Origin of the sequence: Duganella vulcania (genome assembly GCF_009857655.1) — a bacterium.
GTDB classification, from domain to species: Bacteria; Pseudomonadota; Gammaproteobacteria; order Burkholderiales; family Burkholderiaceae_D; genus Rugamonas; species Rugamonas vulcania.
On the sequence record NZ_WWCX01000044.1, the window covers coordinates 1 to 54,901 of the forward strand.

A 54,901-nucleotide genomic window follows, 5' to 3' on the forward strand; every position below is an offset into this window, starting at 1 on the left:
CACCGTTTGAAATAAGCAGCCCGCTACTAACCAACCATCTGGAAGCGCTAAAGCATCCCAGCGGTCCAGAATCATGCGGTTGTTATAGTTTGCGATTATGTCCGAGCGAAATTTTTCTTGCATAAATCTTTCAGAAGATAGCCCAATCTAGAGCATGTATGTCCGGTCTTGGCCGAGTTCAGCCTGCGGACTTCACTTCTCGCACGGCGTCCAACCAATCGTCCCACATTGCAGGGTCTGCGGGTCGACCGTCTGAGAACACATTGGTGCTTATGCTACTCAATAAAGCGCCAACGTCGTCCGAGGCTGTCGTTTCGAAATATTTTTCCAGAAACCGAATCATAGCTCTGTAGCCCAGCTCTGCGTCAAACCTATCCATTTCATGCGCTTTCTGTTTTTTGGTTCTCTCGATGTCCGCTTGTGGCCGATCTCGGCCGTCCGGAGTGACGAAGTTAATCACAGACCGAAGCCAATTCAGCAGGATGGTCTATCAGGACAGTAAAAGCCCAGTCGATGAGAGTTTGCTCGTTTTCGCGTATCCATTTATCTAGCTTTTCGCTTTCCTCATAGTTTTGCCAACGCTCTTTACCCCGAGCGTATTGCTGATGGAACTCGACGGCACCGAGGCTGTCAAGCGTTGTCAAGACACAGTCTGAACGAGCAACTGGCGTCGCCTCATAATAGGTCCACACGCCTGACCGATCGGCCTGAGCTAACCACGTAACCAACTCAAAAACTACGAAAATCGGGCAAGGCCAGCCAAAGGACGGAAGATTTTTGTCAAAGCCCTCCCATCCTGACGCAACTCCCTGCAGATCCACCAGGGCCAGGTAGTCCCTCTGCGCAAGCAATTGAGCTAAGTAGTGATCGCTGTATCGTGGCATTTTGTATATGAAAAATTCTTTTAGATGGCTGCTCTTGTCCGACTGCTGTCGCCGCGAAGTCGTCGACGTATAGATTCCACCCGGCCTTGTCTTCCTCTGGCGATTTGTACGCTCGCTTCATCAGGGCGATAGCTTCCGGATACTGTCCATCCTGGGCCCGCACCTGGGCTTCGTGCCAAAACAGCAAACCCGACTCTATGTGATGCGCTTCCCGATAGTCGTGCAGCACGTCGGCTGCAACCCGGGCGCACCCCGGTATTGACGACAGCTGCCGCCATCCTCCAGACATGTCCTGGTCAAATTGGTTTTCGTCCAAAGCGAGAAGACGCGCGTGGTCATACGCACATTTTTTTGGAGGAGCCTCTTGTGCGCGGACTACGTTGCACGAAATTACGAGGGCGCAGGAAAGTAAAATATTCAGAGTTCGATTGAGCATAGCCCTCTTGTCGGGTAACGCCGTCATGGAATAGACGGCCGTGATACGATTGATTGCATTTATTGTAAGCGATCGAGCTGGCGCTGCTGTGCCTTTTCCTGTCGCCGCAGATCCGCATTCACGAAATTCGACCAAGATGAGACTTCTTCCTTTACTGTCAGCGTTGCTGGCAGCCGCGGCAGTCGCGAGTTCGTCCGCTCACTGCGCCGAACTGGTGGTTGGCGCTCCCTCGGAACTGGCCGATTGTATCGAAGCCCTGTCGTCGGCTTTCCTGTCCGGCGACAAGAGCGACCGCCTGCGCTTTGTCATTGCGCCGAGTGCCGGCCTGTATGAAAAAATCGGGGCGGGTGAGCCGATCGACGTCTACATGTCCTCCCACATGGGCCTCCAAGCCCAGATGCTATCGGATGGGAAGATGGTCTACAACAGCTGGACAATGTACGCGACCGGCCGGCTCGTGCTGTGGACCGCGGATAAACGCTTCGATGTGGCAAAAGGCCTCAGCGTGCTTTCCGATCCCGCCGTGAAGAAGATCGCCACCGTCAATGCAAGCAGCGCGTACCTGATGCCGACCCTGGCGGTGTTCGACAGGATTGGCCTGCTCGATAAGTCGGCGTCGCTGAGGACCGATAGCGGCTCCATGCAGGATGCGATAAAAATGGTCCAGGCAGGCAAGGCGCAAGTGGCGATCTTGTCGTATGAAACCGTCCTTGCTTCATCCATGAGAGGCATCGGGAAGTACTACCTTATCCCAGAGAGCTTCTACAAGGACGCCGTGCCTGGCCACGCCGCTGTCGTGACTGCTCACGGTGCGAACACTCCCTCGGCGTATCGGTTCGTTCAATTCCTGAAGACGCCTCAGGCGCAGGCGATCTTAATACCCAAGGGCTTCATGAAGCCGCCACCCGGGAGCGTGGATGTGCGGTGAGCGAGCTCAGGCCGAACCAGCACGATTAAACGCCAACTGGGCGGCGAACGCTCGCTGGTAGGCAGGGCGCGCTTCTCCGCGTGCGACATACGCGGCCAGGCTGGGGAATCCGTTCAGGACACCCGATGGCCGCAGCCTGAGCAGCACCGACACCATCATTAGGTCGCCCGCGTTGAACGTACCGTCCAGCCATTCGGCATCCGCCAGGCGCGCGGAAAGCTGGTCCATGCGCTGGCAGATGCGATCGACGATCAGCTGCATGCGCTCCTTGCTCCAGGGCTTGTCGCCCTCCAGAATTCTCGCGGTGACGAGTTCAAGGATCGGCGGCTCCACGGTGTTGAGCGCGGCGAATATCCACGTCACCGCGCGGGCTCGCGCATTGGCCTCGTCCGGCAGCAAACCCGCATGATGCGTGGCGATATGGAAGATGATGGCGCCGGACTCGAACAGCGCCAGGTCGCCTTCCTCATAGGTCGGGATCTGGCCGAAGGGATGAAGCGCCAGGTGCGCGGGCTCCTTCATCGCGGCGAACGAAACCGGACGCACCTCGTAGGGCAGCCCCAGTTCCTCAAGCGCCCAGCGAACGCGCGTGTCGCGGGCCAGCCCCATACCGCCGTCGGGCGAGTGTTCAAAAGCTGTAATCGTGATGGTCATGATGGTCTCCTGTGATGGTGAATTTGGCCTTCTCAGAGATGACGACGAACGGCACGTCGCCGAATCGACATGCCGCGCCATCTTTTTTATGGGATGCTATCCGCAAAACCTGGCGGGGCCGAACAGGCGCTGTTCCAGTGATAAGATGCGCAGGTTTCCCAATGAGGCTTCCTGAGCATGTATATCGTTAATCTGACTTATCTGAAACCGCTGGCTGAACTAGAGGCGCATCTGGCCGCCCATCGCGCCTTCCTCGACGAGCAGTATGCGCGCGAGATGTTTCTGGCTTCGGGGCCCAAGAATCCGCGCGACGGCGGTGTGATACTGGCGAGTGGAAAGCTGTCCCGCGCGGAGCTGGACGGCCTGCTGGCGCTGGATCCGTTCGCGCGGAACGGGATCGCCAGTTATCAGGTGACGGAGTTCACGGCCACCAAACACCATCCGGCGCTGGCGGCCCTGCTGTAATCAGGTGGCGGGACCGACGTCCATGCCGTCGTAGGATTCGAGCTGGTGCTCTTCGGCGAACTTGTAGAACTCCTGGTTGCGGGCGTGCAGCGTGTCGGCGGTGTGCTTCTCGACTTTTTCGACATGCAGCCACCACAGCGCCGGCGTTTCCCCTTCCGGTTCGGAGTCGTAGATGCCGACCACCTGGTAGCCCTTGGCCTTCAACTGCGCCGAGGCGCTTTCTAGTTTGCTCTTGGTCGGGTCGGCGAAAAAATAACCCCACAACAGCGGCTTGGAACTATCCCACGGCGCGTTCTGCTTCATGTCGGCAAACAGCTCGACCATGTCTTCTTTGGTGATCATGTAGTTAGTCCTTTTTGCGGTGATAGAACGACACGCCCACTCTCTCGATATGGGCCAGTAGTTCCGGGTTGTCGATCCGGTCGCGGACCGACAGGTCTATTTTGTACGGCAGCAGCAAGTCGTCCAGTTCGTTCTCTATTTTGAGCAGCAGCGGCATGGTCAATCCGGCGCCAGTCAGGCATAGGTCGATGTCCGAGCCGCGCCTGTAGTTGCCCTTGGCTCGCGAACCATACAGTATCGCTTGTTCGACTTCGGGGTGCGCCGAGAAGACAGCACCCATGCTGTGTACTACGCTGGCCTTCAGCCCGAATGCTGGCGGATTCGATTCAGATGGCATCTTCCAGCTCCGTCATTTTTCGCTCGAAGGCTCGTGCATGAACTCGAACGCCTTGATCAGACCCTGCTGCTCAAGCTTGTTCAGCGGGTCATGGTCGATGAATTTTTTAAGCTGCGCCAGCGCGCGCCGGTAATTCGACAGGCGCTGCAACCAGCGGGTATCCTGCTCGCTTATGATATGCCCCGGACGCTAACGTTGTCTGGCGTATTTTACCGCAGCGGCGGTCGCGGGTCAGGCGCGAAAGAAGGTGACGGTGACTTTGAGGCCCTGGCCGCCGGTGGCGTCGTCCAGTGCGATGGCGGCGCCGTGCAGCGTGGCGATGTCGCGCACGATGGCCAGGCCCAGGCCCGCGCCGCCGGGATTGCGCTCCAGCGTGGCGGCGGCGCGGTAGAAGGGCGCGAACACCCGTTCGCGCTCGCCCGGCGCGATGCCCTGGCCGCTGTCCTCCACCTCCAGCACCACGCCGCTCATGTAGGGCAGCACCCGCAGCGTCACCGTGCCGCCCTGTGGGGTGTAGCGCAAGGCGTTGTCCACCAGGTTGGCGATCATCTCGTGCAGCAGCAAGGCCTGTCCCTGCACCACGCATTCGCTGTCGGCCTCCAGCGCCAGGTCGATCTGTTTGGCCACCGCCGCCATCGCCATCTCCAGTCCGACCTGGCGCGCGACGTCGCGTAGCGAGACCGGCTCCGGCTGGGCCACCGCGCCATCGGTGTCGCCGCCATGTTCGATGCGGGCCAGCGTCAGCAGCCGGTTAGCCAGGTTGACCGTCGAATCGGTGGTGGCGGCGATGCTGTGGACGATCTCGCGCAGCGCGGCGCGCATGGCCTGCGGATCGGCGCCGGGACGGTCGCATTCGCGCAGCGCCAGTTCGGCCTGGGTCTTCAACACCGTCAGCGGTGTGCGCAGCTGGTGCGAGGCGTCGGCGATGAAGCGGCGCTGGCTGCTGATCAGGATGTGCAGGCGCGAACGGGAGCTGTTCATCGCCGCCACCAATGGCCGCACCTCCTTGTGCACCAGCGTCGGATCGACGTCGGACGGGTCATTGAGGCTGCGCGTCTCCACGGCGATCTTCAGCCGCATCAGCGGTTGCAGCACCAGCCGCACGGCGAACCAGACCAGCAGCGCCACCGCCAGCAGCAGCAAGGCTTGCCAGGCCAGGGTGTCGAACAGGATCTGGTTGGACAGGCCGCGCCGCGCCTCCAGCGTTTCGCCCACCTGGATCAGCGCGATGCCGCGCATCGAGCTGTCGTACACCGGCTGCAGCAGCGCGGCGATGCGCACCGGCTGGCCGTTGTAGTTGGCGTGATAGAAGCGCACCAGCGCCGGATAGGCCTCCGAGCGCGGCACGTTGGCCGGCACCGGCGGCAGGTCGGCGTAGCCGGACACGGTCTCGCCGTTGATGCCGGTGACCTTGTAGTAGATGCGGCCCAGCGTATCGGTCTCGAAGCTGTCCAGCGCCACGTAGGGCACGTCCGCCACCACCTTGCCGTCGACGATGGAGACGCGTTCGGCCAGCGCGCGCGTGGAGGCCAGCAGCGAGCGGTCGTAGGCGACATCGGCGGCGTCCAGCGCGTTGTGGTAGACCGACAGGGTGTTCAGCGCCACCAGCACCAGCAAGGGGCCCAGCAGCCAGCGCAGCAGCTGGCCGCGCAGGCTGCCCAGCGCTGCGCCCGGCCCGAAGCGGCGCGCCAGCCGGTGCAGCCACGGCGTGCGGAGGCCGGCTCTGGTCAACGTCAGCCGCCCTTGGCGCCGCCGGCCGGCGCGGGGATGGGCGCAGGCCGTGGCTGCAGCAGGTAGCCGATGCCGCGCAGCGTGGTGATGACGGCGGCATCCGGCGCGGCGATGTCGAGCTTCTTGCGCACGCGGTGGATATACAGCTCGATCGCATCGAGGTTGGCGTCGTCCGCCAGCGCGAACACTTCGTCGAACAGCTTCTCCTTCGAGACCGCGCGGCCCGAGCGCGTGATCAGCGTCTCCAGCACCGCATGCTCGCGCGGCGTCAGCGCCAGCGGGGTTCCGGCGTAGGTGAACATGCGCGTGACGGTGTCGAAACTGAGCGCGCCGCAGCTGTGCACCAGCGACTCGTTGCCGACACTGCGGCGCAGCAGCGCTTTCACGCGCGCCTCCAGCTCGGCCAGTTCGAAGGGCTTGGCCAGGTAATCGTCGGCGCCCAGGTTCAGGCCCTGCACGCGGTCTTCCAGTCCGCCGCGCGCGGTCAGTATCAACACGGGAGTCTGGCCGCGCGGGCCGCCGCGCGCGCGCAGGCGCTTGAGCACTTCCAGCCCGTCCATGCGCGGCAAGGTCAGGTCGAGGATCACCAGCGCATAGTCCTGCGTGTGCAGCAGGGCGTCGGCGTCGGCGCCGTTGTCCGCGCATTCCACCGTCAGGTTGGCGTCGCGCAGGGCTTTGGACAGCCAATGTGATAACTCGGTGTGGTCTTCAACTAACAGAATGCGCATAAATTCTTGCCAACCATATGAAATAAGTTCAGTGTAAGGCCAGAATCATGGGCGCAGCCGCCTCAAAAGGGAAGTCCCCGCCTGATTTGTGGTGCATGGGCGACAGGAAGCCTTGCCGAAGTAGCAGTGAAAGGTAATTGAAAGGAAGTGACTCCTATAGTGGCAGCCTGATTGCATCGATCAGGCGTCACAAATAACTATATCCTCTGGAGACATACATGAAGAAAACCTCGTTGACCCTCGCTATCATGGCATTGGCGGCAGCCGCTGGCGGCGCCGCTCACGCCCAATCGAACGTGCAGGTCTACGGTCTGCTGGACGTGGGCGTGGAAACGGCCAATAACAAATCGGCGACCGGCGGCAGCCAGACCAGCGTGATCTCGGGCGGCATGAACACTTCGCGTTGGGGCCTGCGTGGCAGCGAAGACCTGGGCGGCGGCCTGAAAGCCATCTTCAACCTGGAAGGCGGCATCCTGATGGACACCGGCGCGCAAGACGGCGTGCTGTTCAAGCGCCAGGCCAACGTCGGCCTGGAAGGCGCATTTGGCCGCGTGGTCATCGGCCGTTCGTTCACCAGTGTGTACGACACCGTGATCGCCTACGATCCGATGGGCTTTGCGCCTTACTACTCGTGGGCCACCTCGGGTCCTGCGACCGGTCCTAGCAAATACGGCTTCACCACCGCCTACGACAACATCATCAAATACGCCGGCACGGTCGGCGACTTCAAGTTCGGCGCCAACTACGCCGCCGGCGAGCAGACCACCGGCGCGCAGGACAGCGCCAAATACGGCTTCACCGGCGCCTACCACCTGGGCGCTGTCAACATGATGGCGACCTGGGAGCGCAACAACGGCAACACCGTTCCAGCCACCGGCAACCGTGACAAGAACACCGTCTGGCACCTGGGCGTGAACTATGAAAACGGCCCAGTGAAACTGTGGGGCGTGGTGCGTGACTACAAACTGGTCGCCGGCAAGGCGCTGACCGCCGACGTCGATGCCACCACCACCTGGGCCGGTATCGCGTACAAGACCAACGAGGTGACCACGCTGACCGGCGCGATTTATCACGTCAACGTCAAGAACGTCGCCGCCGGCAAGGACGCCGATCCAACCATGTACGTGGTGCGCTATCGCTACGCACTGTCCAAGCGCACCGACCTGCATGTGTCGGCTGCCTACGCCAAGTCCAAGAACGGCCAGCTGACCGGCCTGTCGCGCGACGACGCCGGTTTCGGCACCAGCCAGCACGGCCTGGTCGTCGGCATGCAGCACCGCTTCTAAGCCGGAGAAAAGAGCGCGGCATTTTTCATTCAAAATGCCGCGTTCTGAAAGCGCTTTGAAAGCTTCACCGTTCTAAGATAACTACCAAGATGACTAAAGTTTTGCTGGCTTTGATTGCCGCGCTCTTGCTAAGCGCTGCAGCGCAGGCGGCAGGCCTGGAGTGCATTGTTCCGTCCAAGCCGGGCGGCGCGATGGACCTTACCTGCAAGCTGGCGCAAAAGGGTTTGCAGGGCTTGAGCGGCACGCCGAAGGCGCCGCCGTCGGATATGCACATCAGCTATCTGCCGGGCGGGATCGGCGCGGTGGCCTGGCATTCGCTGGTGTCGCAGCGGCGCGCGGAACCGAACACGCTGGTGGCTTTTTCGGGCGGCTCGCTGCTCAATCTGGCGCAGGGCAAGTTCGGCAAGGCCACGTCGTCCGATGTACGCTGGGTGGCGGCGCTGGGCGCCGACTACGGCATGATCGCGGTGCGCGCCGATTCGCCCTACAAGACACTGGGGCAGCTGGTGACGGCGCTCAAGGATCATCCGGAGAAGGTGCTGATCGGCGTGTCCGGCACCATCGGCAGCCAGGACTGGCTGAAGATGGCGATGGTGGTCAAGGCCGCCGGCGTCGATCCCAAGGTGCTGCGCTTCGTGGCGCTGGAGGGCGGCGGCGAGGCGTTCGCCGCGATGCACGCCAACCTGGTGCAGGTGGTGTCCGGCGACGCCAGCGAGGCAACGCTGTACGCGGCCGGCGGCAATACCAGGGTGCTGGCGATCCTGGCCGAGCACCGCCTGCCGGGCGTGTTGGCGAATGTGCCGACGGCGCGCGAGCAGGGCATCGATGTGGTGTGGCCTATCATCCGCGGACTGTGGATGGGGCCACAAGTGACGGATGCGGATTACCGGCACTGGGTCGCGAGTTTCGACCGGGTGCTGGCCAGTCCGCAGTTCGCGCAAATGCGCGCGGCGTCGGGTCTGTTCCCGTTTGGGCTGACCGGCGATGCGCTGGCAGCATATGTAAGAAAGGCCGTGGACGATTACGGCAGGCGCGCCGCCGAACTCGGTCTGGTGCGCTGAACACCAATACCTATAAAACGACGGAGACAAAAATGATGTTGAAAACGACTTTGGCCGCTGCATGCGCCACCCTGTTTGCCAGCGCCGCCATGGCGCAGGTGCCGGCCGGTTATCCCGCCGACTACCAGAAGATCATCGACGGCGCCAAGAAAGAGGGCAAGCTGGTGATCTACGGCGCCACGGACAGCAAGGCCACCCAGCCGCTGATCAAGGACTTCAACGCGCTGTACCCCGGCATCACCGTCGAATACAACGACATGAACTCCACCGAGGTGTACAACCGCTTCATCTCCGAAGTGGCGGCCGGCGGCAATACCGCCGACGCCATGTGGTCGTCCGCGATGGACCTGCAAATGCGCCTGGCCTCCGACGGCTACGCGCTCAAATACAAGTCGGTCGAAACGTCCAAGATCCCCGGCTGGGCGGTATGGGACGACCAGGCCTACGGCACCACTTTCGAGCCGGCCGCCATCGTCTACAACAAGCGCCTGATGGACGCCAAGGAAGTGCCGCAGACGCACGCCGATTTCGCCAAGCTCATTACGCAGCCGAAGTTCAAGGACAAGGTCACCACCTACGACATCGAGAAATCCGGCGTCGGCTTCATGTTCATGACCCAGGACGCGCGCGAGAATCCGAAGTTCCAGGACCTGGAGAACGCCTTCGGCGTGGCCAAGGTGCGCGTGCAGTCGTCCACCGGCACCATGATGGAACGTATCTCGTCGGGCGAAAACCTGATCGGCTACAACGTGCTGGGCTCCTACGCGCTGGTGCGCGCCAAGACCGATCCGTCGATCGGCGTGGTGCTGCCGAAGGATTACACGCTGGTGCTGTCGCGCGTCTTCTTCATCAACAAGGCCGCCAAGAACGTCAACGCCGCCAAGCTGTGGCTGGACTACATGCTGTCGCACCGCGGCCAGACCATCATCGCCAACGATTCCAAGCTGTTCGCGATCCGCGCCGACGTCACCGGCGAGACCACGTCGGCGGACCTGATCAAGCAAATCGGCAAGGACAACATCAAGCCGGTGCCGGTTCATCCTATCGTGCTGCAATTCCTGGGGCCGGCCAAACGCATGGCCTTCCTCAAGCAGTGGAAAGAAACCGCAGGCAAGAAGTAAGCAACGTCTCACCCGCCGTAAAACCCGCCCGCTGACCAGCGGGCCGGGTGCCCGCACGCGTACGTACAAAACGGAATTCCTATGCAAACTCTGACTCTCTCCGGCTCCGGCCGGCGCGGCATCAACTGGACGCGCGGCGTGGTGGTGACGCTGGCCGCCACCGCCATCTTCCTGCCGCTGCTGCTGATCTTCTACCAAAGCTTCTTGAACGCGCCGTTCTTCATGCCCGCCAAGGAACTGGGCCTGGACGCGTACCGCTTCATCTTCGAGGATCCCGATTTCTCGATGGCCTTCAAGAACGCCTTCCTGCTGGCCGCCGGCCTGACCGCCATCGCCGTCCCGCTGGGCGGCATGCTGGCCTTCCTGATGATACGCACCGACCTGCCGGGCCGCGGCTTCATCGCGCCGATGCTGCTGGTGCCGATCTTTGTCTCGCCGATGGTGATGGGCTTCGGCTACGTGGTCTCGATGGGGCCGGTGGGCTTCTACTCGCTGTGGGCCAAGGACATCCTCGGCTTCATCCCGTGGAATATCTACTCCTTCACCAGCATCGTGGTGATCGCCGGCCTGACGCACGTGCCGCACGTCTACCTGTACGCCTCGTCCGCGCTGAAAAGCCTGGGCTCCGACGTCGAGGAAGCGGCCCGCGTGACCGGCGCCTCGCCGCTGCAGGTGATGTTCAACGTCTCGCTGCCGATGATCACCCCGGCCCTGGCGTATGCGGCGGTGCTGGTGTTCTTCCTCGGCTTCGAGGTGTTCGGCCTGGTGCTGGTGCTGGGTGACCCGGAAGGCCACCTGGTGCTGGCGACCTATCTGTACAAGCTGACCAACAAACTGGGCACGCCGTCCTACCACCTGATGGCCGCCGTCGCCGTCTGCCTGGTGATGGTGACGATGCCGCTGGTGATGATACAGCGCTGGCTGCTCAAGTCGGCCAACAAGTTCGTGTCGATCAAGGGCAAGGGCGCGCGCTCGAAGTCCATGCCGCTCGGTAAATGGAAATGGCTGGCCTTCGCGCTGATCTTCGGCTGGCTGATGTTCACCATCATCATGCCGATGTCGGGCATCGTGCTGCGCTCCTTCGTGCAGTACTGGGGCGAGGGCGTCAACCTGCGCGACGTGCTGACGCTGCAGCACTTCCGCGAAATCATGGAGCAGCCGGCGCTGATGCGCGGCATCCTCAACACCATCCTGATCGGCGTGATCGGCGGCGCCTTCGCGGTGATCTGCTACTGCGCCATCGCGCTGGCCATGCACCGCAAGCCGGATGGCGTGACCCGCTTCCTGGACTACAGCGTGCTGGTGCCGCGCGCCATTCCTGGCCTGCTGGCCGGCCTGTCCTTCCTGTGGGTGTTCCTGTTCGTCCCGAGCTGGCTCGATGGCATGTTGAAGGGCATGGACAACGGAGCGGCCCTGTGGCTGAGCGAGCATGCGATACCGGTGCTGCGCTCCCTGCGCTCGACCATCTTCGCCCTGTGGCTGGCGTATTCGGTGGTGTGGCTGGCCTACGGCATGCGCCTGATCTCCACCGCGCTGCTGCAGGTGGGGCCGGAGCTGGAAGAGGCGGCGCGCGCGGTCGGCGCATCGCGCGGCCAGGTGACGCGCGACGTCACCGTCCCATTGGTCAAGTACGGGCTGCTGGGCGCGTGGCTGATGGTGTTCCTGATCTTCGAGCGTGAGTATTCGACCGGCGTGTACCTGCTCTCGCCGGGCACCGAGGTGATAGGCGCGATGCTGGTGTCGCTGTGGGCCACCGGCTCCACCGACCTGGTGGCGGCGCTATCGTTCATCAATATTTCGCTGGTGGCCATCGGCCTGGGCGTGGCCCTGCGCTTTGGCGTGAAGCTCCATAATTAAGTCAAAATAAAATGAAACGAGACCTCATCATGAATGAACTGACCGTCAACGACCTGCACCTGGACTACGGCACCGGCGCCCACGCCAATCCGATTCTGAAGGGCGTGTCCATGCACCTGCAAAAAGGCGAAGTGGTGGCGCTGCTGGGGCCTTCGGGCAGCGGCAAGACCACGCTGCTGCGCGCCGTGGCGGGGCTGGAAAGCCCGAAGCAGGGCACCATCGCCATCGGCGACCGCAATGTGTTCGACGGCTCGAAACACTTCGAGATGGCGGCCGAGCACCGCAACCTGGGCCTGGTGTTCCAGTCCTACGCGCTGTGGCCGCACAAGACGGTGTTCGACAACGTCGCCTATGGCCTCAAGCTGCGCAAGATGGGCTCCACCGAGATCAAGGACAAGGTCAGCGACGTGTTGAAGAACCTGGGGCTGGGCCACCTGGCCGAGCGCTTCCCGCACCAGCTGTCGGGCGGCCAGCAGCAGCGCGTGGCGATCGCCCGCGCGCTGGTGTACAACCCGCCGGTGATCCTGCTGGACGAGCCGCTGTCCAACCTGGACGCCAAGCTGCGCGAAGAGGCGCGCGCCTTCCTGCGCGAGCTGATTGTGCGACTGGGCCTGTCGGCGCTGATGGTCACGCACGACCAGGCCGAGGCGATGGCGATCTCGGACCGCATCCTGCTGCTCAACAACGGCAAGATCGAGCAGCAAGGCACGCCGCAAAGCATGTACGAAACGCCGGACACGCTGTTCACCGCTGAATTCATGGGCAGTAACAACCGCCTGCCGGCCAAGGTGGTGCAGCGCGACGGCGCCAACGTGATGCTGTCTGTGGGCTCCACGCCATTGCGTGGCACCGCGCGCGGCGCCGGCGGCGGCGAGCCGTCGACCATCATCCGCGTGGAGGAGGTGAAGATCAGCGCGACGCCGGTGGAGAACGCGATCGAGCTGCCGCTGTTGACCTGCATGTACCTGGGCGACCGCTTCGAGTGCCTGTTCAAGAGCGAGGATGGAGCGGAGATGAGCCTGCGCGCCTACTCCAAGTACAAGCTGGAAGCGGGCAAGTACTGGCTGCAGATGCCGGCCGATAAACTCTGGGTGTTCTGACTTTAAATTAAAAAAGCCCCCATCGGCCTGGACGCGATCAAGATCGCGCCCGGTGCCGATGGGGGCTTTTTTTATTTGCGCGGGCTTAGAAGCTGTAACGCACGCCGGCCGAGAACATGTCGGCCTTGACGTTGACGTTGCCGTCTTTGGCGACTTTGCCGAAGTTTTCGTATTCAGCCACGAAGCTGACCTTCTGGTTCAGCGCGAACGCCGCGCCGACGCTGATGTACGGGGTGGTGCGGTTTTCGCTGCCCGACACGGAATCGCCACGATAGCTGGCGTTCACTTTTTCGTGGGCGGTTGCGATACCCAGTTTGCCGAACAACGAGAACTGTTCGTTCAGTGGCAGGGTGCCGGTGGCTGCGACGTAGAATGCCGATGGCTTGGAGGTGGCATGTGCGCCATTGCCGGAGACCGACACTTCACGCAGGTCTGCGTAGCCGATTTCGGCGCCGAAGTTCTTGGTGTAGTTGTAGCCGCCAACCAGCTTGTAGGCGGTGGCGCTTTCCTTGATCGATACGATGGCCAGATCCGCTTTTTGTTCTGCGCGGCCGATGTTGCCGCCGACGTAGTAGCCTTCAGCCTGAACTGCCAGTGGGGCTGCCAGGGCGGCGATCATTGCGAATACGGTGATTTGTTTCATTATTTTTGTTCCTGAAGTGGCAAAAAATGAGAAACGGAACAACCGGCGTGTACCGGCTATTCCGTTTCTCGAGGGCAACATTATATAGTTTGATACCAAATCCTGCAAGTCGGCTTAAAGCAGCTTAATCGTCCAGGCTCCAGACGTACTGCATTTTGGTCCACGATTGCTGCGGCACGCCGTCCACGGTGCCGGGCTTGAAGCGGCACAGTCCCAGCCCGACTTGCGCGGCGCGGTCCAGCTCACGGAAGCCGCTGGATTTCTCCACTTTCGAATCGGCCACCCGGCCGTCGGTGCCGATCAGCAGTGCCAGCGTGACGGTGCCGGTGTCGCTGTTGCGCAGCGCGGACTTCGGATAGTCCGGCTTTGTGCAGGCCCTGGCGTCCACCACCGCCGGCACCAGCTGCGGCGCGGCTTTCACCACGGTCTTGGCTCCCGGCTCGGCGATGCCGTGTTGCGTCGGCTGGACCGGTTGCGCCTCGCTCGCCGGACGCGCCGTCACCGGCGGCGGATCGGATGGCAGTACCGGGGTTTCCACTGGCGGCACGAAGATGTCCGGCGGCGTCAGCGTGGGCGGCGGCACGTCGGTCGGCAGCGTTTTTGGCGGCGGCTCGGGCGCGGTCGGCGTCAGGTCGATCACCGCTTCCTTCACCCTGAACACAGTCAATTTGGAGCCATGCAGGAAGGCGGCCAGCAGCGCCACATGCAACACGGCCACGACGGTCAGGCCGGTGAGATTCTTTTTCTGATGCATAACTGCTCCTTGGTGGTGGTGGGGATTGCTATGTGTTGGAAGTATACTATTCCATGTAATAGCAAAATAAAAGGCAATTTTTGGAATTTTTTACGCCGGACTGCTGTGGTATGCTTCCATCATCGAGTAGTAAATATTCCTGGAGATAGCAAGTGAAAAAGATACGGGTCATGCTGGCGGACGATCATCCGATCGTGATGACGGGCTTCGCGATGTCGCTGGAAGGGCAGGGGCTGCATGTGGTGGCGCAGGCGCGCACGCCGGAGGAGGCGCTGGAGCAGTACCAGCGCCACAAGCCGGACGTGGCGGTGCTCGATCTCCGCTTCGGCGACCAGCTGACCGGGCTGGACGTGGCCAAGCAGATCCTGGCGCAGGCGCCGGATGCGGCCATCGTCTTCCTGAGCCAGTTCGACCAGGATAGCCTGATCAAGGAAACCTACCGTCTCGGCGGCCGCGCCTTCATGACCAAGGATTGCGATCCGGCCGACCTGGCGGCGGCGGTGCGGCGCGCGCACGACGGCGAGCTGTACTTCCTGCCGCACATCGCCGAGCGGCTGGCCAACCTGTCGGTGCGCGGCGACGCCTCGCCGCAGTCGCAGCTGGACGAGCGCGCGCTGGAGATCTTCACGCTGATGGCCGAGGGCCTGACCAACGCGGAGATTGCCGAGAAGCTCGACGTCTCCACCAAGACCATCAGCAATATCAGCCAGGCGGTCAAGGAGAAGCTGGGCGTGCACCGGCCGGCCTACATCACGCGGCTGGCCGTCAAGCACGGCCTGATCGAGCCGTAGCGGATGCGCTTCGACTTTTGGCGCCACTGGAGCGTGCGCGCGCGGCTGCTGTGCGTCACGCTCATCCCGCTGGCGTACATGTTCTGCACCTTCGTCTGGTACGCCTACCATTCGCGCCTGGCCGAGGTGCGCGAGGAGATGGCTGAACGCGGCCCGCTGGTGGCCAAGGTGCTGGCGCAGAGCAGTGAAGTCAGCCTGCTGACGCACCGCTACGATGACCTCAAGCTGACCGTCAACGGCCTGCTGCAATCGGACGCCAGCATCGACCGCATCGAGGTGCTGGACGCGCAGCGGCATGCGCTGGTGCAGGCTTCCGCGCCCGCGCCGGGCCGGCCGGACGCCCGCTACTACGAGGCGCCTGTCCTCAAGCGCCTGATGTTCGTGGCCATGCTGGCGGCCGACGGCAAGCCCTATCAGAAGGACCGGCCGGCCGGCAGCAGCAGCGCGGTCGAGACCATGGGCTATGTGCGGGTGACGATGTCGCCGTCGGCGCTGCTGGTGAAACAGGCGCGCCGCTTTTATGTCGAGCTGCTGGTGGCCAGCCTTGGCCTGCTGGTGTGCGCGCTGCTGGCGTGGCAGCTGTCGCACGGCTTGAACGCCTCGCTGCAGGCGTCGATGCAGGCGCTGCGCGCGGCCGACGCCGAGAAGCGGCGCCTGATCCGCAAGGTCAACACCGCCGTCGAGGATGAGCGCAAGAGCATCGCGCTGGAGATCCACGACGAATTGAACGCCACGCTGATCGCCGCGCGGCTGGAGGCGCAGCGCATTGTCGATGTCAGCGGGGAGGGCGAGGTGCGGGAGCGCGCGCAGTCCATCATCAAGCTGGCGCTGGGGCTCTACAACAGCGGCCGCACGCTGGTGCGGCGCCTGCGTCCCGAGGTGCTGGACATGCTGGGACTGGACGGCGCGGTGGAGGAGATGGTGCGCCACTACGACCGCGCGCACGCCGGCTGCCGCTACCTGTTCCGCGCCGACGGCGATTTCGCGCGGCTCGACAGCGGCATCGGCATCTCGGCCTACCGCATCGTGCAGGAGGCCTTGTCCAACATCGCCAAGCACGCGCGCGCGACGCAGGTGACGGTGGCGCTGTCGCTGGACGATGCGGGACTGCGCATGGAGATCGCCGACAACGGCAGCGGCTACGACGCGGCGCTGGCGTCGGCCGGCATCGGCATCGTCGGCATGCGCGAGCGGGTGGCCGCCTTCGAAGGCCGCATCGACATCGCCACCGCCCTCGGCGCCGGCACCCGCATCGCCATCTTCATGCCATTGGCATAAAAATTTCCCTTTGAATGTAAACGATTCTCATTTACTATGCTGCAACGAGAATAAGTCTCATTTACAAAATAGCGAACAGGGGAAAATGCATGCGTATCAAAGTGATGGTGCTGGCGCTGGCCGGGGCGACGGCGGCGTGGCAGGCGTCGGCGCAGGAGCAGGGGCCGGTGCTGGAGCAGGTGGTGATCACCGGCGATAAGTTGCAACGCACTGAGCTCGACAGCGCCGCCAGCGTAGGTTCGCGCAACCGCCGCCAGATCGCCGAATCCGGCGTCGTCACGCTCGACGACGTCGCCGCGCAGATGGCCAACGTCGGCACCGCGTCGGGGCTGTCGATCCGCGGCATCAACTCGAACGGACCGACCGGCGGCGGCGGGCGCACCGTCACGCTGGTGGTGGACGGCGTGCCGCTGGACGGCTTCGGCCAGGTGATCGAAAACCTCAGCGTATGGGACGCCGACCGCGTGGAAGTGCTGCGCGGACCGCAGTCGACCAACCAGGGCCGCAACTCGCTGGCCGGCGCGGTGGTGATGAAGACCCGCGATCCGTCCGACCTGCGCGATTTCAGCTACCGCGTCAGCACCGGCAACCAGGGCGCGCTGCGCGCGGCGCTGGCCGGCGGCGGCGCCATCGTCGAGCAGGTGCTGGCCGGCCGCGTCGCCTTCGAGCAGCGCCGGCGCGACGGCGACGTGTACAACCCGACCCGCGACGATCCGCGCGCGAACCACGACGACGGCCACACGCTGCGCGCCAAGCTGCGCATCACGCCGTGGGGCGAGCGCTATCAGGCGCTGGTGACGCTGGTGGACGACAAGCAGGAACTGGGCAGCAATGCGGTGGAGGCGGTGGCGCGGCCGGCGTCGGCGCGCCAGAACCTGTCGAACGAGCCGCGCGACAACCATAACCACACGCGTTCGGCCGCGCTGGAGCAGACCTTCCGGGTTGGCGGCGCCGATGTGACGCTGCTGTCGACTTATTCGCACAACCGCTTTTCGCGCGTGCAGGATTACGACGCGACGGAGCTGAACCAGGGTTACCGCACCGGCGAAAACATCGACCGCCAGTGGACCCAGGAAGCGCGCGCCAATTTCAGCACGCAGCTGCTGGGCCATGCGCTCAAGGGCGTGGCGGGGCTGTACTATTCGCAGCAGCACTACGGCGTGGACGAACTGTTCACGGTGCCGGTGTCCTATGTGCTGGGACTGACCGGCCAGTGTGCGTCGCAGGCCGCCTGCGACGCGGCCTACGGCGCCGATTTCATCAACCGCCGCAACCTGCAGTCGGACGGCACCAAGACCCGCGCCGCCTACACCGAACTGGATTACGCGGTCGGCAAGCTGACGCTGACGGCCGGCGTGCGTTTCGACGGCGAGCGCCAGCGCCGCGTGCTGGCCGCCGAGACCAGCGGCACCTCGCCGCTGGCGCGCCAGGTGTTTGGCCAGCTGATCGCCGGCGGCATCTTCGCCGGCGACAACACGCAGCACCTGGAGACCGACAACTCGGTCTGGCTGCCCAAGCTGGGCGTGCGCTACGCGCTGGCGCCGCAGTGGGTGGCGGGCCTGACGGCGCAGCGCGGCTACCGCACCGGCGGCGTCGATTACAGCTACCAGCGCGGCTCGCACGCTTATGGCCCGGAGTTCACCCGCAACTACGAAGCGTCGCTCAAGGGCGCGCTGGACAACGGCTTGACCGTGACGCTGAACGCCTACCGGGTCGACTGGTCGGACCAGCAGGTCAACGTCGGCCGCAACACGCTCGACATCTACTTCCTCAACGCCGGCAGCTCGCGCCTGAAGGGGCTGGAGGCCGAGGTGCGCGGCAAGGTCGCCAGGGACCTGGAGCTGTTCGGCGCGCTGGGCCTGGCGCGCACGCGCTTCATCGATTTCGTGTCGCCGCAGGGCGACTTCGGCGGCAAGGAGTTCGGCCGCTCGCCGCGCGCGACGCAGTCGGTGGGCCTGAGCTGGAAGCCGGGCCGCTGGCTGCTCAACGCCAACCTGGTGCACGCCGGCGGCACCTACACCGGTCCCGAAAACATCGAGCGCAACGACGGACACACCACGCTGGGTGGCAAGGCCGCCTACACGCTGGCCAACGGCGTCACGTTGTTCGCCTTCGGCAGCAACCTGACCAACCGCGCCGACATCAGCGCCAACCGCCTGGAAACGGTGACGGGACGCTACAACGTCATACTCGGCAACGCGCGCCAGTTCGGCTTCGGCGTTCAGGGCACTATCTGAGAGGGAGCCCGATATGAACTGGATCTGCATCGGCGTCGCCGCGCTGGCGGCGCTGTGTTTGTACCTGGCCTCGCCGCACCAGCGGCTGTGGGGCGCGGCGCCCAAACGCGCCAGGCTGCTGAACTGGCTGGCGGTGCCGCTCGGCGTTGTCGCCATCGCCTCGGCCACGGCGTCCTACGGCGGCTGGTGCGGCGTGTTCATCGCGCTGTCCGGCTTCATGGCGGCGCTGGTGGCCTTGCCCTGCCTGGACGCCTGGCTGGGAGCGCGCCATGCTCGGTAAATCCACCGCGGCCGCCTGCCTCGGCCTGCCGCTGGCGGTGTGGGTGGTGGGCCTGGCCGCGCTGCTCAGCGGCGACCAGGCGCGCACCACGCTGCCCTTGCTGCTGCTGTTTTTCCTGGTGTGGATCGGCGTGATGGCGGGCGCCTTTATGTTCCGCACCGGCCTGCGCGCCTGGCTGTGGATGGGCGGGGCGACGCTGGCCGGCTACGCGCTGCTGCATGTGCTGAAGGCCGGCGGCCTGGTGCGGGTGGCGGCATGAAGTCGTCCACGCTGCGCACTTATATCTCGGTGCATACCTGGGTGGGGCTGGCGGCCGGCTTCTGCCTGTTCATCGCCTTCTACGCGGGCGCCATCACCATTTTCCACGAGCAGCTGCACGCGTGGGAGCGGCCGGCCGCGCGCACCGTGCCGCGCACCCCGCTGTCGCAGACCCAGCCGCTGATCGACGCCGTGCTGGCGGCGCATCCGCAGGCCGCGGCGAATTTCTACGTGCGCCTGCCGTCGGCCGAACAGCCGCAGACCGTGCTGGAGTGGGATGAGCGCAACTTCCGCCTGGACGCGGCGGGCCGGCTGGAGGAGGTGAGGGAGGCCTCGCAGCTGGTGGACTTCCTCTACCGGCTGCACTACACGGCAGGTCTGCCGCGCAGCTGGGGCATTTACGTGCTGGGCGCGCTGTGCGTGCTGTACGGGCTGGCGCTGGCAAGCGGCGTGATCATCTATGCGCCGTCGTTCTTCAAGGACGTGTTCGCGCTGCGCATCGGCAAGAACATCAAGCGCATGTGGCAGGACGCGCACAACGCCGTCGGCATCCTGTCGCTGCCGTTCCACCTGATGTACGCGTGGAGCAGCGCGGTGCTGGCGCTGGGCGTGGTGTTGCTGGCTCCGTTCCAGTACTTGATCTTCGACGGCAAGCTGATCGACGTGATCGGGGCGGACATCTCGGCCGCCGCGCCGCCGCGTGGCGCCGGCGCCCCGGCGCCGCTGCTGCCCGCCTCGCAGCTGATGGAGACGGCGCGCCGCGCCGCGCCGGGCATGGAGATCGCCACGCTGGTCTACCGCCAGGCCGGCGGCGCCAACGCGCAATTGCAGGCTTACGGGCCGATGGCGCAGCACACGCTCTCCAGCACGGCGGCGGTGGTGATCAACGCCAGCAGTGGCACGGTGGAGCGCGTGCTGACGCCGGCCGGCGCCAGCCCCGGCACGCGCTTCATGCGCGGCCTGCAGACGCTGCACTTCGCCAACTACGGCCACGCCGCGGTGCGCTGGACCTACTTCGCGCTGGGGATGGCGGGCGCCTTCCTGTTCTACAGCGGCAACCTGCTGTGGATCGAGGCGCGCCGCAAACGCGCCGTGGCGGCGCAGCCGCGCAGCGGGAGGCTGATGGCGCAGGCCACGCTGGGCGTGTGCCTCGGTTGCGTGGCCGGCGTGTCGACCGTGTTCCTGATGAATAAGCTGGCGCCGGGCGACGTGCCGCGATGGGAGGAGGCCGGCTACTACGGCGTGTTCCTGCTGTGCGTGGCGTGGGCTTTCGCGCGCCCGCCGGCGCGCGCCGCCCACGAGCTGCTGATGTTGAGCGCGGCGCTGACGGCGGCGCTGCCGCTGGCGCACTGGTACGGCAGCGGCGTCGATCCGCTGCGTTCGCTGCTGCAGGGCGATACCGTGGCGGCTGGCGTGGCCGTGGTGGCGCTGGCGTTTGCCGCGCTGTACCGGCGGATGGCGCGCGCCGTGCTCCGGCGCGGGCTGCAGGGCGATCCGCACAGCGTCTGGTCGCTGCGCGCGGTACCGGCGGGCGCGCCGGCTTGATCTGGCGCTAGGTTGTTGCTTGTTGGCATGTTTGTGTGGCGCGGCAAGAGGTTATAATCCGTTCAACCTTTCCGTAACACCCATCAGAACGGATGCCGCAGACATGAGCCAGCCCAATCAGTTTTCCCTGTTGACGCAACGCCGCTTCGCGCCGTTCTTCTGGACCCAGTTCCTCGGCGCCTTCAACGACAACCTGTTCAAGACCGCGCTGGTGGTCATGCTGACCTTCGACGCGATGAGCTGGACCACGCTGTCGCCGTCGCTGATCACCAACCTGATCCCCGGCCTGTTCATCCTGCCCTACGTGCTGTTCTCGGCCACCGCCGGCCAGCTGGCCGACAAGTTCGAGAAGTCCGGCCTGACCCGTTTCGTCAAGTGGCTGGAGGTGGCCATCATGTGCATCGCCGGCCTCGGATGGATGACGCACACCCTGTGGCTGCTGGTGACCGCGGTGGTCGGCATGGGCGTGCACTCCACGCTGTTCGGCCCCGTCAAGTACGCCTACCTGCCGCAGCAGCTCAAGCCCGATGAACTCATCGGCGGCAACGGCGTGACCGAGATGGGCACCTTCGTCGGCATCCTGCTGGGCGAGATCCTGGGCGCGGTGCTGGTGGTGCAAAAGCCCAACGGCATCGCCTTCGAGGCCATCGCCACCATCGCCGTGGCGCTGCTTGGCCTGGTGGCCAGCTACCGCATCCCGCTGGCGCCCGCGCCGGCGCCGGAGCTCAAGGTGAGCTGGAACTTCATCGGCGAATCGTTCCGCAACCTGAGCTTCTCGCGCAAGAACCGCGTGGTGTTCCTGTCCATGCTTGGCAACTCGTGGTTCTGGTTCTACGGCGCGCTGGTGCTGGCGCAGTTCCCGGTCTACGCCAAGGACTACCTGCACGGCGACCACAGCGTGTTCGTGCTGCTGCTGACGGTGTTCTCGCTGGGCGTGGGCAGCGGCTCGCTGCTGTGCGAGCGCCTGTCCGGGCGCAAGGTGGAGATCGGCCTGGTGCCGTTCGGCTCCATCGGCCTGTCGGTGTTTGGCGCCGACCTGTATTTCGCCAGCCACGGCATCACCGCCGCCGCCGGCCCGCACCTGGACGCCTTCGCCCTGATGGCGCAGCACGGGATGTGGCGCATCCTGTGCGACGTGCTGTTGATCGGCATGTTCGGCGGCTTCTTCATCGTGCCGTTGTTCGCGCTGATCCAGACCCGCTGCGATCCGGCCCACATGTCGCGCACCATCGCCGGCATGAACATCCTCAACGCGCTGTTCATGGTGGCGGCGGCCGGCCTGGCCATCGTGCTGCTGGGGCAGGGCTTCACCATCCCGCAGCTGTTCCTGGTGACGGCGCTGCTCAACGCGGTGGTGGCGCTGTACATCTTCTCGCTGGTGCCGGAGTTCCTGATGCGCTTCCTGGCCTGGATGCTGATCCACACCGTGCACCGCGTGCGCCTGATCGACGCCGACCGCATCCCCGACGAGGGCGCGGCGGTGCTGGTGTGTAACCACGTCAGCTACGTCGACGCCATCGTCATCGGCGCGGCCAGCCCGCGGCCGATCCGCTTCGTGATGGACCACCGCATCTTCAAGCTGCCGCTGCTGGGCTGGATCTTCCGCACCGCGCGCGCGATCCCGATCGCGCCGGCCAAGGAAGACCCGTGGCTGATGGAGAAGGCCTATGTCGACATCGCGCAGGCGCTGCACGAGGGCGACCTGGTGTGCATCTTCCCGGAGGGCCGCCTGACCAGCACCGGCGAGATCAATGAATTCAAGGGCGGCGTGTCGAAGATCGTCGAGCGCTCCAAGGTGCCGGTGATTCCGATGGCGCTGCGCGGGCTGTGGGGCCATCTGCTGAGCCGCAGCGGCGAGAACGTGTTCGGGCGCGCGTTCCGCAGCGGCCTGCGTTCGCGCCTGGCGCTGGCGGTCGGCGCCCCGGTGGCGCCGCAGGACGTCACGCCGGAAGGCTTGAAGGAGCGCGTGCTGGCGCTGCGCGGCGACTGGAAGTAGCGGTAACTTGCCGGTGCTGGCAAATATATTGCCAATTTACCAAATATTTCCTTTAAAATAAGTTTTGGCGCCTACCCCGTGCGCCGTACACTTTAAGGGAAACCATGACCATACAAAAAAATCTGCTGGCCGCGCTGGCCGTAAGCGGTGTCCTGACGCTGGCCGCCTGCGGCGGCGGCGACTGGATACCTAACCCCTACGACCAGCACTTGCCCGATGCCGTGGCCTCCACGGTCACGATCGACTTCAACACCGGTATCGACGAATGGCGCAGCGACGTGGCCGACTACGGCGACAAGGACCGGCCGACCGAAGTGGCCTCGGGCTGGCGGGACTTGCCGGCGCCGTTGAGCGGCAAGGGCTACTACCTGGCTGCACACAACAACAGCGACGATGTGCTGACCTACGTCACGCGGCAGCTGCACGGCTTCGTGAAGAACGCGCAATATAACGTGAGCTTCGAATTGCGCTATGCCACCGACGCAGGCACCGGCTGCGCCGGCGTCGGCGGCTCGCGCGGCGACAGCGTGTACATGGTGGCGGCGGCGAACTACTTCAACATCAACACGGTGCAGCAACCGGACCTGCGCTATCGCGTGAACCTGGACCGCGGCAACCAGGGCACGTCCGGCACCCAGGGCAAGGTGCTGGGCACGCAGGGCGTGGCCGGCCTCGGCTGCGCCGGCGGCACCTGGGCCAGCACCACCCGCAAGTCGAGCGAACCCATCGTGGTGAGGGCCGACAAGGACGGCAACTTCTGGATCATGCTGGGCGCCGACTCCGGCTTCGAGGGCACCAACGCGGTCTACCTGCAGGGCGCGACCGTCAACATCACCCCGTACTGAGCGGGCCTCAGCGCGCCGCCTGCACCTGCTCGCGGTTCTGCCGCGCGCCGGCCAGGCGCAGGATCTGCTCGAGCTCGACCGGCTTGACCAGGTGATGGTCGAAGCCCGCCTCGCCGGTGCGGCGGCGGGCGTCGCTCTGGCCCCAGCCGGTCAGCGCGATCATCAGAATGCGCTCGGCGCCGGCACGCTGGCGTATCGCCCGCGCGGTTTCGTAGCCGTCCATGCCCGGCATGCCCAGGTCCATGATGATCATGTCCGGCGGCTGCTCGGCCGCCATGGCGACGGCGGCGGCGCCGTCGTACACGGGGCGCACGTCGAAGCCTTCGATTTCCAGCAGCGCCGCCAGCGAGTCGGCGGCGTCGCGGTTGTCGTCCACCACCAGCACCTGCATCTTGCGGCCGTCGGCGCCGGTGGCCGCCGCCAGCGGCACGGCGTCGCGCGCGGCGCCGCTCACCACCGGCAGGCGGATCGTGAATTCGCTGCCGTGGCCGGGACCGTCGCTGCGCGCCTCGACCGAGCCGCCGTGCATCTCGGCGAACTGGCGCGCCAGGCTCAGGCCGATCCCCAGCCCGCTGGAGAACTGCCCGGCCACCGTATTGCTTTGCTCGAACATGCGGAAGATGCGCGTGATCGATTCGGCGTCCAGGCCGATGCCGCTGTCGCGCACCGTCACCAGCAGCTCGCTGCCGCGGCGCGCCGCGCGCACCAGCACGTTGCCGCCCTGGGGCGTGAACTTGACCGCGTTCGACAGGATGTTGGCGAAGATCTGCACCACCCGCGCGTAGTCGGCGTCCAGCACGATGTCCTCGGGCGGCAGCTGCCAGGCCACGTGGATGCGCTTGGCGCCGGCCGCTTGCAGGCACAGCTCGCTGACGTGGTTCATCACCGCGTTCAGGCCCACCTGCTGGCGCTGCAGCTTGATCTTGCCGCTGGTGATGCGGGCCACGTCCAGCAGGTCGTCCACCAGCCGGGTCAGCAGCCGCACCTGGCGCTCGACCATGTCGCGGATGCGCGCCACCGGCGGCGCGTCCGGATACATGTGGGTCAGCAGCGAGACCGAGGTGCGGATCGGCGCCAGCGGATTGCGCAGCTCGTGCCCGAGGCTGGCCAGGAATTCATCCTTGCGGCGCGCCGCCTCGCACACCTGGTATTGCTTTTTGCGCGCGCGCAGCATCGCCTGCAGGGCGGTGATCAGCGCCAGCGAGCGCACCGGCCGCTCCATCAGGCTCAGGTTGCCCAGGCCGGCGACGGCCTGGCGCACCGCCGGCGAATCGGCGCCGCGGTGGGTCAGCAGGATGATGGGCAGGTCGGACCAGTCGGGCTGGCGCGCCACGAACTCCTGCAGCAGCTTGTAGCCGCCCGGCGCCAGTGCTTCCTCCACCGTCAGCACCACGCCCGCGCCCAGCTCCAGCTGCGACGCCAGCTCGGCCAGCGAGCGGCACACGTGGCTGTGGAAGTCGGCCATCGCCAGCACCTTGGCCGTCAGCGGGGCGTCCTGGCCGGTTGGCGCGTAGATCAGGATGCGCGTTTCCATCGCGGTCAGTCGGCTTTGCGGGTTTTGGGCCCGTCATAGGTGGGCACGCCGGTCAGGATGCCGTGGAAGTCCTGCAGCACCGGGCCGACGCAGATGCCCTCGCTGCCGATCTGGAAGCTGCGGATGGTGCGCTCGTGCGCGCTGCCGCGCTTCTTGAACACGGAGATCGCCTGCCGCACCTCGCCCTGCGCCTCGAAGTAGCGCAGCATGATGACGTTGTCGGCGATGTAGCTGGCGTCGATGGTGGTGCTCATGCCGCTGCCGATCATGCCCTGCTGGACGCCGACCACGATGCTGACCACGCCGCGCTGGCCCAGGTAGGTCAGCAGCTCGTGCAGGTAGATCGACAGGAAGCGCTCGTCCGGCACGGCGTTCAGGTAGCCGTTCAGGCTGTCGATGACGACCATCCGCACGCCGCGCTCGACCGCCTGCGTGACCGCGTACGTGAACTGGCCCGGCGCCAGCTCGGCCGGGTCGATCTGCTGGATGGTCAGCAGGCCGCTCTCTATGGCCTGCGTCAGCTTCATGCCCAGTCCGCTGGAGCGGTTGAGCATGTTGTTGCGCGCCTCCTCGAACAGGAACATGGCGCACGGCTCGCCGCGCGCGGTGGCGGCGTGGACGAACTGCGCCGCCAGCGTGGACTTGCCGGTGCCGGGCGGGCCCGAGATCAGCGTGCTCATGCCTTCCTCCAGGCCGCCGCCGATCAGCTGGTCCAGCTCCGGCAGGCCGCTGGAGAGCTGGCGCCGCTCGCTGGTGGCGCGGGTGGCGGCCGCCACCAGGCGCGGGAAGACTTTCAGCCCGCCGTTGACGATCTTGTAGTCGTGGGCGCCGCCGTGGAAGGCGATGCCGCGGTACTTGACCACCCGCAGCCGGCGCCGCTCGGCGCCGTAGGCCTGGTCGACCTGCTCGAGCGTGAGCACCGCGTGCGCCACGCTGCGCACCTGCAGGTCGGTGCTGAGGGCGGTGCGGTCGTCCAGGAAGATGGTGGTGCAGTTGCGGCTGGTGAGGTACTGCTTGAGCGCGAGCACCTGGCGGCGGTAGCGCAGCGGGCTTTCCGCCAGCAGCTGCAGCTCGGACAGCGAATCGAGCACCACCCGGCGCGGGCGGTATTTGTCGATCGCCGCGACGATGCGCTGGGTGGTGGTGCCCAGCTCGATCTCGGACGGGTGGAAGATGGTGTACTGCTGGTCCGGGTCGAGCACGTCCTCGTTGGGCAGGATCTCCTCGATGTGGATGCCCTCCATGCTCCAGCCGTGCGACTCGGCCACGCTGCGCAGTTCGACGGCGGTCTCGGCCAGGGTGATGTACAGCACCGACTCGCCGTGGCGCGCGCCCTCGTTGAGGAACTGCAGCGCCAGCGTGGTCTTGCCGGTGCCCGGTTCGCCTTCGACCAGGTACAGGCGGTCGCGGGTCAGGCCGCCGGCCAGGATCTCGTCCAGGCCCGGCACGCCGGAGGATAGAAAGAGGGTGGTGACGCTGTTTTGGGCTTGCATGGCCTTGCTCCGAAATGTGGCCGCCGCGGAGCACGCCCGCAGCGTATTTTGGCGTGATACTACCTGAAACAGGCGCCGCGGGATTTTCGATATGCAAGCGTGCGTACGCTGGCGCACATAATTGCCGCAAGGCTACACGACGGCCGGGGCGGCCTGGCGCTGCTTGTCGGCGTACATGGCGCGGTCGGCGCGGTTGAGCAGCATCTCGATGTCCTGCGGATCGTCGGGATGGTGGATGGCGATGCCGATGCTCGCGCTCAGCGAGACGGTGGCGGTCTTGAGGTGGAACGGCTGTTGCAGCGCCGGGCGCAGCTTGTCGGCGGTCTCCTGGGCGGCGGTGTCGCTGTGCAGGTTCTCCAGGATGACGACGAACTCGTCGCCCGCCAGCCGGCCCACGGTGTCGGTCTTGCGCACGGTGTGCTGGACCCGCACGGCGAACTGGCGCAGCAGCTCGTCGCCTTCCTCGTGGCCGTACTGGTCGTTGACCTGCTTGAAGCGGTCGAGGTCGAGGAAGAACACGGCGCAGCTGTGGCGCAGGCGGTTGGCGCGCTGGATCGCCTCGGCCAGCGCGGTCATCAGCGCGCGCCGGTTGGGCAGGCCGGTCAGCGTGTCGCGCAGCGCCATGGCCGCCATCGACTCGAACAGCGACTTGCGCTCGCTGATGTCGTGCAGGAAGGCGATGAACAGGTGGCCGCTGCTGCGCGGCACGTAGGCCAGCGACACCTCCACCGGCAGCTCCTGGCCGGCGCGGTTGTGCAGCGTGAGCTCGATGCGGCGGTTGAGCACCGTGTCGCCGCCGCACTCGGCCAGCTGGCGCATGTCGCGCTCATAGGCGCGGCGCAGCAGCGGCGGCAGCACCATGGCCGCCAGCGGCTGGCCGATCACCTCGGCGCGGCGCCAGCCGATCAGCTTTTCGGCCTGGCGGTTCCAGTCCAGCACCACGCCGCCCGGATCGAGCGCGATGAAGGCGTCGTGCGCGTTGTCCAGGATGGCGCGCAGCTCGGCCGCGCGTTCCTGCAGCAGCAGCTGCGTGCTCTGCTCCTGCGACAGCGCGCGCTCCAGCAGCAGCGCCTTGCGGGCGATCTCGCGGGTGCGCTCGCCCACCGTCGATTCCAGCTGCTCGTTCATGCTGCGCAGCGTGGCCAGGTGGCCCTGCTCGTTGCGCACCAGGTCGGCCAGCGCCTGCGACAGCACCTGCGCCTCGTGGAAGCTGTCGACCAGCGGGATGGGCGGCAGCGCGTCGGGCGCGGTGTCGGCCGGCGCGGCCGAGCGTTCCTCGATGTTCTTGCTGAGCGCATTGAGTGGCCGCGTGAGGCGCCGCGCCACCGCCGACGCGGCCAGCGCCATGGCCACGCCGAGGATGGCGCCCAGCAGCAGGATCTGGCGCTCCAGCGCGCGGGCGCCGGCCAGCGCCACGTCCTCGCGCTGGCGCACCAGCACCGACCAGGCCAGCGTGGCGGGATTGTTGGCGTCGCCGGTGCGCGAGAAGCCGGTCAGGTAGCTGTGGCCATCGGGCCAGGTCTCCTTCAGCGATCCCGGCGCGCCGGTTTGCGACAGCGCCAGGCTGGTGGCGGCGATGGTGGTTTCCTCGGTGCCCTTGGGGCCGAGCATCACGGTGCCGTCGGCGCGCACCACGTAGATGTCGGCCGAATACTGCTGGTCGGCCGGGGTGAGGATGGTGAGCGCCAGGCGCCGCGCCCAGTTCCAGCTCATATGCACGCACAGCACGCCGCGGTAGCTGCCGTCGCTGCGCCGCACCGGGCCGGCGGCGTCGACGAAGCGCCACGGGTCGGCGCTGTACGGCAGCTTCTTGCCGAGCAGGGTGGCGGGATGGAAGTCGCCGGCGTACAGTTTTTCGCGCCCGCCGCTGAACCATGCGCGCGTGCTGACATCCTGGCCTTCGAGCAGGCCCTGGGTGGCGGCGTAGACGCTGCCGTCGGGATTGGCCAGGCCGATCCACGCATAGTCCGGGAAGGTCTTTTGCAGGCTTTCGAGCACCTGGCGGATCTCGGCGGGGGAGCGGGCGTCGCGGATCTGCGGCAGCTCGGTGAGCAGCTGGACGTCGCCGGTGGCCTTCTGCACCACGCGGTTGAGCGCATCGCGCATCTGCCATGACAGCTGCTGCAGGCGCAGGCCCGCCTCGCGCTCGGCGTAGTCGATGGCGAAGTGATCGACCAGCACCAGCAGCGACAGCACTGACATCAGCACCGTCGCGGCCACGCCCGCTGTCACCAGCGTGGTGAGGCGCGGCCGGGCCGTGCGTGGGGTGGGCTGCGAGGTCATGGTTCGGGCCAAAAAAAGATGTCCGAAAGAAATTAAATTCATTGTAGCACCGGGCGTGGCGCCTGCCCCCGCCAGAGGGAGAAATTCCCCTTCAGGCGCCACGATTTGTCGTGTCATGGACAAATAACGTGCTTGACTTAATTAGAATGATCGTTCATTCTACGTGCCTATGCACAATTTTTATACAGAAAGTCCCACCATGGAAGCTCTTTTCTGCAGGACCGCAGCCCTGATCACCGCAGCCGCGCTCGCCGCCGGCTGCTCCCCATCCACGACCGAGGCACCGGGCGCTCACCGCGCACCGGTGGCGGAAGTGGGCGTTTTTAAGGTGGCGCCGGAAGCGCTGCACATCACGACCGAACTGCCGGGCCGCACCGCCGCCTTCCAGGTGGCCGAAGTGCGCCCGCAGGTCAGCGGCCTGATACAAAAACGCCTGTTCGTCGAAGGCGCCGACGTCAAGGCCGGCGTGGCGCTGTACCAGATCGACGCGGCCAGCTACCAGGCGGCCTACAACTCGGCCAAGGCGGCGCTGGCCAAGGCCAGGGCCAACCTGATGACCAGCGGCCCGAAAGTGGCGCGCTACAAGGACCTGGTGGCGATCGAGGGCGTGAGCCGGCAGGACTACGACGACGCCGTCGCCGCCAACGAGCAGGCCAAGGCCGACGTGGAATCGGCCGCCGCCGCGCTGGAGCAGGCGTCCATCAACCTCAAATACACGCACGTGGACGCGCCGATCAGCGGCCGTATCAGCCGCTCGGCCGTCACGCCGGGCGCGCTGGTGACGGCCAACCAGTCCACCGCGCTGACCACCGTGCAGCAGCTGGATCCGATCTATGTCGACGTCACGCAATCGAGCGAAGACCTGCTGCGCCTGAAGCGCGAGCTGGAAAGCGGCGGCCTGAAACAGTCCGGCGGCCAGGCCAGGGTCACGCTGCTGCTGTCGGACGGCAGCAAGTACGCGGAAAGCGGCAAGCTGCAGTTCTCCGACGTGACGGTCGATACCGGCACCGGCAATGTCACCTTGCGCGCGTTGTTCCCCAATCCCAAGCACGATCTGCTGCCCGGGATGTTCGTGCGCGCGGTGGTGGAGTCGGGCGTCAACGAGCAGGCCATCGCCGTGCCGCAGCAGGGCGTGACCCGCAACGCCAAGGGCGAGGCGACCGCGCTGGTGCTCAACAAGGAAGGCAAGGTCGAACAGCGCACGCTGGTCACCGGCGGCACCATGGGCGACCGCTGGCTGGTCAAGTCCGGCCTGAACGCGGGCGACCTGCTGATCGTCGAGGGCGTGCAGAAGGTGAAGCCTGGCGCGCCGGCCAACGCAGCGAAACCCGCCGCCGCCGTGGCCGTGGGCGGCGCCATGCCGTCCAGCGCCAAGAGCGCCCAGTAAAGGAGCATCGCCATGTCACGTTTCTTTATTGACCGCCCGATCTTCGCGTGGGTCGTCGCCATCGTCATCATGCTCTCGGGCGTGATCGCGATCCTCGGCCTGCCGGTCGCGCAGTATCCCAGCATCGCGCCGCCGTCGATTTCGATCAGCGGCTCGTATCCGGGCGCCTCCGCCAAGACGGTGGAAGATGCCGTCACCCAGGTCATCGAACAGAAGATGAAAGGCATCGACGGCTTGCGCTACATGTCCTCGTCGAGCGACGGCACCGGCGGCATCAGCATCACGCTGACCTTCAGGAGCGGCACCAACCCGGACATCGCGCAGGTGCAGGTGCAGAACAAGCTGCAGCTGGCCACGCCGCTGCTGCCGGCCATCGTCACGCAGCAAGGCCTGGTGGTGGCCAAGGCCACCAAGAACTTCATGATGGTGCTGGGCTTCGTGTCCGAGGACGGCGGCATGAAGCAGGCCGACCTGGGCGACTACGTGGCCGCCAACGTCATCGACCCGCTCAGCCGCATCGAAGGCGTGGGCGACGTGACGCTGTTCGGCGCCCAGTACGCGATGCGCATCTGGCTCGATCCGGCCAAGCTGCAAAGCTATCAATTGACGCCGGCCGACGTGACGGCCGCCATCACCGCGCAGAACACCGAAGTGTCGGCCGGTGAGCTGGGCGGCGCGCCCGCCGTGGCGGGGCAGCAGCTCAACGCCACCGTGTCGGCGCAGAGCCGCCTGCAGACCGCCGAGCAGTTCGGCGCGATCCTGCTGAAGACCGCCAGCAGCGGCGCCACCGTGCACCTGCGCGACGTGGCCCGCATGGAGCTGGGCAGCGAGAACTACAACGTGCTGGCCCGCTACAACGGCAAGCCGGCCACCGGTGTCGCCATCAAGCTGGCCACCGGCGCCAACGCGCTCGATACCGCCAACGCCGTCAAGGCGCGCATCGCGGTGATGGAGAAGCAGTTCCCGGCCGGGATGAAGGCGGTGATCGCCTTCGACACCACGCCGTTCGTCAAGCTGTCGATCGAGGAAGTGGTCAAGACGCTGGTGGAGGCGGTGATCCTGGTGTTCCTGGTGATGTACCTGTTCCTGCAAAACTTCCGCGCCACGTTGATCCCGACGATGGCGGTGCCGGTGGTGCTGCTGGGGACTTTCGCCATCCTGTCGGCGCTGGGCTACTCGATCAATACGCTGACCATGTTCGCGGTGGTGCTGGCGATCGGCCTGCTGGTCGATGACGCCATCGTGGTGGTGGAGAACGTCGAGCGCGTGATGACGGAGGAGGGCTTGTCGCCGATCGAGGCGACGCGCAAATCGATGGGCCAGATCAGCGGCGCGCTGGTCGGCATTGCGATGGTGCTGTCGGCGGTGTTCGTGCCGATGGCTTTCTTCGGCGGCTCCACCGGCGTGATCTACCGCCAGTTCTCGGTGACGATCGTGTCGGCGATGGTGCTGTCGGTGCTGGTGGCGATGATCTTCACGCCGGCGCTGTGCGCGACCCTGCTCAAGCCTGTGGCCAAGGGCCATACGGCCATCAACACCGGTTTCTTCGGCTGGTTCAACCGCAGCTTCGACCGCGGCAGCTTCAAGTACCAGGGCTGGGTGGGCGCGCTGCTGAACCGCAGCGGACGTTCGCTGGTGATGTACGCGCTGCTGCTGGCGGTGCTGGCCTTCGTGTTCGTGCGCCTGCCGACTTCCTTCCTGCCGGAGGAAGACCAGGGCGTGCTGTTCTCGCAAATCCAGCTGCCGACCGGCGCGACCCAGCAGCGCACGCTGAAGGTGATCGAAAAAGTCGAGCAGCACTTCCTGACCGAGGAGAAGGATTCGGTGGCGTCGGTGTTCGCGGTGGCTGGCTTCAGCTTCAGCGGCAATGGCCAGAACACCGGTATCGCCTTCGTGCGGATGAAGGACTGGTCCGAGCGCAAGGGCGCCGGCCAGCGCGTGAATGCGATTGTCGGCCGTGCCATGGGCAGCTTCTCGCAGATCAAGGATGCGATGGTGTTCGCCTTCGCGCCGCCTGCGGTGCTGGAACTGGGTAACGCCAGCGGCTTCGACCTGCAGCTGCAGGACCAGGGCGGCGTGGGCCACGATGCGCTGATGGCGGCGCGTAACCAGATGCTGGGCATGGCGTCCCAGAATCCGGTGCTGATGGCGGTGCGTCCGAACGGACAGGAAGATACGCCGCAGTACAAGATCACCGTCGACCAGCAGAAGGCCACCGCGCTGGGCTTGTCCATCGCCGATGTGAACAAGGTGCTGAGCACCGCCTGGGGCAGCGCCTACGTCAACGACTTCGTGGACCGCGGCCGCGTGAAGAAGGTGTACATGCAGGGCCAGCCCGATTCGCGCATGTCGCCGGAAGACCTGGGCAAATGGTTTGTCCGCAATGCCGACGGCGAGATGGTGCCTTTCTCGGCCTTCTCGACCGGCAAGTGGATCTACGCGTCGCCGCGCCTGGAACGCTACAACGGCCTGCCGTCGACCGAGATCCTCGGCATGCCGGCGCCGGGCCAGAGTTCGGGCGCCGCGATGGCGGAAATCGAAAAGATGGCGGCCAAGCTGCCGCCTGGTATCGGCTTCGAGTGGACCGGCCTGTCGACCGAGGAACGCGACTCCGGGTCGCAAACCACGCAGCTGTATGCGATCTCGATCCTGATCGTGTTCCTGTGCCTGGCCGCGCTGTATGAAAGCTGGTCGATTCCGTTCTCGGTGCTGCTGATCGTGCCGCTGGGCGTGATCGGCACGGTGCTGGCGACGTTTGTGTTCAAGCTGTCGAACGACGTGTACTTCCAGGTCGGCTTGCTGACCGTGGTGGGCCTGGCCGCGAAGAACGCGATCCTGATCGTGGAGTTTGCGAAGGAGCTGCAGGAGCAGGGCGTGGAACTGAAGCAGGCGACCTTGCAGGCTGTGCGCCTGCGGTTGCGTCCCATTCTGATGACGTCCATCGCGTTTGGCCTCGGCGTGCTGCCGCTGGCGATCAGCAGCGGCGCCGGTTCCGGCAGCCAGAACGCGATCGGCGTCGGCGTGTTGGGCGGGATGCTGTCCGCCACCTTCCTGGGCATCTTCTTTGTGCCGGTGTTCTTTGTACTGGTGCGCGGTTTCTTCAGCAAGAAGGCCGCCGCTCCTGTTGCCGCTGTGGAGGCGCATTAATCATGAAAAAATCTTTACTCACTTTGGCGGCGCTGGCGATGCTAAGCGGCTGCAGCCTGGCACCGGTGTATGAACGTCCGGCGCAGCCGGTGGCGCAAGCCTGGCCGGCCGGCGATGCCTACAAGGGCGTGCCTGCAGCGGCGGCCGACGCCAGGCCGGTGTCCGAAATCCAGTGGCGCGAATATTTCGCCGACGAGCGCCTGCGCAAGGTGATCGAGCTGGCGCTGGCCAACAACCGCGACCTGCGCGTATCGGTGCTCAACATCGAGAAGGCCAAGGCCCAGTACAACATCGACAGCGCGGCCTTGCTGCCGAAGCTGTCGGCCAACGTCAGCCAGAGCGCATCGCGCACGCCGTCGACCATGACCGGCACCGGCGAGGCGGCCATCAACCGCCAGTACAGCGGCGGGCTGGCGATGGCGTCGTATGAGCTGGACTTCTTCGGCAAGGTGCGCAACCTGTCGGAGGCTGGCTTGCAGACCTACCTCGGCACCGAGGAGGCGCGCCGTGCGCAGCAGATCACGCTGGTGGCCGAAGTGGCCAATGCCTACCTGACGCTGATCGCCGACCAGCAGCGTCTGAAGCTGGCGGCGGAAACGCTGCGCAGCCAGCAGACTTCCTATGACCTGAGCCGGAAGCGCTTCGATTCCGGCGTCACCTCCGGCGTCGACATGTACGAGGCGCAGACCAGCGTGGAATCGGCGCGCAGCGACATGGCGGTCTACACCGCGCAGGTGGCGCTGGACCAGAACGCGCTGACGCTGCTGGTCGGCGGCGGCGTGCCCGCGGACCTGCTGCCAGCGGGCGAGCTGGATGCGGTGACGCAGATGGCGGCGATTCCGGCCGGCCTGCCATCGGACCTGCTGCAATCGCGGCCCGACGTGCAGGAAGCCGAACGCGCGCTGCGCGCCGCCAACGCCAACATCGGCGTGGCGCGCGCCGCCTTCTTCCCCAGCATATCGCTGACGGCGTCGGGCGGCAGCGCGAGCCGCAACTTGTCCGGCCTGTTCAAGGCGGGATCGTCGACGTGGAGCTTCGTCCCGCAGATCAATTTGCCGATCTTCGACGGCGGCGTCAATCGCGCCAACCTGGATATCGCCAAGGCCAATCGCGACATCTCGGTGGCGCAGTACGAGAAGGCGATCCAGGTGGCGTTCCGCGAAGTGGCGGACGCGCTGGCCCAGCGCGGCACGCTGGACGAGCGCATCGCCTCGCAGCAGGCGCTGGTCGACGCGGCCGACAAGAGCTTCCGCATCCACGAGGCGCGCTACCGCAAGGGCGCGGACTCGTACCTGAACGCGCTGGTGTCGCAGCGTGCGCTGTACGCGGCGCAGCAAGGGCTGATCACCGCGCGGCTGGGCAAGTCCAGCAACGCGGTCACGCTGTACAAGGTGCTGGGCGGCGGCTGGCAGCCGGAAGCCGCGCCACAGCGGGGCTAGGGCGGTTGGGGCGGCGGGCGCCGAGTGTTGTGCGCCCGCCGTCTCCGGTCGCTGATAAATTGACAAAAGTGGCAGCCTTCGCCACAGTACCGCCTCAGGCAAGACCGTTACCCAAGGAAGACCCCATGACCGCACCCATCGCAAAACGACGTACCGACCCGGAACGGGCGCAGAACCGGCGCAACCAGGTGCTGGAAGCGGCCGCCGTCTGCTTTGCGCGCAGCGGCTTCCATGGCGCCAGCATGGCCGAGATATCCAAGCAGGCCGGCATGAGCGCGGGGCATATTTACAACTACTTCGACGGCAAGGACGCCATCATCCTGGCCTTTGTGGCGCGCGAGGCGGAACATGTCTCGGGGCTGCTGCGCGACCTGGCCTCGCGCGAGGATCCGCTCGAAGCGATCCTGGAAGATGCGCCCATCCACATCGACGAGTCGCTGGACCCGCAGCCGTGGGGCGTGCCGCTGGAGATGTTTGCCGAGGCTTCGCGCAATCCGGTCATCGCCGCCAAGATGCGCGAGAACGAAGAAGTCTCGCGGGCGCAGTTGCGTGAGCTGGTCAAGCGCGGGCGCGAACAGCGCAACCTGCCGGTGGACGACGTGCTGCTGGACGGCCGCCTCGACACGCTGATCTCCTACTTCCACGGCCTGACGATACGTGCGCTGTACCGGCCCGACATGGACCGCGCCAGCCTGGCGGACGCCTTCCGCGTCGCCATGCGCGCGCTGTTGATGACCTGATTTGTCTCGTATTGTTTCCGTCCGCTGCACGCGGGCGGAGGCTGTTGTACCATGCCTGATGTCCCATTCCAGCTATCGGAGCATCATGCCATCCTACGTTTTCCCCGCTCACGACATCGTCGGCCTGCCGGTCGCCGGTACTTCCGACCTGTTCCCGGTACGCCGCGTCTACTGCGTCGGCCGCAACTACGCCGCGCACGCGCGCGAGATGGGCTTCGACCCTGACCGCGAGCCGCCGTTCTTCTTCTGCAAACCGAATGACGCGCAGGCGGTCATCCCGGTGGCGCCGGGCGCCGTGCTGGAGCTGCCGTACCCGCAGTTGACCAACAACCTGCACTACGAGTGCGAACTGGTGGTCGCCATCGGCACGGGCGGCAGCGACATCGCCGTGGAGGACGCGGCCGGACATATCTTCGGCTACGCGGTGGGGCTGGACATGACGCGGCGCGACCTGCAATTCAAGATGCGCGACGCCGGCCGCCCGTGGGAAATCGGCAAGGCGTTCGACTACTCGGCGCCGGTGGGCCTGATCCACCGCGCGGCCGAAGCGGGCGATATCAACCACGCGGCGATCCGGCTGGACGTGGATGGCGTGACCAAGCAGTCGGCCACCATCGATCACCTGATCTGGTCGATCAGCGAGACCATCGCGAATTTGTCCACGCTGTTCGCCCTGGCGCCGGGGGATTTGATCTTCAGCGGCACGCCGGAGGGCGTGGGCGCGGTGGTGCGCGGGCAGACGCTGGTCGGAGAAGTGGACGGCCTGTCCGGCATCTCCGTCAAATTGGTATAAACCGTTTATAGCAAGGCGGCGATGGCCGTCAGGGCGGCCAGGGCGCCCATCGCCAGGCCGACATCGCGCGGGCTGGCGACATCCGGTTCGCGCGGATTAATCCTTATCATGCGGCCGCCATGCTTGATCACCACGCGCTGGCTGAAATTGCGCACCGACGGTATCGCGACGCCCGCACCCAACTCGATCACCAGCGGACGTTGCGCCGCCTGCAGCACGGCTTGCAGGCGCGCCTCCTGCATCACGGCGCGGCGTTCGTTCCATCCCCAATCGCCGAACATCAGGATATTCGGCCGCGCCATGCCGCCGCAGTGCGGGCATAACGGCGCGGCGTTCAGCAGGCGGCAGGCGTCGGTATCGACCTGCGGCGCGAAGGCGTCGGCGCTCCAGATGTCGGGGCCGCAGGGCTCCATGCATTGCAGGTGATGGATGGAGCCGTGGCATTCGTAGATGCGCTGCGGGTCGAAGCCGGCGCGCTGGAAGTGGCCGTCGACGTTGCTGGTGAAGACGCCGTAGCCGCCCTCCATCTGGTCGCCCCAGGCCTTGAGCAGGGCGAAGCCGGCGTGCGGCGCGGTGTCGCGGTAGAGCTGCAGGCGATGGCCGTAGAAGCCCCAGGCCAGCGCGGGATCGGAACGGAAGGTGTAGGGCGTGGCGACACTGGCGAATTCCATGCCGGCGCGGCCGAGGGCGGGGTAGACTTTCCAGAAGCCGTCGTTGCCGCGGAAGTCGGGCAGGCCGGAATCGACGCCCATGCCGGCGCCGGCGGCGATGATCAGGGCATCGGCCTGGCGGACGAGATCGGCGGCTTGTTCGAGGGCGGCGAGGTCGGCGGGGGAGTGCATGCGGGTTTCGATAGCGGGCGGAAATTCCTATCTTACTCCAGCCGGGCGGGGTGTTGCGGCCACGCGAAAGCAAACATGACAAATACTTAAAGGGGCTGCTATAATCTCAAATTCGTCGGGGCGTAGCGCAGCCTGGTAGCGTACTTGCATGGGGTGCAAGGGGTCGGAAGTTCGAATCTTCTCGCCCCGACCAATAGAATCAACAGCTTAGGCCAGTCTTCGGACTGGCCTTTGTTGTTTTTATAAGTCCGTACCCCAACAAATACCCCAACAAACTTCTTTTAGCGGTCAAACCCGCGTCTCACGATTTTCTGCCGGTGTTGGGGTACAACGGCGACTGGCCTCGATACGGCTTTCCACCCAGGCCAGCACCTCTTCCCGAACCCATGCCGAAGCGTGCCTGGTGATCTTAACCCGCGCCGGGAATTCGCCGCGCTTGGTGTAGGCGTACACGGTGCTGCGCGACAGCCCGCAGATCGCCATCACTTCCGGCAGGCGGATCATTCGTGTGGTGCGGGGCAGGGATGATCGTTTCATGTCTTCCTCCTTTGTCCATGTGCTGCCAGCACTGTCCTCCGGTTGCCGCGTAAGTGCGACCCGAAATGGGCCTGGTTTTTGGCGTCGATTCTTAGCTAGCCTGGTCGACAAATAAATCGAAGAGAATTTCAAGGCGGTGATACGGGCGCGATGCAAGGCGGAGGACAATATGCTTTTCGACGCGAAGGATCGCCCTTCACGCAACTTGGCATCGCGCCAGGCGTAGCGCTCGTCACGCGCCCTTAGTCTCTACATTCGTTTTTAGATTGGCTTCGCCTTTGAGCGAAGCCGCGGTCAGTCCATGACGGGCTGCATCCTTATAGCGCATCCTTCCCCTGAGGACGATGCGCATCACACCGTGCGCACTCACGCACTGTCACCACCTCACGCGGCGATCTGCCGCCGCGTGCATGCCGATACGCCGCCCTAGTCTGCGGCGCGAACCGCGCGTCGTTACTGGCGGCCTGCTGCCAGTGACGACGCGCTAGCAGCCAAGCGCTATATGGGCTCCGCCGCTGTTTTTTCAGTGACGCCGGCCAGTGACAGCGGACCTACCGCCATCAGCGCAGCAGAACGCTGCTTGCCAACTACGCCCCTCGTGGGCCGACAACGTGTGCGAGGCACACCCCATGGACCCTGGGTAACTGGTCCCACCGCGATCAGGCTTCTACAAGGAGCGGATCGCGGCGCCATACGCGCATGCGGCGCGGGCAAGCAGTGAACATACCGCATACACGGGAGTGGTGTCCCGGGGCCTTTACAAACCGTTCTTGCTGCGGCAAGCACGATGGCCAGAAACACTCATCGGACTCGATCACACCAGGTTTGATTTTAGGAGCATGCGATGCGCGACTTGAACTATCAACTCAAGCAGCTGTGCGACCGTAATCGCGACGGCAGCTACGCCACGCAGTCCGACCGCGCGCGGATACTCTCGCACGTGGCCAACCAGCTGCACGATCTCGGATATCGCCATATGAATGCTGACAGTCTGCGTCCCAAGCATGTGGACGCGCTGGTGCAGCAGTGGAAGGCCGATGGCGTCAGCGCCGGCACGATGAAGAACCGAATGAGCGCCATACGATGGTGGGCGCAGAAGATCGGCAAGGACAACATCATCGCGCGCGACAACGGCAGCTACGATATCGACAAGCGCACCTTTGTCACCAACATCTCCAAGGCCGAGGTACTTGATGATGCACGCCTGGCGAAGATCACGGATGCCTACACGGCGATGTCGCTGCAGCTACAAGCGGCGTTTGGCTTAAGGCGCGAGGAGAGCATCAAGATCGTTCCCGTGTGGGCCGATGGCGGCGATCGACTGAAGCTGAAGGACACATGGACCAAGGGCGGCAAGTATCGTGAGATCGCCATCCGCACGCCGGAACAACGCACCGTGCTCAATGAGGCCAAACAGCTTGCGGTTGGCACGAGCCTTATTCCGTCTAATCTACGATATCGCGATCAGCTTCAGCGCTTTCGCGCGCAGTGCGATAAGGCGGGAATTCATGGCGTCCATGGACTGCGCCACAACTTCGCGCAGGAACGCTACCGCCAGCTCACCGGCTGGCACAGCCCGGCGCGAGGAGGCCCGAGGTCATCTCAGTTAGCGCCGGAGCAAAGGCAGCGTGATCTCTCTGCGCGCTTGCTACTGTCGGAAGAAATGGGCCACGGCCGAGAGCAAATCACAGCCGTGTATTTGGGGCGCTAACGAGTTAAGTTTTCAGGCGGTGACAATTTAAGAGAATTTTCTCAGATGCAATAACTATAATGATTGGCGGCCTATCCGGATTTGTCCTAGTCAAGGGCCGAATGAGCAGCATACCGATCCAAACAACGTTGGGGGGCAAGTGGAAAATGAACATACAGCCGCGCAGGCTGAAATTGTAGCGAGCGAGCTGTTCAGTGAATTTTTTTGGAACAAACTTGGTCCGACGAATCACGACTGGCCCTGCGAAGAGCAAGAATTGCATCAGGTCAAAACTCATCCGTGTGACGTAGTCTACTATTACGACGAACCCTATGCTGCTCGACAAACATATGTTCATTGCGACCTGAAAAGTTACGCGAAAGGATCCATCACGTCGTTGGCCTTGAAAGTTGCAGCAGAAAGCTTAGCTAGGCAGGTCGCTTGTGCTGAACGAAGTGAAGAGTGGCGCAAGCTTCATACTCAAGATCATGTCACATTTATCGTTAGCGGCCTGCTATTTGTGTATAACCATGATGGCGAATATGATAAGGATTTTAATTCGAGTTTAATTGGCATCACTCCAGAGTCGCTGCAATTACCCAGGGGCAGTAGGTTGTTCATCTTAGGTCCTAAGGAGATTTTTTGGCTTGACAATGTACGAGATGAAATTCAACGCATGAGGGGGAAGAAGAATGCTGAAATTCCACAAGCAGAATTCTGTTCTTACTTTCATCCACAGTTGATACGGCGAGCAAATTTGCAGGTAAAAAAGGCGAAGGCTGCGACGCTTGAAACTTTAACTTCGCCAATTATCATTCTTGAACACTCAGACCCACGTGGCTCAGCGAAGCGTGGTGTGGTTGTGTTTTATGGACGTGCTGGAGAGTCTGCAGATGAATTTATGTATCTGATCGATACTTTACGTAAGTATGAACTACTTGATGGTCGCACCGATGTGGTGGTGAAGACTTTAGACGCATCTCGCGTCTCTTCTCCTATGTTCGAGAAGGCAAAACTGCAATATCTCGAAGGCCTCGCTGGGAGCACTACGGATCTCGGAGACTACGTTAGGCAGATACGGTATGAGCCTATGTCCCATATTAAAACATCTTATTCTAATATTGATCTTGGGACCTGGTCATGAATGCTTTTCTAGATCACCTCAGTGCAAATGATAATGATATTTATGATCTTATTATTTCAGGAAAACAGCGTCTAACAGAAACTGTATTGAGGGACTTTCTTCGAGATAGAGGAATATTTTGCTCTCCAGAAGACGATCGTGAACAGCTTGCTGATTACATTTCCATCCTTCCGCATGGTTATCACGATGTCGCGATGATTATGCAAAAAAGAGAGCCCCATCAACGCCGCGATAAAACTACATCGGTTAGATTGAATGTCCTGCTGCCTATGGAGGAACTTAAAGCCGCAGCGGCAGAATACGCGAATGAGGTTGGTAGCCGAGAACGTGTTACGCATAGGCCAGCCGCTAATGGGAGTTACGTCGTTAGCGTTGCCTATGATGAGTACAATCGAACAAAAACCAGGTTGTTGCAACGCGAAAAACAGGACGCTGAGATCGAGTTTTTAGTGCAAGACGGGCAGACAATTGTACGACTTCCTGCAACTGAAAAGGCGCAGCGAATTATTGCGACATTGAAAAATAACGTGGAACGGAGCCGAAAAGAACACATTTTAACGGACGCGATAGAGCTAATCGGTATTACAAGTGCTGAACTTCGATCAAGATTTTTCACGCAATTAATATCACAAGTTCCTGGGTTAAAGCTAATTAATGTTATGAGCTTGAAGGTGTCTTCCGAAAGGTCCGAAGATGGCGAGGAAGATAATTCGTTGGACTTCGACGAGCAGGATCAAGATCAGGAGGGAGCCGATGCTTTAATGTTCGCAGCTGTGGTTCATAGCATGCATCTAAGCGGGCAAAATTTAGTGCAATCTCAAGAGTATAAAGATTTAACGAAACGAGGATTTTATATTACGGCAATCTCTTGGCGTGCTGAAATTCAGACTGAACCGCCAGATATAATACAGTTCGAGGCAGGTTTTCAAGATAGAAAGCAAGGTAAGGGATTCAAGTATAGTGTCACAGGAGCATTTAGAGCCCACAAGGGAACACATCGGAAGACCATTGTTCCGGTGCTGGAGGCCGAGAAGGCATCGCTCTTCGCTTCGATCGAGTCAACTGCGCGTAAGATAATTACTGAGCTTCAGAGTGTCAGTGCCGGGGGGGCGGCTGTGGAGGGGGATAGCGATGACCCGTTATAGATGGTTGAGTGCCGAATGGCCAGTCTCCATAGCTACGCTCGCGAAGCGACTGAAGGCCAAGCCGTTTAGCTCTCAAGTTAGGCATGGCTTTGTTGTTGATCGAGTAAGAGATGAATCGTTGGAAGGACGATATATCGAACGAATCGAGTATAAAGAAACGGTCACGGACCCTTTCGGCGTTGAGCTATCTTTCGAACGGGTTGAATTTAAAAAGTCCGAATTTCGTATCTCTATTTCCCGTCCGGGGTTGGAGATACGGGAAGCTCCGCGCAGTTTCCAAGGGTTGATGAATCAATTATCTGAGGTTGTTGATTTTAAGGTGTCTATAGCGTCAGAGTCAGTTTCTGTTCTTGAATGGGCTGATAAAATTCAGTACCTGGCTAAGAGGCCGATAATTATTGATTCGATACAAATAAATTCATTAAGTCTAAAAGAAGGAGTGAGTGCGAAAATTATTGTAAAAGGTGAGAAAGACGTACGGGTCGCATGTGATGCTCTCACCAAAGGTAGGCACTATTTGTTGGAAAAGGTGCAATTACGTTTCGTCGATAATATTAGCAACGGCTTCATTATTTTGGGAAGTTCTGGTTCGGCCAATCTGGAAATTGATGATTCCTCAGGTGAGCTTTTGAAGATTGTTCGTGAAGGGTTATCTTTTCTTAAAAATTAATATGGATTTTCGATAATTTATTTTCTGAAATTATCTTGTTATGTCAAGAAAAATTACAATGGGGAGGCTAGTTGAAACGTGCTTTTTATAAACGCTGGAAATAATAAATTCTTGGCGATTTTATGTAAATAGAGTAAGCTGCACTTACACTAAATTTTAAGCGCGCTGTATGAGAGTCATCGACCTAATCCACCAATTGTTGCCAGCGGGTACTGATGCTGCGTATTTGGTTGATCCACCAACTACCGCAGTACTTAAGCGTCCCGGTGGGGCCCAAGCCACTTTTCCCAATTATTCTCTTTGTCCTGTATGGCCTCCTGACCTTTTTGCGGTTGTTGGTACAATTATCGACCGCACAGGATGTTATACACGTGCAAGTCCAGACCGAATATTTTTAGCTCATCATGATAAATATCTGTCTGACGTGATTTCTATCGCGGCGTCGTGGGATTCGATGATTCGCGTACCTCAAGCTGTCCAGAATTTATGGCATCTTCTTGTGTCGAACCACGGTAAGGTGCCGCTTGAGGATGTCTGCACGCTAGATGGAGTGAGCGATACCTTGCTGATGCTTTTTGCTATAGCTGACGAGGCAAGTGCAGGTATGGGATGGGATTTTGATCCTGAAAATCCTGCGGCGACTGAATTTGCACTCAACGTGGTAGTTAACGCAGTGCTGGATGAGGATGATATTGATGAATTTAGGTTGCCGCATTGGCCAAGTTCTCTTTGCGGTATCGTTTCGCCGAATCACGTAATTGTTTTGCCTAAGTCGATCACAACCACCAAGGGATGCACAATTAGGTCTCTGAGCCATCATTTGGCTCTGTTGCCTTGCCAGACAATGCTGGAACCATCTTGGCAACTCGTATCGAGGTTCGAAGAAACCCGCACGACAGAGCAAATGAATTTGCTTCTGGTACCTTTTCCGTTCGAACTCCCAGCTGGGAGTTTTAAGCTAACTTCCCCGCGACAGTCCCTAAGCAATGGAACCACTCTCGCCGCTTATTTTGGCTTGCAACAAGATTGGTTGAAGTTATCTGATGGAGAGATGATTTCCGGCGCTGATCTCGCTAGGCAACTGGTAATTCCGCTGATTAATGCTGCGACTAGGAAATCCGGTGCGACCCCCACAGGTGTCGTACTCCCTGAGTGCGCGCTTTCTCAAGGAGTGGCCGAGCAACTTGTAACTGCTTTGGCAAAAACGGGTATCGAATTCTTGATTACGGGTGTGCTTGAGCAGGATCCTGCTAGTGGTCGGTGGTTGAATTCAGCCAAGACATATTCCTTCGTTGGTCCCAACGTGGTGGTGTCGATGCGCCAGAGCAAACATCACCGTTGGCGTATCGACAAAGCTCAGGCTACTTCATATGGCCTGGATTTTGACCCGGACAAGACGAATTCCCAATGGTGGGAGGACATCGATGTCAGTCGCCGCCAACTACCGTTTTATGCAGTCCGCCGTGACATGTCCATGGTAACTTTGATTTGTGAGGATCTTGCTCGTATGGATCCAGCGATGAACGCTATTCGTGCAGTAGGCCCGAACCTGGTCATTGCATTGCTAATGGACGGGCCGCAATTGGCTACTCGGTGGCCTGGAAGATACGCTTCTGTTCTAGGTGACGAGCCGGGCTGCGCTGTCTTGACCGTGACTTGTGCCGCGACAGTGGACTTGTCCAATAACAATTTTAAGACGGGTAATCCAAACGCGGTTCTAACTCGAACGGTGGCACGCTGGACCCAGGCAGACGGTCATTCCAATTCGATTGATTTGGCCGATGGTGATTTGGGGGTGCTGGTCACTGTGCAGAGCAAGCCGAAACATCAGACTACACTAGACAACAGATCGGATCGTTCGTCTTCACGTGAGCTATCTTTTTTGTCGAGTAGTTCGCTTGGGTTAAAATAGCCACTTCAAGGTTTGTTCGAACATTTAGTTCGGATTAGACTGGCTTCAAAAGGAACATTGCCATGGCAAAGACCAAATTTATTTTCGATGCGGCAGGAAGGAAGCTTTCTTCTGCTGAGCAATTTGCTGTCCGTGTGTTCCGTGATAAGTATGCCGTTGGAGCTGTAACTGAATCGGATCAGGACGCGCAGCATAAGATAGCTGCGATCGAGTCGAAAGCTCGAAAGGCGTTGAGTCAAGGGAAGATCTTCCAGACCCAATTCGCCGTCGAAATCAAAAAGGCTGGCTTCCAAGGAACCATGCTCGTCATTAGAGACCTTGACCATCGCCCTAAGAGTGGCTTCACCGCCACAAAAGAAGGACACGTGGGGCGCATTGGGAACGCGCGCTCAGTAGTGCAGTTGGAGAGTGAGCAAGCGTCCAAGAGTGGCCCGAGCATCGTCTCGAAGAGGGCTAAAGCGAAAAAAGCAATTGGTAAGGTGTCGCGGCAGGTTGCCAAAGGCTGATCAACTTTAGCAAATCGACGTTTCGCGCGTAGGGCGGGCTATGCATCTTTTCCTGAAATGATTGCTTCAATTTTTTTTCCTAGCCGTTGCCAAGCGTCCTTTTTTTCTTGTGCGTAGTCGTAGTGAAGATAATGTCTACGTACCTTACTTCCGGCAAGTACGTGATTCTGGCACCGGTCGATGACGTCCAGCGTGACGCCGAGACTCTGCATCAGTGTGGCACCCGTCCTGCGCAAGTCATGCGCGGTCCACGCGCCGTATTTCCCATTCTGTAGCACTAGACGATCGTCCTGGCGGCGATGCGTCATCTTGGCGCGAGGGCCGCCGTCGCGCCCGTGCTTGAACATGGTCTGCCGGTCGCTGATTTGTTTGGTGATCGCTCGCGGGGAAATGTGGAGCGTGCCCATGTAGTTCGGGAAGCACCAGTCGGTGTCCCCGCTGCAATCGTACAGGCGGCGAAAATGCCGTAGCGTGAAATCGGACAGCGAGATCGTCAGGCTGCTAATGCGGTCCTTCACGTTTTCCTTTGGTATAAACCATTCTTTCCGTTCGAAGCTGACGTGCTCCCAGCGCGCCATGGTCAGCTCGCCCACCCGGCACATGGTGGACAGCATGATCCAGATCGCGCATTCGGTGGTGATCTCGATGGGCTGCACGGCCGTGCGCCGGTTTGCCGCCTGGGCGTATTCCTTCCGCGTACGGTCGCAGATGGCGTGCAGCTCGTGAATCTCGGCAGGGGAGAGCACCCGCTCACGCACGCCGCGCGGATCGAAGTCCGGGCTGACGATGCGGCCAATCTCGATCAAATCCATCGGGTTTCCCTCGACAAGTAGGCGGCGCCACGGCTGACGCTTCTGAGCCCAGTTCAGCATCTGCTTGAGGTTGTTCCGCAGCGAGACGGCGCTACGGTTCGCGCCGCGCGTTACGATGGCACGCAGCACATGACGCAGGTCATGCTCGGTCAACGCGCGGACTGCGACGCCGCCAATCTTGGGCAGGACGTCGGCGTTGAACTGTCGTTTCAATTCTGCGTTATCGTTCCTGCGCCGCACGCCGTCCAGCAGCCAGACGTCGAACATATCGCGCACTGTCAGGCCGGCCTCGCGCTGCGCTTCAACCTGGGCCAGCTTCGCTTCCAGCGCCTCCTGGACTTCGATTTTCTGCACCTTTTTCACCGTCGCTGGATCCGCCCCGGTGGCCGCGCGTGCGCGCGCAGCGTCGCGTGCCGCCCTGATCTGCGCCAGGCTGTCGTGAGGCCAGGAGCCGCACGAAATGTCATGCAGCTTGTCGCCGTGCCGGTAGCGATAGTAGAAGGGGATGGTGAGCGTATTGTCGGCTTTGACGCGCACGCGCCCGAACAGTCCGCCATCATCGCGGACCACGAGTCCGGCTTGTTTCGTGGTGATCGCCAACAATTCCTTATGCGTGATCCTAGGCATCTTGTATTCCAGACAGTCACCCCTGAAAGAGGGCGGAGGTTTTTACAAGGGGTCGCAAGTGGAGCAAAAAATACCCCAACAAATACCCCAACAAAACGCTCGGCTAGGACTGGATGAGTACGGATGGGTATGGACGCATGGTAGCGCCAAGCCATTGATTCTTAATGATGTTGCTCAATGGATGGACGTTCCCGGACGCTAAAGGAAGAGTTAACTCGGCCATGGGGTGCAAGGGGTCGGAAGTTCGAATCTTCTCGCCCCGACCAATAGAATCAACGACTTAGGCCAATCTTCGGATTGGCCTTTTTCGTTTCGGCGACTTCGATGTCGCCTTCTCTGGCGGAAGCGCCTCGTTTACCTTCTAACGTGCAAATTAGCGAGGTGGTGGTGGAGCGCTCGGAAGCTTGACCCTCGGCCTTCCAGTCATGCGCCAGCCGGGATTGCATTTTTTGGAATTTCTGCGTTAGCTCAGGGCGGACTTCGCTTGATCCGCTGTAATCGACTGAATACAATGAACTCAGTCGATGGCGGCGATGAAGACTATATCGAGGAGTGAGAAGTTCGCCGATTGGCTGGCCCGCCTCAGTAAAAAGGACAGGGCCACGGCGGCAATCGTTGCGCGTCACATCGAGCGTCTGAGGTTTGGCGTCGGCGATATCGAACCGGTTGGCGACGGAGTGAGCGAACTCAGGATCCACTTGGGGCCAGGTTATCGCGTCTATTTTGCTGAACTGGGCAGTGTTCTGATCATCGTGCTTGCAGGCGGTACAAAGAGCCGCCAGCAAGCCGATATTGATGAGGCGAAGCTGATGTTCGTTGACTTCAAGAAGAAGTTTGCCGCCCGGGCAGGTAGCTAGAGATCGTTAAGGAGTTCCAATGGCCAATCCCAACATCACGTCGGCTGACCTTGAAGCAATGGGTCTGAAGGTATTCGACCCTGCAGAATACATCACCAGCGATGAGGCAGCCGTTGCCTACATCAACGAAGCGCTGGCGGAAAATGACGCGGCGCTTCTGGCATCGGCGCTCGGCGACGTGGCGCGCGCGCGCGGCATGACCGAGATCGCGAAGGGCGCAGGTATCGCCCGAGAATCCTTGTACAAAGCGCTTCGGCAAAACAGTCAACCGCGTATGGAGACAATTGGCAGGGTTCTGACTGCATTGGGATTGCGCTTGGTGGTGGAGCCAATCGTTGAGCCTGCGACCGCCTTGGCGAAAAAAAAGAAAACATCAAAAACCAAGGCAGTTCCAGCCAAAGCGCGCGCAGCGTAAATCTCGGGATTATTTTTTGGTGGTTGGGTAAATTTCAACGGGATTGTCATTGGAGCTGAGTACCTTCATGATTACGGCACTTCGTGCGTACTTCTTCTTGAGCGTCAGCAGAAAGCCATCTGCCCCCTTGCATTGTTCGTAGTCTTCGCACTCATTACGCCATTGCGTAACGTACCTGACGTCGGCGGGAAGTAAATTCTCTCCCTCGTTCGTTCCTTTTTCACGGCAGTCATTGCTCCAACGCTCAATCCGCATTGAACGAATTTCTTCACCTTGCGTATGGAGGCGTAGGCATGCCTTATCCTTTGTATATTGGAGGACGCAGAAGGACTTTCCGACGCTGCAGTAGTCAACCTCAAAGTACTCTGCGTGAGCAAGTTGACGATCCAAACCAGTATAGTCGCCGGTTGCAGCATGAGCGGTTGGATCAGCGTGCCAACCTTCAGCGTGAAGCTTGGCTCTGGCATTGGTAAGGAGCTCGCCGGCGCGAAGTGCGAGCGGGTTGGGTTGGGCTAGTGAGGTGAGCCCGACGAGGGCAATCACTGCGAACCATGTCTTCGTCATTTGGTGGTTCCCCCGGCAGCCTTGTAAGTCGCCTTAAAGTGATAAGTGATCGAATGTGACGTATGGCTGGTTATGGCGGCCAGCTTGGCCGCGCCCGATGGGGAGTGCAGCCCCCTCACCATGGTCTTGCCAAGTCTGCTTGTTAATCTGGTACATGCCAGCAGCAGTCGTGACACCGTCATAACCGGGACCAGGGTGCGTTGAAAAGTCCGCAAATCGCCAAGGGTCATTGCGCTTACCCTTGATCGCTCCGTACTTGAAGTCATAGCCGTTCGCTCGTTTCAAAGCGTATTCGACGCGTCGAAATGGCTCACGGCTTGACTCGTCAAGGAGAATATACCTGTCATCAAAGGCTTGCGTTTCAGCTTCCTGCAAGCCCTCGCCGGCGTTCTGCTGAGCTGAAATTCCACTGCTGCTGACATCGCTCAAGTTCTGGCATCTGAGTGACTGGTTAGGGATGAGTCTCGGAGGGTTTGGACAACCGCAGATGCACAGGTCGTCTCCCAGGGCGATTTTTTTACCGTTCCACATCTCAGGGATTCGAGGTTCAACGCATTGGATTTTTCCTTGCGTCTTACATGCCGGGCAAAAGACGAGGTCGCCTTCAACCGCGATCTTTACTCCGTTGATACTGCCGTTGGCCCTTGCCATGGTGACTTTGCCGCCTGCCGTTGTGGATGCGCCAAGTGTGATCGTGTATCGTTTCACATTGCCCTCCTTGTTGTCCTTGCGGTTGATTTTTGAGATGTGCAAGTGCGGCGAAGCCAATTATTGATTAGAGGCAGGTACGTACTTTGATTGCGCGCAAGGTAGAGTTGGATGGCGATCCATACGTCTCATTGTCTGGATTGTGGCCGGATTTGCTTGCAATATGCGGCCACGGTTGTTGTTGGACTAATAGGCGACGTCCTCCAGGCGATAGCGGAATCTTCTGCGCTCCGGTAAGTCCCAGCCGGGCTCGCGGTCTGCATTGCGCGGTGGTGCGCTGGGTGGCTGCAGGGCTGGCGCGGCGGATGGTGCCGGGGTGGCCGGAAGTGACTGGGCGGCGGCAAGGACAGGTGTGTTCGTAGCAGCGGGTATTTTTGACGCGGCGATTAATTCGTTGCGCAGTCGGCTCGCCATTTTGAAGGTCTTGTCGCCAGGGCGGCGAATGGATAAATCTTGCCATGCGTTGCGCGTCGAGCGCGCGAACGATTGTGCGAACTGGTTCGGCGATACCGCATGGCCGTTGTGGATGATCTGGTCGCCTTCAACGCGTGCGTAATTGTTTTCGCCGTAGCTCCACGATTTCAATACGGTGCCTTCGGGAAGGAACAGTGATTTCCATTGGTAGCCGTGGATGCCCGACAAGTCCGCGCCCGGTTCGAATCTGGCCGGATCCGACAGCCAGCATTCGATGGCTTGGGCCATGGCTTCCGACATGTCTTGCGAACCACCACGGCGGCGCAGTTTTTCGATCAGCTTGAGCAGGGTATCGGTGGGCAGTTGCACGCTCATTGTAGTATTCATTCGATTTTCTCCCCTATTTTCTTCGGCTTTCCCATATTTAGACCGGGAAGCGCGGGAATAGTTCAATGCTTGAAAAAATAGGAAAAAATCGACGAGAAAATTGAAGGTTTGCTAGAGGGAGCGGCGAAGGGCACCCCATGTATATGCTCCCAAGAGCGCGGGCGCGATGTGCTTTACAAATCTTCACGCAACGGAGATAAAGCGGCAATCCCCCGCCGGTTTAATGGCTGCTGTGTCACTTTCGGCAACAGCCGACACTAAACCTACGGGAACCCACCATGACAGCATCCGCACCGGCGCGACCTTTGATGGTCTTGCGCGATTTGAGCAAACGTTACGACGGCAGCGCCGGCAGCCTGCTGGCGCTGGACGGCGTCAACCTGGAGGTGCGGGCCGGCGAGTTCGTCGCTGTGGTCGGCAAATCCGGCAGCGGCAAGTCCACCTTGCTGAACCTGGCCAGCGGCATCGATACGCCGTCCTCCGGCGAGGTGTGGATCGACGGCGCGGCCGTGCATGGCATGCGGCAGTCGGAGCTGGCGCGCTGGCGCGGCCGGCATCTGGGCATCGTGTTTCAGTTCTTCCAGCTGCTACCGACGCTGACCGTGGCCGAGAATGTGATGCTGCCGATGGATTTCTGCGCTACTTATCCCGCGCGCGAGCGGCGTGCGCGCGCGTTGGCGCTGTTGGCGCAGCTCGATATCGCCGCGCAGGCGGACAAGCTGCCGTCGGCGCTGTCCGGCGGCCAGCAGCAGCGCGCCGCGATCGCTCGGGCGCTGGCCAACGATGCGCCCATCCTGGTGGCCGACGAGCCGACCGGCAATCTCGATAGCGACACCACGCGCCAGATCATGCAGCTGTTCGCGGACTTGGCCGGGCAGGGCAAGACGGTGCTGATGGTGACCCACGAGCGCGACTTCGGCCCATACTTCACGCGCGTGATCACGCTGGCCGACGGCCGTATCCGCGCGCCGGGCGACGGCGCGGCCGGCATCGGCCACCACGACCGCGTCGACCACAACGCCAACCGGGTGCGTCATGCTTAGCCCGCGCTGGCGCAAGCTGTTGCGCGATGTGGCGCTCACGCCGGGCCGCGTAGCCTTGATGGTGCTGGCGATGGCGGCCGGCATGTGCGCGCTGGCCACCATGTTGAGCAGCTACACGATCCTCAGCCGCGAGACCACGCGCAACTACCTCGACACCAATCCACCCTCGGCCACACTGCAGTTGGAACGCATCGATGCGCCACTGCTGGCCGCGATCCGCGCCTTCCCCGGCATCGCGCAGGCCCAGGCCAGCGGCACGGTCGGCGTCACGCTAGCGCCCCAGGGCCAGGGCCAAGGCGATGCGCTGCCGCTGACCATTTTCGTGGTCGACGATTTCAACGCGCTGCGCATCAACACCGTCTACCGCGAGCAGGGCGCGTGGCCGCCGCCGGACGGTTCGCTGCTGCTGGAACGCGACGCGCTGCGCCTGATCGGCCAACGCATTGGCCAGCGCATCGCCGTCAGCACCGGCTACGGTGCGCCGCAATCGCTGCTGATTTCCGGCACCGTGCACGATCCGGCGCTGCCGCCGGCTAGCCGCGGCCAGACCGTGTACGCCTACGCGACCCCGGCCACCGTGGCCGCGCTGGGGCTGGACGGCAGCCTGCGCCAGTTGAAGCTGACCGTCAGCGAGCAGCCGATGAACGTCGACGCCATCGAGGCGACGGTGGCGCGGCTGGCGCTCTGGCTGCGGCAGGACGGCCACGCGGTGGAGCGCATCCGCATACCGCCGCCCGGCGAGCATCCGCATCAAAAAGTCATGACTTCGATCCTGGCGATGCTGCTTGTGTTCAGCGGCGTGGCGCTGCTGCTGTCGGCGGTGCTGACGGCCACGGTGGTGGGCGGCATGCTGCAGCAGCAGCGGCGCCAGATCGGCGTGATGAAGACCATCGGCGCGCGGCGCGGCCAGATCGCCGGCCTGTATCTGACGCTGGTGCTGGCGCTGGCCGGCGCCGCCACCGCGTTGGGCATGACGGCCGGGCTGGCGGCCGGACGCGCGTTCTCGCGCGTGGTGCTCAACCAGATCCTCAACTTCACCATGCACAGCGGCGCGATTCCGCACTGGTGCTATCTGCTGCTGATCGCGGCCGGCGTGCTGCTGCCGCTGGCGATCGCCGCGGTGCCGATCATGCAGGCCAGCGCGGCGACGGTGCAGGCGGCCATCAGCGACACCGGCACCCATGGCCAGCGCTATGCCGCGACGGCGCCGGCCGCGTGGCTGGACCGCCTGCCGCTGCTCGACCGCAGCCTGCTGCTGGCGCTGCGCAACAGCCTGCGCCGGCGCGGCCGCCTGCTGCTGACATTGTCCCTGCTGGCGCTGGCCGGCGCGATGTACATGAGCAGCCTGAATATCCGGGAGGCGTCGGCACGGCACCTGGTGGTGGCGGCGTCGGAGCGCCACTACGACATCGAAACCACGCTGGCGCGCCCGGCGCCGGTCGAACAGGTGACGCAATTACTTGGCGCGCTGCCCGGCGTGGCGCTGGTCGAGGCGTGGGATCGCAGCAGCGTGGCCCGCGAGCGCCCCGACGGCCTGGAGATCGAGCGGGTCTATCCCGACGGCGCGCACGGCACGCTGGCGGTGCAGGCGGTACCGGCGCATAACGCCACGCTCAGCCTGGAGATGCTGGCCGGCCGCTGGCTGGCCGACGGCCAGTCCGGCGAGGTGGTGCTGAACAGCGCCGCGCTGGAGTTCTTCCCGCAGGCGCGGGTCGGCGCCAGCATCGGCATCGCCGCCCATGGCCGCACGCTGGCCTTGCGGGTGGCCGGCATCGCGCGCCAGGACATGACGGCGGCCACGGTGTTCGTCTCGGCGCCGACCTATGCGCGCATGGCCGGCCGCGCGGGGCAGGCCGCCAGCTATCGCGTGGTGCTGCGCGCGCACGACGAGGCGGCCATCGCGCAGGCTGCGCGCGACATCGGCCGCACGCTGGCCGGCGCCGGCATCGAGGTCCGCATGACCATGACGGAGACCATGCTGCGCAAGGAGGTCGACGGCCACTTCGACCTGCTGATCGCGGCCATGCTGTTCATCGCGCTGCTGATGGCGGCGGTGGGCCTGTTCGGGCTGGGCTCGGCGATGGGCAGCAACGTGGCCGAGCGCGGACGCGAGTTCGGCATCATGCGCAGCATCGGCGCCAGCTCCGCCGTGGTGCTGCGCAATGTGCTGTGCGAGGGCGTGCTGGTGGCGCTGATGAGCGTGCCGCTGGCGCTGGCCTTGTCGCTGCCGCTGTCGGCGGCGATCGGCGCCTATCTCGGCGAGCTGCTGTTCGGGCTGGCCTTTCCGCTGACCGTGTCGGCCGCCGGCGTGCTGGCCTGGCTGGCCATGGTCTTGCTGGGCGCCTTGCTGGCGAGCGGCTTGCCGGCCTGGTCGGCCTCGCGCCTCAGCATTCATCAAACGCTTGCCACTCTTTGACAGGACACGCCATGAAAAAATCCGCAGTGTATGCCGCCCTGATCGTCCTGGGCATCGGCCTGTATGCCGCCGCGCGCTCGCTCGACCTGGCCGGCCTGTTCAAGCGCCTGCACGGCATGTGAGGCCTGCGCTAGCCGCCGTTGGCGACCCGCTGCTGGATGGCGTCGATCACTTTTTCGGCGCGCATCTGGCGCAGCACGGCCGCCAGCTGCGCGGCCAGCGCTTCGTGCTGCTTGTTCAGGTAGTGGTACACCGGGAAGGAGGCCAGCGGCGGGTTGAGCACGCGCACCTCGTCAAGCTTGAGGTTCTTGATCACCGCCATGCCGGACAGGCGGTTGCCGACCACCAGGTCGGTGCGGCCCACCATCATTTTCTGGAACGCCTGTGTCATGGTGGGCACAGCCTCGGTGCGCATGCCAACGGTGTTCTCCTGCACGATCTTGATCCCGCGCACATGGCCGATGGTGTAGGGCTTGAGGCTGTCCCAGCCGTTGAGCAGGAAGTCGGTGCCGTGCGTGAAGACCACGATCTCATAGGTCAGCAGCGGCACCGGCACGATGATGAGGTTGGGGTATTGGCGGTCCATGCCCAGCTTGCGGTACAGCTCGCCATCCATGCGCCCCTCGTTGGCGTAGAGCAGCGTGCGTTCGCCCGGCAGGCGGTGCACCTCCAGCTTGTAGCCGAGCCGGCTGTAGGCTTCGCGCAGCACTTGCTCGGCAACGTCGGTGGCCGGGTCGTCGCCCAGCAGGGTGGAGACGTTGATGACGGGCCTGACCGGCGCCGCCACGGCGGGCAGCCAGGGCAGCAGGGCAAGCTGGAGGAGGGCGCGGCGCTTCATGTTCGTGGGCTTTCTGCGTGGCTCAGCGTTGAGCCATGTCCTCAGCATATACGCTGGCGCGCCGATCCGCCAATAGCCGGCGGCTACCACGCCGCGCCGCGCGCCCGGACCGTTGGATTCCGTCCACGCGCAAAGGTGCGCGGCCGGCGCATGCTCCTGACAGAAACTGTCGCAGCTTGCCATTAGCATAAGGGTCATGCGGTGCCGACACGGCGCGCCGCGCCAACCCACCAGGAGAACACCATGATCAATCCTAACTATGTGCTGCTGTATGTCGACGACCCGGTCGCCAGCGCCGCCTACTACGCCGACCTGCTGGGCCAGCAGCCGGTGGACGTGTCGCCCACCTTCTCGCTGTTCGCGCTGGCCTCGGGCCTGATGCTGGGCCTGTGGTCGCGCCACACGGTCGAGCCGAAGGCGCTGGCCTCGGGCGGCGGCGCCGAGCTGTGCATCCGCGTCGACGACCGCAGCGTGCTCAACGACATGTACGCCGACTGGTCGGCGCGCGGCGTGACCATCGCCCAGCGCCCGGTGGCGATGGACTTCGGCTACACCTTCCTGGCCATCGACCGCGACGGCCACCGCCTGCGCGTGTTCGTGCGCGAAGGGGCGTAAGCACGGCGGCGGCCGGCTCCGGAGCCGGCCGCCCCAATTCCCGGTTGACACTCAAAAACAATGAATGCTATATTCGTCCGCATGGATTGGTAACGTTTCCAATTGACGTTTTTAATGGACGTTTTCACTGCGCCGTTTTCAATTCATGTTGCACGACCCACGTCTCTTCGATTGCGAAGTTGCCGGCGCCTGTCAGAACAGGGCGCCGGATTTTTTGTGTGGGCGCCCGGCAACAGGTAACATTGCACACCAGACCAACACAGCGCCGGGCCCCACCGGCGCGCAAGGAGACAGGATGGACAAGCACCACAGGGGCGGCCGGGCCGTTCCGCTGCTGGCCGCGCTGGCGCTGGCCGCCGCTGCGGCCACCACCGCCGCCAGCCACG

The 54,901-nt window shown here is 63.0% G+C and carries 50 protein-coding genes and 1 tRNA gene; 32 read left to right on the top strand and 19 right to left on the bottom strand.

The genetic code is table 11. From position 1 onward, the window contains the following. Nucleotides 1–452: 452 nt before the first annotated feature. Complete coding sequence (locus GTP90_RS21095) at nucleotides 453–884, bottom strand: hypothetical protein (protein WP_161085387.1); 432 nt, start codon at nucleotides 882–884, stop codon at nucleotides 453–455. A gap of 476 nt (nucleotides 885–1,360) precedes the next feature. Here GTP90_RS21095 and modA point away from each other — a divergent pair, with 476 nt between their 5' ends. Further along, nucleotides 1,361–2,248, top strand: a complete 888-nt coding sequence (gene modA / locus GTP90_RS21100; protein WP_161085388.1) for a molybdate ABC transporter substrate-binding protein — start codon at nucleotides 1,361–1,363, stop codon at nucleotides 2,246–2,248. Between the two features lie 6 nt (nucleotides 2,249–2,254). Here the strand turns inward: modA and GTP90_RS21105 are convergent, their stop codons facing one another. Further along, nucleotides 2,255–2,902: a glutathione S-transferase family protein gene (locus GTP90_RS21105; protein ID WP_161085389.1), complete on the bottom strand. Its 648-nt coding sequence runs from the start codon at nucleotides 2,900–2,902 to the stop codon at nucleotides 2,255–2,257. A gap of 177 nt (nucleotides 2,903–3,079) precedes the next feature. Between GTP90_RS21105 and GTP90_RS21110 the strand changes: the two genes are divergently transcribed. Continuing rightward, nucleotides 3,080–3,367, top strand: coding sequence for a YciI family protein (locus GTP90_RS21110; RefSeq protein WP_161085390.1), 288 nt, complete (start codon nucleotides 3,080–3,082; stop codon nucleotides 3,365–3,367). Here the strand turns inward: GTP90_RS21110 and GTP90_RS21115 are convergent, their stop codons facing one another. The 5 genes from GTP90_RS21115 to GTP90_RS21135 form a co-directional block, all read right to left on the bottom strand. Beyond that, nucleotides 3,368–3,709: a ribonuclease E inhibitor RraB gene (locus GTP90_RS21115; RefSeq protein ID WP_161085391.1), complete on the bottom strand. Its 342-nt coding sequence runs from the start codon at nucleotides 3,707–3,709 to the stop codon at nucleotides 3,368–3,370. Nucleotides 3,710–3,713: 4 nt separating this feature from the next. Next, complete coding sequence (locus GTP90_RS21120; RefSeq protein ID WP_161085392.1) at nucleotides 3,714–4,046, bottom strand: nucleotidyltransferase domain-containing protein; 333 nt, start codon at nucleotides 4,044–4,046, stop codon at nucleotides 3,714–3,716. 12 nt (nucleotides 4,047–4,058) lie between these two features. Continuing rightward, nucleotides 4,059–4,196, bottom strand: a complete 138-nt coding sequence (locus GTP90_RS21125) for a nucleotidyltransferase substrate binding protein (protein ID WP_254451973.1) — start codon at nucleotides 4,194–4,196, stop codon at nucleotides 4,059–4,061. A gap of 81 nt (nucleotides 4,197–4,277) precedes the next feature. Next, a complete protein-coding gene (locus tag GTP90_RS21130) occupies nucleotides 4,278–5,777 on the bottom strand; it encodes a sensor histidine kinase (protein ID WP_371875102.1) in 1,500 nt (499 codons plus the stop codon). 2 nt (nucleotides 5,778–5,779) lie between these two features. Next, nucleotides 5,780–6,505 carry a response regulator gene (locus tag GTP90_RS21135; protein ID WP_161085393.1) on the bottom strand — a complete coding sequence of 242 codons (726 nt, stop codon included), beginning with the start codon at nucleotides 6,503–6,505 and terminating at the stop codon, nucleotides 5,780–5,782. Between the two features lie 218 nt (nucleotides 6,506–6,723). On the opposite strand from GTP90_RS21135, the gene GTP90_RS21140 reads away from it, so the two are divergent. The 5 genes from GTP90_RS21140 (at nucleotide 6,724) to GTP90_RS21160 (ending at nucleotide 12,930) form a co-directional block, all read left to right on the top strand. Then, on the top strand, nucleotides 6,724–7,791 hold the full coding sequence (locus tag GTP90_RS21140; RefSeq protein ID WP_161085394.1) for a porin: 1,068 nt from the start codon (nucleotides 6,724–6,726) through the stop codon (nucleotides 7,789–7,791). A gap of 89 nt (nucleotides 7,792–7,880) precedes the next feature. Next, nucleotides 7,881–8,852, top strand: coding sequence for a Bug family tripartite tricarboxylate transporter substrate binding protein (locus GTP90_RS21145; protein ID WP_161085395.1), 972 nt, complete (start codon nucleotides 7,881–7,883; stop codon nucleotides 8,850–8,852). 32 nt (nucleotides 8,853–8,884) lie between these two features. Continuing rightward, nucleotides 8,885–9,973, top strand: a complete 1,089-nt coding sequence (locus tag GTP90_RS21150; RefSeq protein WP_161085396.1) for an ABC transporter substrate-binding protein — start codon at nucleotides 8,885–8,887, stop codon at nucleotides 9,971–9,973. 81 nt (nucleotides 9,974–10,054) lie between these two features. Further along, nucleotides 10,055–11,830, top strand: coding sequence for an ABC transporter permease (locus GTP90_RS21155; protein ID WP_161085397.1), 1,776 nt, complete (start codon nucleotides 10,055–10,057; stop codon nucleotides 11,828–11,830). Between the two features lie 29 nt (nucleotides 11,831–11,859). Further along, on the top strand, nucleotides 11,860–12,930 hold the full coding sequence (locus tag GTP90_RS21160) for an ABC transporter ATP-binding protein (protein WP_161085398.1): 1,071 nt from the start codon (nucleotides 11,860–11,862) through the stop codon (nucleotides 12,928–12,930). 85 nt (nucleotides 12,931–13,015) lie between these two features. Here the strand turns inward: GTP90_RS21160 and GTP90_RS21165 are convergent, their stop codons facing one another. Both GTP90_RS21165 and GTP90_RS21170 read right to left on the bottom strand, forming a co-directional pair. After that, complete coding sequence (locus tag GTP90_RS21165; RefSeq protein ID WP_161085399.1) at nucleotides 13,016–13,573, bottom strand: outer membrane beta-barrel protein; 558 nt, start codon at nucleotides 13,571–13,573, stop codon at nucleotides 13,016–13,018. Between the two features lie 124 nt (nucleotides 13,574–13,697). Further along, nucleotides 13,698–14,327 carry an energy transducer TonB gene (locus GTP90_RS21170; RefSeq protein WP_161085400.1) on the bottom strand — a complete coding sequence of 210 codons (630 nt, stop codon included), beginning with the start codon at nucleotides 14,325–14,327 and terminating at the stop codon, nucleotides 13,698–13,700. A 152-nt stretch (nucleotides 14,328–14,479) separates the two neighbouring features. Here GTP90_RS21170 and GTP90_RS21175 point away from each other — a divergent pair, with 152 nt between their 5' ends. From GTP90_RS21175 to GTP90_RS21210, 8 genes are all read left to right on the top strand, one after another. Next, complete coding sequence (locus GTP90_RS21175; protein WP_161085401.1) at nucleotides 14,480–15,118, top strand: response regulator transcription factor; 639 nt, start codon at nucleotides 14,480–14,482, stop codon at nucleotides 15,116–15,118. Between the two features lie 3 nt (nucleotides 15,119–15,121). Continuing rightward, nucleotides 15,122–16,396, top strand: a complete 1,275-nt coding sequence (locus tag GTP90_RS21180; protein WP_161085402.1) for a sensor histidine kinase — start codon at nucleotides 15,122–15,124, stop codon at nucleotides 16,394–16,396. 89 nt (nucleotides 16,397–16,485) lie between these two features. Beyond that, nucleotides 16,486–18,633: a TonB-dependent receptor gene (locus GTP90_RS21185; RefSeq protein ID WP_161085403.1), complete on the top strand. Its 2,148-nt coding sequence runs from the start codon at nucleotides 16,486–16,488 to the stop codon at nucleotides 18,631–18,633. 13 nt (nucleotides 18,634–18,646) lie between these two features. Further along, complete coding sequence (locus GTP90_RS21190) at nucleotides 18,647–18,913, top strand: hypothetical protein (protein ID WP_161085404.1); 267 nt, start codon at nucleotides 18,647–18,649, stop codon at nucleotides 18,911–18,913. Further along, nucleotides 18,903–19,172, top strand: a complete 270-nt coding sequence (locus GTP90_RS21195; protein ID WP_161085405.1) for a hypothetical protein — start codon at nucleotides 18,903–18,905, stop codon at nucleotides 19,170–19,172. The genes GTP90_RS21190 and GTP90_RS21195 overlap by 11 nt, the downstream gene beginning before the upstream one ends. Further along, the gene (locus GTP90_RS21200; protein WP_161085406.1) at nucleotides 19,169–20,716 is read left to right on the top strand and encodes a PepSY-associated TM helix domain-containing protein; all 1,548 of its coding nucleotides are present in this window, start codon (nucleotides 19,169–19,171) and stop codon (nucleotides 20,714–20,716) included. Before GTP90_RS21195 ends, GTP90_RS21200 begins: the two co-directional genes overlap by 4 nt. Before the next feature lie 103 nt (nucleotides 20,717–20,819). Then, complete coding sequence (locus tag GTP90_RS21205) at nucleotides 20,820–22,712, top strand: MFS transporter (protein WP_161085407.1); 1,893 nt, start codon at nucleotides 20,820–20,822, stop codon at nucleotides 22,710–22,712. Between the two features lie 104 nt (nucleotides 22,713–22,816). Continuing rightward, entirely contained in the window at nucleotides 22,817–23,557 is a 741-nt protein-coding gene (locus GTP90_RS21210) for a hypothetical protein (protein ID WP_175048172.1), read from the top strand. 7 nt (nucleotides 23,558–23,564) lie between these two features. Here GTP90_RS21210 and GTP90_RS21215 read toward each other — a convergent pair whose 3' ends face one another. The 3 genes from GTP90_RS21215 to GTP90_RS21225 form a co-directional block, all read right to left on the bottom strand. After that, nucleotides 23,565–25,091 (bottom strand): hybrid sensor histidine kinase/response regulator, encoded by a 1,527-nt coding sequence (locus GTP90_RS21215; RefSeq protein WP_161085408.1) that lies wholly within the window; start codon nucleotides 25,089–25,091, stop codon nucleotides 23,565–23,567. A gap of 5 nt (nucleotides 25,092–25,096) precedes the next feature. Then, a complete protein-coding gene (locus tag GTP90_RS21220; RefSeq protein WP_161085409.1) occupies nucleotides 25,097–26,584 on the bottom strand; it encodes an ATPase domain-containing protein in 1,488 nt (495 codons plus the stop codon). A gap of 132 nt (nucleotides 26,585–26,716) precedes the next feature. Beyond that, nucleotides 26,717–28,867 (bottom strand): diguanylate cyclase domain-containing protein, encoded by a 2,151-nt coding sequence (locus tag GTP90_RS21225; RefSeq protein WP_175048173.1) that lies wholly within the window; start codon nucleotides 28,865–28,867, stop codon nucleotides 26,717–26,719. A 199-nt stretch (nucleotides 28,868–29,066) separates the two neighbouring features. Here GTP90_RS21225 and GTP90_RS21230 point away from each other — a divergent pair, with 199 nt between their 5' ends. The 5 genes from GTP90_RS21230 to GTP90_RS21250 all read left to right on the top strand — a co-directional run bounded on the left by GTP90_RS21230 (nucleotide 29,067) and on the right by GTP90_RS21250 (nucleotide 36,373). Then, nucleotides 29,067–30,254, top strand: coding sequence for an efflux RND transporter periplasmic adaptor subunit (locus tag GTP90_RS21230; protein WP_161085410.1), 1,188 nt, complete (start codon nucleotides 29,067–29,069; stop codon nucleotides 30,252–30,254). Nucleotides 30,255–30,266: 12 nt separating this feature from the next. Next, nucleotides 30,267–33,401, top strand: coding sequence for an efflux RND transporter permease subunit (locus tag GTP90_RS21235; protein ID WP_161085411.1), 3,135 nt, complete (start codon nucleotides 30,267–30,269; stop codon nucleotides 33,399–33,401). Between the two features lie 2 nt (nucleotides 33,402–33,403). Further along, a complete protein-coding gene (gene adeC, locus GTP90_RS21240; protein ID WP_161085412.1) occupies nucleotides 33,404–34,840 on the top strand; it encodes an AdeC/AdeK/OprM family multidrug efflux complex outer membrane factor in 1,437 nt (478 codons plus the stop codon). A gap of 125 nt (nucleotides 34,841–34,965) precedes the next feature. After that, nucleotides 34,966–35,580, top strand: coding sequence for a TetR/AcrR family transcriptional regulator (locus GTP90_RS21245; RefSeq protein WP_161085413.1), 615 nt, complete (start codon nucleotides 34,966–34,968; stop codon nucleotides 35,578–35,580). Nucleotides 35,581–35,665: 85 nt separating this feature from the next. Then, a complete protein-coding gene (locus GTP90_RS21250; RefSeq protein ID WP_161085414.1) occupies nucleotides 35,666–36,373 on the top strand; it encodes a fumarylacetoacetate hydrolase family protein in 708 nt (235 codons plus the stop codon). A gap of 5 nt (nucleotides 36,374–36,378) precedes the next feature. Here GTP90_RS21250 and GTP90_RS21255 read toward each other — a convergent pair whose 3' ends face one another. Continuing rightward, nucleotides 36,379–37,215, bottom strand: a complete 837-nt coding sequence (locus tag GTP90_RS21255) for an SIR2 family NAD-dependent protein deacylase (RefSeq protein WP_161085415.1) — start codon at nucleotides 37,213–37,215, stop codon at nucleotides 36,379–36,381. 116 nt (nucleotides 37,216–37,331) lie between these two features. On the opposite strand from GTP90_RS21255, the gene GTP90_RS21260 reads away from it, so the two are divergent. After that, nucleotides 37,332–37,408 (top strand) — tRNA-Pro (locus GTP90_RS21260). 95 nt (nucleotides 37,409–37,503) lie between these two features. Here the strand turns inward: GTP90_RS21260 and GTP90_RS21265 are convergent. Then, the gene (locus GTP90_RS21265; protein ID WP_254451974.1) at nucleotides 37,504–37,752 is read right to left on the bottom strand and encodes a helix-turn-helix transcriptional regulator; all 249 of its coding nucleotides are present in this window, start codon (nucleotides 37,750–37,752) and stop codon (nucleotides 37,504–37,506) included. An 844-nt stretch (nucleotides 37,753–38,596) separates the two neighbouring features. Here GTP90_RS21265 and GTP90_RS21270 point away from each other — a divergent pair. The 6 genes from GTP90_RS21270 to GTP90_RS21295 all read left to right on the top strand — a co-directional run bounded on the left by GTP90_RS21270 (nucleotide 38,597) and on the right by GTP90_RS21295 (nucleotide 44,819). Then, the gene (locus GTP90_RS21270; protein WP_161085416.1) at nucleotides 38,597–39,463 is read left to right on the top strand and encodes a phage integrase N-terminal domain-containing protein; all 867 of its coding nucleotides are present in this window, start codon (nucleotides 38,597–38,599) and stop codon (nucleotides 39,461–39,463) included. Between the two features lie 139 nt (nucleotides 39,464–39,602). Continuing rightward, nucleotides 39,603–40,586 (top strand): PD-(D/E)XK nuclease domain-containing protein, encoded by a 984-nt coding sequence (locus GTP90_RS21275; RefSeq protein ID WP_371875103.1) that lies wholly within the window; start codon nucleotides 39,603–39,605, stop codon nucleotides 40,584–40,586. Continuing rightward, nucleotides 40,583–41,731, top strand: coding sequence for a hypothetical protein (locus GTP90_RS21280; RefSeq protein WP_161085417.1), 1,149 nt, complete (start codon nucleotides 40,583–40,585; stop codon nucleotides 41,729–41,731). The genes GTP90_RS21275 and GTP90_RS21280 overlap by 4 nt, the downstream gene beginning before the upstream one ends. After that, nucleotides 41,718–42,401, top strand: coding sequence for a hypothetical protein (locus GTP90_RS21285; protein WP_161085418.1), 684 nt, complete (start codon nucleotides 41,718–41,720; stop codon nucleotides 42,399–42,401). Before GTP90_RS21280 ends, GTP90_RS21285 begins: the two co-directional genes overlap by 14 nt. Before the next feature lie 169 nt (nucleotides 42,402–42,570). Next, complete coding sequence (locus tag GTP90_RS21290) at nucleotides 42,571–44,313, top strand: hypothetical protein (protein WP_161085419.1); 1,743 nt, start codon at nucleotides 42,571–42,573, stop codon at nucleotides 44,311–44,313. 62 nt (nucleotides 44,314–44,375) lie between these two features. Then, entirely contained in the window at nucleotides 44,376–44,819 is a 444-nt protein-coding gene (locus GTP90_RS21295) for a hypothetical protein (RefSeq protein WP_161085420.1), read from the top strand. Between the two features lie 38 nt (nucleotides 44,820–44,857). On the opposite strand, the gene GTP90_RS21300 is transcribed toward GTP90_RS21295, so the two are convergent. Beyond that, entirely contained in the window at nucleotides 44,858–46,258 is a 1,401-nt protein-coding gene (locus GTP90_RS21300) for a tyrosine-type recombinase/integrase (RefSeq protein WP_161085421.1), read from the bottom strand. A 524-nt stretch (nucleotides 46,259–46,782) separates the two neighbouring features. On the opposite strand from GTP90_RS21300, the gene GTP90_RS21305 reads away from it, so the two are divergent. Then, entirely contained in the window at nucleotides 46,783–47,115 is a 333-nt protein-coding gene (locus GTP90_RS21305) for a type II toxin-antitoxin system RelE/ParE family toxin (RefSeq protein ID WP_254451975.1), read from the top strand. 19 nt (nucleotides 47,116–47,134) lie between these two features. Continuing rightward, a complete protein-coding gene (locus GTP90_RS21310; RefSeq protein WP_308937313.1) occupies nucleotides 47,135–47,530 on the top strand; it encodes an addiction module antidote protein in 396 nt (131 codons plus the stop codon). A 9-nt stretch (nucleotides 47,531–47,539) separates the two neighbouring features. Here the strand turns inward: GTP90_RS21310 and GTP90_RS21315 are convergent, their stop codons facing one another. The 3 genes from GTP90_RS21315 to GTP90_RS21330 all read right to left on the bottom strand — a co-directional run bounded on the left by GTP90_RS21315 (nucleotide 47,540) and on the right by GTP90_RS21330 (nucleotide 49,591). Further along, a complete protein-coding gene (locus GTP90_RS21315) occupies nucleotides 47,540–48,094 on the bottom strand; it encodes a hypothetical protein (RefSeq protein ID WP_161085422.1) in 555 nt (184 codons plus the stop codon). Nucleotides 48,095–48,127: 33 nt separating this feature from the next. Next, nucleotides 48,128–48,802: a PAAR domain-containing protein gene (locus tag GTP90_RS37025; protein WP_371875104.1), complete on the bottom strand. Its 675-nt coding sequence runs from the start codon at nucleotides 48,800–48,802 to the stop codon at nucleotides 48,128–48,130. A 186-nt stretch (nucleotides 48,803–48,988) separates the two neighbouring features. Continuing rightward, nucleotides 48,989–49,591 carry a hypothetical protein gene (locus GTP90_RS21330; protein ID WP_254451976.1) on the bottom strand — a complete coding sequence of 201 codons (603 nt, stop codon included), beginning with the start codon at nucleotides 49,589–49,591 and terminating at the stop codon, nucleotides 48,989–48,991. 290 nt (nucleotides 49,592–49,881) lie between these two features. On the opposite strand from GTP90_RS21330, the gene GTP90_RS21335 reads away from it, so the two are divergent. Both GTP90_RS21335 and GTP90_RS21340 read left to right on the top strand, forming a co-directional pair. Beyond that, the gene (locus GTP90_RS21335) at nucleotides 49,882–50,646 is read left to right on the top strand and encodes an ABC transporter ATP-binding protein (protein WP_161085424.1); all 765 of its coding nucleotides are present in this window, start codon (nucleotides 49,882–49,884) and stop codon (nucleotides 50,644–50,646) included. After that, nucleotides 50,639–53,062 (top strand): ABC transporter permease, encoded by a 2,424-nt coding sequence (locus GTP90_RS21340; RefSeq protein ID WP_161085425.1) that lies wholly within the window; start codon nucleotides 50,639–50,641, stop codon nucleotides 53,060–53,062. The genes GTP90_RS21335 and GTP90_RS21340 overlap by 8 nt, the downstream gene beginning before the upstream one ends. A gap of 130 nt (nucleotides 53,063–53,192) precedes the next feature. Here GTP90_RS21340 and GTP90_RS21345 read toward each other — a convergent pair whose 3' ends face one another. Then, nucleotides 53,193–53,900 (bottom strand): substrate-binding periplasmic protein, encoded by a 708-nt coding sequence (locus GTP90_RS21345; protein WP_161085426.1) that lies wholly within the window; start codon nucleotides 53,898–53,900, stop codon nucleotides 53,193–53,195. Nucleotides 53,901–54,143: 243 nt separating this feature from the next. On the opposite strand from GTP90_RS21345, the gene GTP90_RS21350 reads away from it, so the two are divergent. Continuing rightward, entirely contained in the window at nucleotides 54,144–54,515 is a 372-nt protein-coding gene (locus GTP90_RS21350) for a VOC family protein (protein ID WP_161085427.1), read from the top strand. The last annotated feature ends 386 nt before the right edge of the window (nucleotides 54,516–54,901 follow it).

Bases quoted from the DNA above. Each gene is read 5' to 3' on its own strand.
- GTP90_RS21095 (WP_161085387.1), bottom strand. From the start codon at position 884: ATGCCACGATACAGCGATCACTACTTAGCTCAATTGCTTGCGCAGAGG.
- GTP90_RS21105 (WP_161085389.1), bottom strand. From the start codon at position 2,902: ATGACCATCACGATTACAGCTTTTGAACACTCGCCCGACGGCGGTATG.
- GTP90_RS21110 (WP_161085390.1), top strand. From the start codon at position 3,080: ATGTATATCGTTAATCTGACTTATCTGAAACCGCTGGCTGAACTAGAG.
- GTP90_RS21115 (WP_161085391.1), bottom strand. From the start codon at position 3,709: ATGATCACCAAAGAAGACATGGTCGAGCTGTTTGCCGACATGAAGCAG.
- GTP90_RS21120 (WP_161085392.1), bottom strand. From the start codon at position 4,046: ATGCCATCTGAATCGAATCCGCCAGCATTCGGGCTGAAGGCCAGCGTA.
- GTP90_RS21135 (WP_161085393.1), bottom strand. From the start codon at position 6,505: ATGCGCATTCTGTTAGTTGAAGACCACACCGAGTTATCACATTGGCTG.
- GTP90_RS21140 (WP_161085394.1), top strand. From the start codon at position 6,724: ATGAAGAAAACCTCGTTGACCCTCGCTATCATGGCATTGGCGGCAGCC.
- GTP90_RS21145 (WP_161085395.1), top strand. From the start codon at position 7,881: ATGACTAAAGTTTTGCTGGCTTTGATTGCCGCGCTCTTGCTAAGCGCT.
- GTP90_RS21150 (WP_161085396.1), top strand. From the start codon at position 8,885: ATGATGTTGAAAACGACTTTGGCCGCTGCATGCGCCACCCTGTTTGCC.
- GTP90_RS21155 (WP_161085397.1), top strand. From the start codon at position 10,055: ATGCAAACTCTGACTCTCTCCGGCTCCGGCCGGCGCGGCATCAACTGG.
- GTP90_RS21160 (WP_161085398.1), top strand. From the start codon at position 11,860: ATGAATGAACTGACCGTCAACGACCTGCACCTGGACTACGGCACCGGC.
- GTP90_RS21165 (WP_161085399.1), bottom strand. From the start codon at position 13,573: ATGAAACAAATCACCGTATTCGCAATGATCGCCGCCCTGGCAGCCCCA.
- GTP90_RS21170 (WP_161085400.1), bottom strand. From the start codon at position 14,327: ATGCATCAGAAAAAGAATCTCACCGGCCTGACCGTCGTGGCCGTGTTG.
- GTP90_RS21180 (WP_161085402.1), top strand. From the start codon at position 15,122: ATGCGCTTCGACTTTTGGCGCCACTGGAGCGTGCGCGCGCGGCTGCTG.
- GTP90_RS21185 (WP_161085403.1), top strand. From the start codon at position 16,486: ATGCGTATCAAAGTGATGGTGCTGGCGCTGGCCGGGGCGACGGCGGCG.
- GTP90_RS21190 (WP_161085404.1), top strand. From the start codon at position 18,647: ATGAACTGGATCTGCATCGGCGTCGCCGCGCTGGCGGCGCTGTGTTTG.
- GTP90_RS21195 (WP_161085405.1), top strand. From the start codon at position 18,903: ATGCTCGGTAAATCCACCGCGGCCGCCTGCCTCGGCCTGCCGCTGGCG.
- GTP90_RS21200 (WP_161085406.1), top strand. From the start codon at position 19,169: ATGAAGTCGTCCACGCTGCGCACTTATATCTCGGTGCATACCTGGGTG.
- GTP90_RS21205 (WP_161085407.1), top strand. From the start codon at position 20,820: ATGAGCCAGCCCAATCAGTTTTCCCTGTTGACGCAACGCCGCTTCGCG.
- GTP90_RS21210 (WP_175048172.1), top strand. From the start codon at position 22,817: ATGACCATACAAAAAAATCTGCTGGCCGCGCTGGCCGTAAGCGGTGTC.
- GTP90_RS21215 (WP_161085408.1), bottom strand. From the start codon at position 25,091: ATGGAAACGCGCATCCTGATCTACGCGCCAACCGGCCAGGACGCCCCG.
- GTP90_RS21220 (WP_161085409.1), bottom strand. From the start codon at position 26,584: ATGCAAGCCCAAAACAGCGTCACCACCCTCTTTCTATCCTCCGGCGTG.
- GTP90_RS21225 (WP_175048173.1), bottom strand. From the start codon at position 28,867: ATGACCTCGCAGCCCACCCCACGCACGGCCCGGCCGCGCCTCACCACG.
- GTP90_RS21230 (WP_161085410.1), top strand. From the start codon at position 29,067: ATGGAAGCTCTTTTCTGCAGGACCGCAGCCCTGATCACCGCAGCCGCG.
- GTP90_RS21235 (WP_161085411.1), top strand. From the start codon at position 30,267: ATGTCACGTTTCTTTATTGACCGCCCGATCTTCGCGTGGGTCGTCGCC.
- adeC (WP_161085412.1), top strand. From the start codon at position 33,404: ATGAAAAAATCTTTACTCACTTTGGCGGCGCTGGCGATGCTAAGCGGC.
- GTP90_RS21245 (WP_161085413.1), top strand. From the start codon at position 34,966: ATGACCGCACCCATCGCAAAACGACGTACCGACCCGGAACGGGCGCAG.
- GTP90_RS21250 (WP_161085414.1), top strand. From the start codon at position 35,666: ATGCCATCCTACGTTTTCCCCGCTCACGACATCGTCGGCCTGCCGGTC.
- GTP90_RS21255 (WP_161085415.1), bottom strand. From the start codon at position 37,215: ATGCACTCCCCCGCCGACCTCGCCGCCCTCGAACAAGCCGCCGATCTC.
- GTP90_RS21265 (WP_254451974.1), bottom strand. From the start codon at position 37,752: ATGAAACGATCATCCCTGCCCCGCACCACACGAATGATCCGCCTGCCG.
- GTP90_RS21270 (WP_161085416.1), top strand. From the start codon at position 38,597: ATGCGCGACTTGAACTATCAACTCAAGCAGCTGTGCGACCGTAATCGC.
- GTP90_RS21280 (WP_161085417.1), top strand. From the start codon at position 40,583: ATGAATGCTTTTCTAGATCACCTCAGTGCAAATGATAATGATATTTAT.
- GTP90_RS21285 (WP_161085418.1), top strand. From the start codon at position 41,718: ATGACCCGTTATAGATGGTTGAGTGCCGAATGGCCAGTCTCCATAGCT.
- GTP90_RS21290 (WP_161085419.1), top strand. From the start codon at position 42,571: ATGAGAGTCATCGACCTAATCCACCAATTGTTGCCAGCGGGTACTGAT.
- GTP90_RS21295 (WP_161085420.1), top strand. From the start codon at position 44,376: ATGGCAAAGACCAAATTTATTTTCGATGCGGCAGGAAGGAAGCTTTCT.
- GTP90_RS21300 (WP_161085421.1), bottom strand. From the start codon at position 46,258: ATGCCTAGGATCACGCATAAGGAATTGTTGGCGATCACCACGAAACAA.
- GTP90_RS21305 (WP_254451975.1), top strand. From the start codon at position 46,783: ATGGCGGCGATGAAGACTATATCGAGGAGTGAGAAGTTCGCCGATTGG.
- GTP90_RS21310 (WP_308937313.1), top strand. From the start codon at position 47,135: ATGGCCAATCCCAACATCACGTCGGCTGACCTTGAAGCAATGGGTCTG.
- GTP90_RS21315 (WP_161085422.1), bottom strand. From the start codon at position 48,094: ATGACGAAGACATGGTTCGCAGTGATTGCCCTCGTCGGGCTCACCTCA.
- GTP90_RS21330 (WP_254451976.1), bottom strand. From the start codon at position 49,591: ATGAGCGTGCAACTGCCCACCGATACCCTGCTCAAGCTGATCGAAAAA.
- GTP90_RS21335 (WP_161085424.1), top strand. From the start codon at position 49,882: ATGACAGCATCCGCACCGGCGCGACCTTTGATGGTCTTGCGCGATTTG.
- GTP90_RS21340 (WP_161085425.1), top strand. From the start codon at position 50,639: ATGCTTAGCCCGCGCTGGCGCAAGCTGTTGCGCGATGTGGCGCTCACG.
- GTP90_RS21345 (WP_161085426.1), bottom strand. From the start codon at position 53,900: ATGAAGCGCCGCGCCCTCCTCCAGCTTGCCCTGCTGCCCTGGCTGCCC.
- GTP90_RS21350 (WP_161085427.1), top strand. From the start codon at position 54,144: ATGATCAATCCTAACTATGTGCTGCTGTATGTCGACGACCCGGTCGCC.